This window comes from Rhizobium bangladeshense (assembly GCF_017357245.1).
GTDB classification, from domain to species: domain Bacteria; phylum Pseudomonadota; class Alphaproteobacteria; order Rhizobiales; family Rhizobiaceae; genus Rhizobium; species Rhizobium bangladeshense.
In genome coordinates, this window is the sequence record NZ_CP071613.1 from 567260 (window position 1) to 624254 (window position 56995).

The window sequence follows — 56995 nt, forward strand, 5'->3', positions numbered from 1 at the left end:
ACAACGCCGATCGGCAGGACCTGGTTGGGGATGAGCGCGCGCGCGGCGATGTCGGCGAGCATCATGAAGATTGCCCCGGCGATTGCGCAGGCCGGCAGGAGGCGGATATGGAGGGGGCCGACGACAAAGCGGGCGACATGCGGCACGACCAGGCCGACAAAGCCGATCGACCCGACCATGCTGACGATCGTGGCCGTCATCATCGCCGTCAGCGCAAAGAGCGCCATGCGCGCGCGGGCGACATTGACGCCGAGTGAAGACGCCGCCTCGTCGCCGAACGCGAAAGCGTCGAGCACACGGGCGTAGAACAGGCAGGCAACCAGGCCGAGGCCGACGACGATGGAGACCAGCGCAAATTCTGGCCAACGCACGCCGCTGAAGCTGCCGAGCAGCCAGAACATCACGTCGCGGGCCTGCTGCGCATTGGCCGAGGTTGTGACGATGTAGGAGGTCGAGGCGTTGAAGAGCTGCGATGCGGCGACACCGGCGAGGATGGTGCGGTCCGCCCCGCCGCGCGTTCCGTTCGAGAGCAGCGCCACGAAGAAGAAGGCCGCGAAGGCGCCGGCAAAGGCGCCCGCTGAGAGCGAAACAGCGCCGGCGCCAACCCCGAGGATGACGATTGCGACGGCGCCGGTGGAGGCGCCAGCGGAAATGCCGAGCACATAGGGTTCGGCAAGTGGGTTGCGCAGCAGCGACTGCATGATGGCGCCCGATAGCGCCAGCCCCGCGCCGCAGAAGGCGGCGACGAGCGCGCGGCTCAGACGATAATCCCAGATCACCGTCTCATGGATGCGGTTCAGCTCGATCGCAGTCCAGCCTAGCCGGTTGGTGACCGCCGAAAAGGTGGTCGTGAGCGGGATCGGCAGGTCGCCGATCCCGACGCTGACGCCGACGGCGACAGTGATGAGACAGAGAGAGGCCAGGAGCAGTGTCGTGACTGCTCCGAGCTGCCTGAAGAAACTACCCGCTTCCGTCACTTCAGGAGACCGAGAGCCTTCAGCTGCTCAGCCACCTGCTCGGCGCCATAGATCGTGCGGATGGTCGGGTTCATCGCCTGACCGTCCATGACGACGAGAGCCTTGTTCTTGACGGCAGGGATCTGGCTGACGGCCGGATCGGTGTTCAGGAACTTGATCTTTGCTTCGGGCTTGTCGAGTTCCCAGCGGTTGCGGTCGAGGCTTGCGACAACGATGACATCGGGATTGGCGCCGATGATGCCCTCCCAGCCTACGGTCGGCCATTCCGCGTCCGCAGTGATGGCATTATGTCCGCCGAGCAGATCGGCTATGAAGCCGGAGGCGCTGTTCTTGCCGCCGACATAGGCATCGGCCGACGGACTGGGGCTCGAAAACCAGAAGACGTAGGACAGGTTCTGACCGTCCTTGGCAACGCTCCCGCGGAGCTTGGCTTCACGCGCCTTGAAATCGGCGATCAGCGCCTGGCCGCGATCCGCGACGTTGAAAATCTGCGAGAGTTCGTCGATCTCCTTGTAGAGAAGGTCCATGTTCCAGAGTTCGCCGCGGCTGCCATACTGGTCCTTGGCGTCCTTGGTGCTGAGGCAGGTGCTGGGCGAGAGGTAGGTGGCGACGCCGACCTTGTCGAAATCCTCGCGTTTGGCGATCTTGCTGTTCGGCCCGACCAAGCTCGGCAAGGCCGCGGCGACAAAATCGGGATTTTCGGCGAGCATCGATTCGAAGGTCGGCATCTCGACGGTGAGAAGCTTGACCTTGGCATTGGCCTCAGCGAGCTGCGGCAGGACCTTGCTCGGCCAGAAGGCGGTGCCGACCATCTTGTCCTGAAGGCCGAGCAGCAGCAGAACTTCGGCGCTGTTCTGGCCAAGCCCGATCGCCCGTTCCGGCGCCGTCTTGAACGTCACCTGAGCGCCGCAATTTTCAAGGGTCAGCGGGTAGGTGGTCGAACCGGCCAATGACGGCGTTGCCACAAGGCCGATCAGGGCGGAGAGGCCGCAGGCGGCCAGAAGCGATTTAAGGTTGGTCACGAAAGAAATCCCGGTGCGTGAATATATGCGGCCGGGGTATAGCCACAGGGACTGACTGGAAACAAGACCAAACGGATCAACTTATTGCAAAATCGGAAACGGCGGACATTGTTGGAGAGATAAATGCCACCAAAGCGCGTCTCAGGTTGAGTTGCTATCCATTTTCGAGAAAATTCGCGATCGCCTGTGCAAGCGCCTCAGGATTTTCCTCGGCCACGTGATGGCCGCTGTCAATGCCGAAGCCGCGCACGTCCATCGCCCAGTTCCGCCAGATGGCGACGGGATCACCATAGATTTGCTCCATATCGTCGCTGAGCGACCAGAGGCAGAGCATAGGGCAGGTCACTTTCCGGCCGGCTTCGCGGTCCTCGCGGTCGTGAAGGTGATCGATTCTGAGACCGGCGCGGTAATCCTCGATCATCCCGTGGATCACGGCTGGATCGTGGATGACGTCGATGAGGTCGTCATAGGCTTGCCTTCCCATCAGGTCAGGCGAGAGTTTGTCGTACCACGCCAGAGGATCGGCCGAGATCGCCCGTTCCGGCTTTTCCGGCTGAGCAAAGAAGAACCAGTGATACCAATCCCTGGCGAATTTCCAGTCGGCGCGTTCGAGATGCTCGATGACGGGAATGCCATCGGCGATGGCGAGTTTCTGCACGCGATGGGGATGGTCCATCGCCATGCGGAAGGCGGTCAGGCTTCCGCGGTCGTGGCCGACCACCGCGAAGTTCTCGTGGCCCAGTCGCCGCATCAGCGCGACTAGAGCTTCAGCCTTAGCGCGCTTCGAAGAGTTGCTGCTGTCTGGAGCATCGGCCGGCTGATAGGAGCGACCGAAACCGGGCAGGTCGGGACAGACGATCGTGTAATCGGGAGAAAGCTGATCGGCCACCTTGCCCCAGGTCATATGTGTCCTGGGATGGCCGTGGAGCAGAAGAACGGCGGGCCCCGATCCGCCGTGGCGGACACGAAGCGAACCCGTGCCGACGTCCACGGTATCAAGAGAAAAACTCTCGAACATGGGTCAGCTCATCTTCCCCACGAGCTTGGCGTAGTCCGAGAACGTCGCCCCTTCGCCTTTGCGGCCGGCGTCACCAGCAAACTGCAGCACACGGATTGGAAACAGGATCGCCGCCCGGTTGGAGCCGGACAGCTCATGGTCATCGTCGTCCTCGATTGCCTTTTGAGCCTTCGAGAGTGCGGCATCGATTTCCTCGCGGGTGAGCAGTTCCTTCTCGACGATCGCGTCGCATATCGAGGCCATCGCCATGATCAGGCCTTTGAGCTGCAGATTGGCGGTATTCATGAGAGCTCCCAGGTGAAGAAAGGATTTCTAGTCCTGCTCGACCGGCCGGATCGTATCGACCGAGACCGTGCCGTCGAGGATGCCGCGCTTTATATCATGTCTGTTCCGATCGATCTCTATCACGGTGTAGAGTTTGTCGTCGCGAAAGGCGCTGGCATTGGCCGTTGTGACATCCTCGGCGGGCGCCGCATCGACTTCCATGAAATCAAGTTCGCGCGCGGCTGCGACGATCCTCGCATCGCCCGGCGTCCGGGCAGCCACCACGATGGTGCCGTGATTGGGGGCATTGCCCCATCTGGGATCGTCGGGTTTGGCGATCGGTTCCAGCCGGTAGACGTTGAGCACCTCGCCGCCTGTTTCGGGCGACGCTTCCGCCGCGGCATCCTGCATCTGCGCCTGGCTTTCGACCGATCTTCCGAAGGTGGTCGGGCTGGTCGCGGTGTTTATCTCTTCCCTGCCTGTCCTCGAGACGTTCGACATGTCGCTCTCCTTGTCAGGACGGAAACGACGGCGGGCCGTAAACTGTTCCCACACAAGCTGAGTTTGGCCGTTGACTTTGGGTTAGGGCTGTCAATGCAACCCTGCGGCACACCCATACCCTTTTTCCAGTCGAGCACTAATTACCTTCTGTCGAAGAAGGGGGATTCCGTGAGCAAGCAGCACAGTGATTATTTGGCCGATGGTATTTCGCCCGACAGCCTCAACGGACGTGACCATAAGAGCATGGCGGTCGAAGACGCCAGCGCGCTGCTCGAGGTCCTGGTTGCGGTGAGGCGCGGCGATTTTTCCGTGCGGATGCGCTCCGACTTGACCGGCGTTGCCGGCAAGGTCGCCGATGCTCTTAACGATATCATCGCGGCCAACCAGCGCATGGCCCAGCAGCTCGAGCATGTCGGCCAAGTCGTCGGCCGGGACGGGCGGACGAGCACCAGGGTGCGCTTCGGCCTGTCGGATGGATCCTGGTCGGAAATGGAAGGATCGATCAACGGTCTGATCGACGATCTGCTGTGGCCGACGACGGCGGTTACCCGCACGATCACCGCGGTCGCCAAGGGTGATCTGTTGCAGACCGTGCCGCTCGATGTCGACGGGCGGGCCCTGAAAGGCGAGTTCCTGCGCTCCGCCGATATCGTCAACACGATGATCAAGCAACTGAGCGTCTTCACCTCCGAAGTGACGCGTGTCGCCCGTGAAGTCGGCACCGACGGGAAGCTCGGCGGACAGGCGCAGGTGCCTGAGGTCACCGGCGTCTGGAAGGATCTGACCGAGAGCGTGAACTCGATGGCGTCGAACCTGACGGCGCAGGTGCGCAATATTGCGGAAGTGACGATCGCCGTTGCGAATGGCGACCTTTCCAAGAAGATCACGGTCGACGTGCGCGGCGAAATCCTGCAGCTGAAGGAAGCCATCAACACCATGGTTGATCAGTTGCGCTCCTTCGCCTCGGAGGTGACGCGCGTTGCCCGCGAGGTCGGCACCGAGGGCAAGCTGGGCGGTCAGGCGCTGGTGCCTGGTGTCGCCGGCACCTGGAAGGACCTGACCGACAGCGTCAACGCCATGTGCGGCAACTTGACGGCACAGGTGCGCAACATCGCCCAGGTGACGACGGCGGTGGCGCGCGGCGACCTGTCACGCAAGATCACTGTCGACGTCTCAGGCGAAATCCTGGAACTCAAGGAAACCATCAACACGATGGTCGATCAGTTGAACGGCTTTGCCGGCGAGGTGACGCGCGTGGCCCGCGAAGTCGGCACCGAAGGCCGGCTCGGCGGCCAGGCGCAGGTCCCGGGCGTTGCCGGCACCTGGAAGGACCTGACCGACAACGTCAATTCCATGGCGTCGAACCTGACGGCGCAGGTGCGCAACATCGCCGAGGTCTCGACCGCGATTGCCAATGGCGACCTGTCGAAGAAGATCACCGTGACGGTGTCGGGCGAAATCCTCGAGCTCAAGGAAACCATCAACACGATGGTCGACCAGCTGAACGCCTTCGCGTCCGAAGTGACGCGTGTGGCCCGCGAAGTGGGTACTGAAGGGCGGCTCGGCGGCCAGGCCAATGTTCGCGGTGTCGCCGGCACCTGGAAGGACCTTACCGAAAACGTCAACTCGATGGCGGGTAACCTGACGGCGCAGGTGCGCAATATCGCCGAGGTCTCGACCGCGATCGCTAACGGCGATCTGTCGAAAAAGATTACCGTCGACGTGAAAGGCGAAATTCTCGAACTCAAGGAAACCATCAATACGATGGTGGACCAGCTGAACGCTTTCGCCTCGGAAGTGACGCGTGTGGCCCGCGAAGTGGGCACGGAAGGCCGCCTCGGCGGCCAAGCCAATGTGCGCGGCGTTGCCGGCACATGGAAGGACCTGACCGACAGCGTCAACTCCATGGCCTCGAACCTGACCGGCCAGGTGCGTAACATCGCCGAAGTCGCGACGGCGGTTGCCCAGGGCGACCTTTCCAAGAAGATCACCGTTCCCGTGTCGGGGGAAATTCTGGAACTCAAGGAAACCATCAACACGATGGTCGATCAGCTGAACGGCTTTGCCGGCGAAGTCACCCGCGTGGCGCGCGAGGTCGGCACGGAGGGGCGCCTCGGCGGCCAGGCGAACGTGCTCGGCGTAGCCGGCACCTGGAAGGACTTGACCGACAGCGTCAACTCTATGGCCGGTAACCTGACGGCGCAGGTGCGCAATATCGCCGAGGTCTCGACCGCGATTGCCAATGGTGATCTGTCGAAGAAAATCACGGTGTCGGTTTCGGGTGAAATCCTTGAGCTCAAGGAAACGCTGAACACGATGGTGGACCAGCTGAACCGCTTCGCCTCGGAAGTCACACGCGTGGCGCGCGAAGTCGGCACCGAAGGCAAGCTCGGCGGCCAGGCGCAGGTGCCGGGGGTCGCGGGCACCTGGAAGGATCTCACCGAAAACGTCAACTCCATGGCCTCGAACCTCACCGGACAGGTGAGAAACATTGCCGAAGTCACAACCGCGGTTGCGCGCGGCGACCTGTCGCGCAAGATTACCGTCGACGTGAAGGGGGAAATCCTCGAACTGAAAAACACCATCAACACCATGGTGGACCAGCTCAATGCCTTTGCCGGCGAGGTCACGCGCGTCGCCCGCGAGGTCGGCACCGAAGGCAAGCTCGGCGGCCAGGCGCAGGTTTCGGGCGTCGCCGGCACCTGGAAGGATCTCACCGACAGCGTCAACTCGATGGCCGGCAATCTGACGGCGCAGGTGCGCAATATCGCCGAGGTGGCGACCGCGATCGCCAATGGCGACCTGTCGCGCAAGATTACCGTCGACGTGCGCGGCGAAATCCTGCTGCTGAAGGACACTTTGAACACCATGGTCGATCAGCTTCGCTCCTTTGCCGGCGAAGTGACGCGTGTTGCCCGCGAAGTGGGCACCGATGGCCGGCTCGGCGGTCAGGCCGTCGTTCCCGGTGTCGCCGGCACCTGGAAGGATCTGACCGACAACGTCAATCTGCTCGCCGCCAATCTTACGACCCAGGTACGCAACATCGCCGAAGTCACGACGGCCGTGGCGCGCGGGGACCTCTCGCGCAAGATCACCGTCGATGTGAAGGGAGAAATTCTCGAACTCAAGAACACCATCAACACGATGGTGGATCAGCTCAATGCCTTCGCCGGTGAAGTGACCCGCGTGGCCCGCGAAGTCGGCACTGAAGGCAAGCTTGGCGGCCAGGCGCAGGTGCCCGGCGTCGCCGGCACCTGGAAGGATCTGACCGACACCGTCAACGTCATGGCCGCCAACCTGACCGAACAGGTGCGCGGCATCGTCAAGGTGGTGACGGCGGTCGCGAACGGCGACCTCAAGCAGAACCTCACCGTTGCCTCCAAGGGCGAGGTGGCAGCACTTGCCGAAACCATCAACAACATGACCAACACCCTTGCGACCTTTGCCGATCAGGTGACCACGGTGGCGCGTGAGGTCGGCGTCGAAGGCCGTCTCGGCGGCCAGGCGAACGTTCCCGGCACGGCCGGCACCTGGAAGGACCTGACCGGCAACGTCAATCTGCTTGCCGCCAACCTGACGACGCAGGTGCGCGCCATCGCCGAGGTCGCCACCGCCGTCACCAAGGGCGACCTGACGCGCTCGATCAAGGTCGATGCGCGCGGCGAAGTGGCCGAGCTCAAGGACAACATCAACACGATGATCGACAACCTGCGCCTGACGACGGAGCGCAACACCGAGCAGGACTGGCTGAAGACCAACCTGGCGCGCTTCACTAACATGCTGCAGGGCCAGCGCGACCTGACGCTGGTCGGCAAGATGCTGCTGTCGGAGCTGGCACCGCTGGTCGGCGCGCATCAGGGCGTCATCTACCAGGTGGATGCAGATGAGGAGCAGCCGTTCCTGTCGCTGCTGTCGGTCTATGCGCAGGGCGTCGAGGCGGCGCATCCGCTGCGGCTCGATTTCGGCCAGGGCCTCGTCGGCCAATGTGCCAGCGATGCCCGCCGCATCCTCGTCACCGATCTTCCCGACAATGTCGTTCCGATCAGCTCCGGCGTGTTCACGACGCTGCCGCGAAGCGCGATCGTCCTGCCTGTTCATTTCGAGGGGCAGGTGAAGGCGGTGATCGAGCTTGCCTCCGCCGGCGAATTTACCGAGCTGCAGCTTTCCTTCCTCGATCAGCTGACGACGTCAATCGGCATCGTGCTCAATTCGATCGAAGCGACGATGCAGACCGAAGGCCTGCTCAAACAGTCCCAGCAGCTCGCCGCCGAGCTGCAGACGCAGCAGCGCGAGCTGCAGCAGACCAACGAACAGCTCGGCCAGAAGGCGCAGCAGCTCGAGGAACGCAACGTCGAAGTGGAGGCGAAGAACCAGGAGATCGAGCAGGCGCGGCGCGCGCTGGAGGAAAAGGCGACTGAACTGGCGCTGACTTCGAAATACAAGTCCGAATTCCTCGCCAACATGTCGCACGAGTTGCGCACGCCGCTGAATTCGATCCTGATCCTCGGCCAGCAGCTCGGCGAAAACCCTGACGGCAACCTGTCGGCCAAGCAGGTCGAGTTCGCAAAGACGATCCATGGGGCCGGCACCGATCTGCTCAACCTCATCAGCGATATTCTCGATCTGTCGAAGATCGAGTCCGGCACGGTCTCGGTCGATGCCGAGGAGATCTTCGTCAGCAACCTCCTCGAAGTGACGGCGCGGCCGTTCCGGCACGAGGCAGAAAACCGCAACCTGTCCTTCGCGGTCGAGATCGGCGCCGAGGTGACGAAGAGCATCATCACGGACTCGAAGCGTCTGCAGCAGATCCTCAAGAACCTGCTCTCGAACGCGTTCAAGTTCACGGCGCAGGGCGGCGTCACGCTGCGCGTCACGTCGGTGAGGAGCGGTTGGTCGCCGGATCATCCCTCGCTTCGGCACGCGCCTTCCGTCATGGCCTTCGAAGTGGTCGATACCGGCATCGGCATACCGCCTGAGAAGCAGCGCATCATCTTCGAGGCGTTCCAACAGGCGGATGCCTCGACCAGCCGCAAGTATGGCGGCACCGGCCTGGGGCTGGCGATCAGCCGCGAACTGGCGAACCTGCTGGGCGGCGAGATCCAGCTGCGCAGCACGCCCGGCGTCGGCAGCACCTTCGTGCTCTACTTGCCACTCACCTATGTCGGCGCCGGCGCGGTGGCGCCGAAGCCAGCTCCGGCAGCGGCGAACGTCGTGGAATTTGCCGAGGCGGCTGCCCGCCGGGCTGAGAAACCGGTCGAACACGTCGCGGACGACCGTCACCGGATCGAGGCCGGCGACTCCGTGCTGCTCATCGTCGAAGACGATGCGCATTACGCCCGAGTCCTCGTGGATCTCGCCCGCGACAACGGCTTCAAGGTGCTGGTCGCCATGCGTGGCGGCGATGCGCTCGCGCTTGCGCAGGAATACAAGCCTTCAGCGATCTCGCTCGATATCTTCCTGCCCGACATGCTCGGCTGGACGGTGCTGAGCCAGCTCAAGCAGAATCCAGAGACGCGGCATATTCCGGTGCAGATCATCAGTCTCGACGAGGACCGCCAGCATGGGCTGACCCGCGGCGCCTTTGCCTTCATGAGCAAGCCGACGACGCCGGAAGGCCTCGGCAAGGCGCTGTCGCGGCTCAAGGCCTATGCCGAGCCGCGCCGTAAACAGCTTCTGCTCGTGGAGGATAACGAGGCCGAACGCCTGAGCGTCACCGCCCTTCTCGGGCACGACGACATCGACATAACGAGCGTCGGCTCCGGGTCGGAGGCGCTCGCCGTTCTCCGGCAAGGCGCCGCCGACTGTGTCGTGCTCGACCTCACGCTCCCCGATATGTCGGGCTTCGAAGTGCTGGAGCAAATACGCGACGACGATGGGATCGCCGAGGTTCCGGTGGTCGTGTTCACCGGGCGGGAGCTTTCGCCCGAAGAGGATGCGACGCTGCACAGCATGGCCCGCAGCGTCGTGGTGAAGGGTGTGGAGTCGCCCGAGCGGCTGCTCGACGAGACGGCGCTGTTCCTGCACCGGGTCGTTGCCGACCTGCCGGCTGCAAAGCAGGCGACGCTGCAGGAGCTGCACAGCTCGGACGAGGATCTCGTCGGCGAGACCGTGCTGCTCGTCGATGACGATGCCCGCAACATCTTCGCGCTGAGCAGCGTGCTCGAACGTCGCGGCATGAAGGTGCTGACCGCGACGACGGGTACAGAGGCGATCGACGTCATCAACAACGAGCCCTCCGTCGCCATCGTGCTGATGGATATCATGATGCCCGGAATGGACGGCTATGAGACGATGCAGGTGATCCGATCGGAGCCCCGATTCCGGCGGCTGCCGATCCTGGCGCTGACGGCCAAGGCGATGAAGGGAGACCGGGAGAAATGCCTGGAAGCCGGCGCGTCGGATTATCTGGCAAAGCCCGTCAACACCGAGCAGCTCCTGTCGGCTCTGCGCATGTGGCTGCACCGCTGAGGAAACGGCCATGAACCCCGTCAACATCCTCCTCGTCGACGATCAACCCGCCAAACTGCTAAGCTACGAGGTCATTCTCGAAGAGCTCGACGAAAATCTGATCAAGGCGCAATCGGCGCGCGAAGCCTTCGAGCACCTGTTGCGCACCGAAATCGCCGTGATCCTCGTCGACGTCTGCATGCCCGAGCAGGACGGATTCGAGCTGGTTGGCATGATACGCCAGCATCCGCGCTATCAGAACACGCCGATCATCTTCGTCTCCGCCGTGATGCTCGGCGAACCGGACCGGTTGCGCGGCTATGCGGTCGGTGCCGTCGACTACGTCTCAGTCCCTATCGTGCCCGAGGTGCTGAGAGCCAAAGTCAGGGTCTTTGCCGATCTCTACAGGAAGACGCGGGAGCTGGAGCGCCTGAATGCCGAGCTGGAGGCCAGGGTGCATCAGCGCACCGCCGAGCTCGAAGCCTCGGCAGCGCAGTTGCGTCAACTGAACGAAGAGCTCGAGCACCGCATCGACCAAAGAACACGCGAGCGCGAAGAGGCGCTGGCACAGCTCTTCGAGGCACAGAAGCTCGATACGATCGGCCACCTTACAGGCGGCGTGGCGCATGACTTCAACAATCTTCTCATGGCAGTGCTCGGCAGCCTCAGTCTGCTAAAAAAGCGGCTTCCTGCGGATGAGCGCAGCGAACGCCTCGTGACGAACGCTATCCAGGCGGCCGAACGCGGTACGGCGCTTACCCAGCGCCTGCTTGCCTTCGCTCGCAGACAGGAGCTGAAGCCGCAGGCGGTCGACTTCCTCCGGCTGTTCGAAAATGTGGAGGATCTGCTCGCCAAGGCGGTCGGACCGCGCATCGAGATCCGAAAGAACATCCCGGCTGATCTGGAGCCGTTGCTGGTGGACAGCAACCAACTGGAGCTGGCGCTACTGAACCTTTTCGTCAATGCGCGGGATGCGCTCGAAAGTGGCGGTGCGGTGACGGTGGCTGCGGCGGCCGAGGAGGCCCGGCCGGCTGGTCTTGCAGGCGGAAATTACATCAGGATATCGGTCTCGGACGATGGGGAGGGAATGGACGAGGCGACGGTCCTGCGCGCGGCCGAGCCATTCTTCACCACCAAGGGGATCGGCAAGGGCACGGGTCTCGGCCTGTCGATGGTGCATGGCCTCGCCGCGCAATCGGGAGGTTCCATCCAGATCTCGAGTGCAAGAGGGAAGGGCACGACCGTCTCCCTGTGGCTGCCGGTCGCGGAGAGCATTGCCAGGGCGCAGCCAGCGGCCGTGCCTGCGGCCGTAGAACCTTTGAAACCGGTCTCGCGATCGCTCGCCATCCTCGTCGTCGATGACGATGCGCTCGTCAGGACCGGAACTGTGGCAATGTTGGAGGATCTCGGACACCTGCCGCGGGAGGCGGCTTCCGCTTCCCAGGCTCTGGAATTCCTCGCCGGCGGACAGGAGTGTGACCTCGTCATCACCGATCATGCCATGCCGGGCATGACGGGCGCCGAGCTCGCGCGTCATCTTCGAACCGCCTTTCCCGACCTGCCGGTGATCCTCGCCTCCGGCTATGTCGAGCTTACCGAGGATCAGGGGCTCGGCCGGATGCTCAGGATGACGAAGCCATTCACGCAGGAGCAGCTCCAGGCGGCCATGGACGAAGCACTGAGGGAAAAGGTGGCAGCGGCGTGATGATCAAGCCCCGCGGCTGGCGGGAGCTGGCGTGGTTGGAGGTGATCAGTTCCATGTGTCATCGCCCGCTTCCAAGAGATGATCAGGAAATAGGAGCCGTTCCGCTGCGGGGTGATTCCAGCGCCCAGCGTCATACCCATTCGTCGGATGGTTGAAGCAAAACCGTGTTCCAAGCGGAATACGAAAGGTTGCTCTTTGTCGGCGTTAAACTTTCAGCATCAACGAGACCTACGCCGCGGCCGATCCGGATTTGCGCCGCCCGCTGATGAGATCTCGCTGCGCGCCCATTTGCCCGGCCGAAACTTTTTGCCCCGACAAAAGTTACTCAAACCCATCTCACTTCACCGAAGGCTTTCCCTTGACCAAAACGATGTTCGGCCCCGCATTCACCAAAGACGGCGTTCAGTTTCGCCTTTGGGCTCCTCTGCTTGAAAGCGTGTCACTGAAAATCGAGGGCTCTGATCCGCGCCCGATGCAAGCGGCCGAAGATGGCTGGCATCGGTGCACGGCCGCGGGGGCCGGTCCCGGCGCCCACTATCGCTTCATTCTGCCGAACGGTCTCGAAATTCCCGATCCTGCCTCGCGCTTCCAGCCGCGGGATGTGCATGGTCCGAGCGAAGTGGTCGATCTTGCTGCCTATCGCTGGAACACGCGCCAATGGGCCGGCCGGCCCTGGGAGGAGATGGTCATCTACGAACTGCATGTGGGCTGCTTCACACCGCAGGGGACCTTCAAGGCCGCGATCGAGCGTCTCGACCATCTGGGGGAACTGGGCGTCACGGCGCTGCAGATCATGCCGCTCAGCGACTTCCCGGGGCGCTACAACTGGGGTTATGACGGCGTTCTTCCCTACGCGCCCGATAGCAGTTACGGCCGGCCGGAAGATCTCATGGCGCTGGTGGATGCGGCGCACGAGCGTGGCATCTCGATATTCCTCGACGCGGTCTACAATCACTTCGGGCCTGACGGGAACTATATCCCCTCCTACGCCCCGCTCTTTACCGATCATCACAAGACGCCGTGGGGCCACGGTATCAATTATGACGGCGACGGCTCCGAGATGATCCGCGAATTCATCATCGAGAACGCCATCTATTGGATCAGCGAGTTCAGGCTCGACGGGTTTCGCTTCGACGCCGTCCACGCCATCAAGGACGACAGCTCTGAGCATCTTCTTCACGCGCTTGCACGCCGCGTCAGGGCGGCGGCCGGTGACCGGCATGTTCATCTGATCGTGGAAAACGAGGAGAATGACAGTGAGCTCCTGACGCGCGACGCGGGCGGCGAGGCCAGGCTGTTCACGGCTCAATGGAACGATGACGTCCACCATGTGCTGCATGTTGCTGCAACGGGTGAAACCTTCGGCTACTATGCCGACTATGTCGGTGACAGCGGCAAGCTCGGTCGGGCGCTGGCCGAAGGCTTCGTGTTCCAAGGCGAGCACATGCCGTATCGAGGTGGAAGCCGCGGCAGGCCGAGCGGCCACCTGCCGACCACCGCTTTTGTGTCCTTTATCCAGAACCATGACCAGATCGGCAACCGGGCACTGGGGGACCGGATTATGGCTTCGAGCCCGGCCGAGGCCGTCAAGGCCGTCACATCGATCTACTTGCTGGCGCCGCAGATACCGATGCTATTCATGGGCGAGGAATGGGGTGCGAGAGAGCCTTTTCCGTTTTTCTGTGATTTTGACGAGGATTTGAACGAGAAGGTCAGGAAGGGCAGGCGCGAAGAGCTTTCACGCCTGCCGGGCTTCGACGCCGACGAGTTTCTCGACCCGCCAGCACAGTCGACCTTTGCGGCTGCCAAGCTCGACTGGTCCAAACCCTCAGCGGAAATGCTTGAGTTCTATAGGACGCTTCTCAAGCTCCGGCATAAACGGATCGTACCCCTGCTGAAAGGCGCCGGGGGCGGAAACGCGGCCTATCATTCGGCGGGCGCAACGCTCGCGGTGGATTGGAACCTCGCCGGTAACCGGCGCCTTCATCTGGATGCCAATCTCGGCAGCGAGGCGGCGCCGCTTCTCCGGCGGCGCCAAGCGGGCGAAACGATCTTCCACCTCGGCAGCGATGGAGGACAATTGGCGCCCTGGACGGTGATCTGGAGAATCTCGAAAAGTGAGGGCCTGGCATGAAGGCGATCGGACGATGAAATCCGCTGAGCTCGACAAGCTCGCCCGGCGATACGGGATCAGCCCGACCCGGCCCAGTCCGGACGATCGGGAGGTGGCCATTTCCGCCGACACCAAACGCAAGATACTCTCGGCTTTGGAAGTCGAGCTATCGGGAACCACCCAAGGCGAGACTTATCCAACGCGACGGGAGCAGCAGTCGGGGCCGGCGCATAAGGCGATTCCCAAATCATTTCTGCCGGATTTCCTGCTCAAGACGCGGGTCTGGGGTATCAGCCTGCAGCTTTACGAACTCCGTTCGGCGCGCAACTGGGGCATCGGAGATTTCGAGGATCTGTCTGATATGGCCGACCTGGCGGGGAAGCTCGGCGCCGATTTCATCGGCCTCAATCCGCTTCACGCACCATTTCTTGCCGATCCGGATCGCTGCAGCCCCTATGAACCCTCGAGCCGTCAGCATCTCAACCCGCTCTATATCGCGGTCGACCGATTGCCGGGTTTTGCCGGTAGTGCCGAACTCGATCGACAATTGGAGGGACTTCGCCGGAGCGATCTCGTCGACTATACCGGGGTTGCCAAGGCCAAGATTGGAACTATGCGCGATCTCTGGCGCACTTGGCCACAGGCAGGCGCCGATGAAACCTATGATCCCGTTGATTTCGAAGCCTTCATCGCACGTGGAGGCGATAGCTTGCGGCGACATGCGCTCTTCGAATGTCTCTCGTTCTCCATGGTGGAGCGCGGGGCAGGTGCCGGCTGGCAGGCGTGGCCGGTAGGTTTCCGGCGCTTCGACAGCGCCGCCGTCGCCGAATTCGAGCATGGGCATGCTGACGAGGTCCGCTTCCATATGTGGCTGCAGTGGCTTGCTCACCGGCAGCTGCTGCAGGCAGCGGACCGGGCGCGCGCAGCCGGCCTGCGGATCGGGCTTTATCTCGATCTTGCCGTCGGCGAGGCGGTAGACGGATCGGCGACATGGAGCGAGCCGGATGTCTATATCTCGAAGGCGACCATCGGCAGCCCTCCCGATCCGTTCGCGGTAGAGGGGCAGGACTGGCATCTTGCCGGATTTCTGCCGTCCACCATCGCGGCAGGAGACAGCTCGCCTTACCGGCGCATGGTCAGCGCGGCGATGCAATATGCCGGGGCTGTCCGTATCGATCACGCTCCGGCGCTCCGGCGCCTCTTCCTGGTGCCGCTCGGCAGCAGGCCGGATGGGGGCGCTTATGTCCGCTATCCCCAGCACCGGCTTCTGCAGATCCTTGCCGAGACTTCCGCCGAGCATCGATGCCTCGTCATCGGCGAAGCGCTGGGAATGATCCCACTGGATTTGCCTGACGAGCTGGCGGCGGCGCGAATCCTTTCGTACCGCATTCTCTCCTATGAACAGGACGGAAAAGGCTTCAAGCCGCCGGATGCCTATCCCGTTTTCGGCCTAACCTGCATTTCGACGCACGACCATCAGACGCTTGCAGGCTGGTGGCGCAGCGCCGACATTCAGGATCGCCGCAACCACGGCATCGTGCCGCCCGATCTCACGGCAAAACATCTCCGGCACCGCCGGCGCGAGCGTCGAAATCTGACGACGGCGCTCCGCGCTGCCGGGATCGACGTGCCGTCCCGCCTCAGCGCAAGGGCAAGCGGGGAAACTCTGAAAGAATTGACCGTCAGCGCCTATCGCTTCATCGCCCGAACCCCGTCGCTTCTCGTCGCGGTTCGGCTTGCGGACCTGACCGACGAGAAAAAGCCCACCAATATACCGGGCACGAGCGATAGTTATCCGAACTGGAAGCCGAAGCTGTCCGTTTCGCTTGAGGGCCTCGCGTCGGTCCCCCTGCTGAATCGTATTGCGGCGACCATGCGGGAAGAAAGGCCACGTATCAGCGCGGTGAGGGAACGATCAGCGGGCAGGCGGATTTCGAATAGACAAGGATAAGGATCGCCGAGATGAAAGCCACAAAACAACTTGTCGAAGTCGCCGTAGAGACCGAGGAGGGGCGGGTGCCGCTGGGCATCATGAACGCCAAGCAGGCATTGTCGCTTCCTGACGATCTGGATGTGAAGGTATCACATCCTGATCATGAGCCGGGCAGCACCGACAATTTCATTCCTAAGGACCAACTGCATCGGCACCTGGACAAGTCCTAGGATGGCTTGGCTTACCAGCTCTACGCCGCCAGGGGATTTGAGTTCAAGACCGGAACCTCCGCGGGCCTGGAGTGTTTGACTCGATAAAACCGAAGGAGAAAATCATGGCACATGCCGACCGGAAACATATTGGCGCCGGCTCGAAGGGAAAGGGCGACGGCAGCGGCGCGATGACCAATCTCGACGAAGAACAGCTTCCCGAAAATATGGTCCTTTCGAACCGCGACAAGACACAGCATTCCAAGGAGCGCGGCCTCGACGGCAAAACGGTCCAGACCGAACAATATTCCGATCACAGCTCCAATCGAAATCCTGAGTGAGGACAAGGCGATGAGCAGCAGGTTACCGCCCATTCCCGCTGATAACGTCAGCAACAAGGGAGCCGCTGGCAAGCCGACGCGGACCAGCCCAGAGGATGCCGCTATGGCAGGCGGCAGCGAAAATCCAGAAAAGAAGGGTCAACAAGGAAACACCAAAGTCAACACCACCCATCAGGGATACCAGCAAGACAGGTAGGAGGCATCGATGTCTACCTCGAAGAAAAGCCCCTCGACTATACGCCAGGGCGGCCCCGGCGCATCCCACGAAAACGCCAAGGCGCCGCTCGAAATACCAAAGCCGGCAGCCGAGCCGGATAGACGCATGCGGAGCAAGGTTTCCGGCGGCGGCGGCGAGCATGATCGCCACCACACCCACGACGCGAGAGAGAAGTGAGGGACAGACCTGGCGGCGGAACCCGATCAGCCAAAAGGCGCGAGGTCCCGTCGCTTCACATGATCAACACGATGGAAAACAGACTATGACGACCGCATTCATCCTTGTAGCATTGGCTCTCTTCGTCATCTATGCCGGCCCGACATTGCTTTATATCTGCGTCGGTTATGCTGACTACATGATCGAGCGGCGCCGACATTTGCTGGCTGTCAAACACGCCGTAAGGCGTCGCAGCGACGAGCTTTAGCTGCGGGTCAGCGGCGAGCCAGGATCACATTCACACTTGGGATACCGATATCTTCGGTCGCCACAGCGTCACTCGTTCTCGTTGGCACGCTGAGTGATCGCGAAGTCCTGAAGGATGCCAGCCTTTTCAGGTTCGTTGCCGGCATGGGCAATAACAGCATAGAAGGCCGCACGAACGATCTCTTTCTTGGTGGCCTGCGGATTCGATTTCATTACGGCCTTGATCAACTGATTCGGTGTGATATCAGCCCGCGTTTCCTTTAAGATGGTCTCGCCAAGCTCCTTCAGATCCTGTTCTTTCATCTGATTTCCCCCGAACCGTCGTCTCCGATTTCCTCGACATCATGGTGAGGTAGAATGCGCTGCTTTACTTCCTCGGCCGCGACCGCAATACCTCTGGCCGTCCCCGCCAGGGCAACCTCCGCGGCGATAAGAGGGTGCTTGCGCACAAGCTTGCTCAGCGCCCTGGCGGTCGCTGCCGCCTTGGCCTGAGACAGTACGCCTTTATCTGCGCGTTTGCGCAAGAGAGATTCCAGCTTTCGCTTTGAACGCTTTCGGGGCGACGTCGCATCTAATGCACGGCGACGCCCTTCCGAGGGTTTTCTTCGACCTGTTTGCGGATCTTCTTCGGAAGCGCCGAACTGGCAGCCTCACGCACGACATCGACGGCCGCATCGGTTGCGCTATGAAAGGCTTCGCCGACGAGTCCAAGGGTCCTGGCCCCTTTGCGGGTTCCCGTTTTTGCAGCGTCGGCGATGTCTTCGCGGTCCTCTACGAGCACGGCCGCAGCAGCGCCGGCGCCGGCAATCAGAGCTTTCCCCAGGATATCCCGGCCGGTGGGGCTCGCCAACAACGTTTTCAATATCGAATTCTTTCGGATGCCCTTCGGCACCTTGTAGCCCGCAATCTTCTTCGGGATCCTTGTTTTGGCCATAGTACAGCTCCTTTCGAGCGTGGGAAACGCAGTAAAGCGGAGCCTGTTCCCAGATTGGGTTTCACAGTTCGCCATAGCAGGATCGCATGCTGTCTGCGGGAATTCTGGTCTTGGCGAAACAAAAGGACGAACAGACGTTAGTGGATCGACTGGGAGGATGGAGCGTTGATCTTGAGCAGATCCGGGGCGGGAAACATCTCGATTAATCCTGCGGCGAGGTCATCGACATCTGTCTTGCCGTTATTGAAGAGCTGGATGGCGGCGCTGCAGAGGATCTGACTGTCGTGTTCGCTGACCGCGACACCGAAATGGTGATACCAGCTCATGACAGCCTTCGACAGGCATCTAAAATCCTGCGGTAATATCGGTCTGTAGAATATCGCCATGAACGCCCCGCCACGATTGGTGCTTAATTTCATCGCTCTTCACATAAACAAGATAAGGGGTGCGCTGTTTGATACCAAGCCGCTTGTTTCCTTGGTGCGTTAGCGCACGGACCGGCTGTTTGAGCGGCGTGCTAGCCTCTCCTACCTCAGGCCAGGACACCGGCGGCAATAGCAGCCTGGATGAAGCGTTGGCGTGCCAGTTCCGCACTTCCGCGTCGGCGAAGCGCATCGACGCAGCGCCGCTTCGCTTCGAAATAACCGCCACCCCGAACCTTGGACCAGCGATGGTTCAGGGCGTCAAGCGCCGCGTCCGGGCCCTCAATGCGCTGCTGCTCACTCTCTCCGATACGGATGAAAACCGGGTATTGCCACACCAGCTGGAAATCGACCTCGATAATATCAGCCATGATATGATCCAGGGTGGTTGTTTGGACGGCGGGCGCTGCCTCTGTCTCTGAAAGTCCGGTATTGGGCCGCGCGGTCAAACGTATGGCAGGTCCATGGGAGGAGCCGCGGTCGGTTCGGTGCTTCGTGGTTCATATAGCATCTCCTTTGCCGGCCGAACTACGCCATGGCGCGGTTGTTCCTGTTCTCCTGCTTGGCGGCACCGGGCTCTGGAACAATGTCCGACGCGCTTTGTTACTTGTCCAACAGGGCAGAAGCCGAAGCAGCCGGAGGATTCGATGAGGCGGAGCATGGGATTGCGGCTGGTTCTGGCCTTCGCGCTGACAGGCTGCACAACCAGCGCAGGAAGTTACTCATCGGCAGGACTGGCGCCCATTCCGGGCAGTATCACCTACCAGGGACAACCGCGCACAAAGTTGGCGAGATCGCCGGTGGGTTCGTCCTTCCCGCACACATTTACGGATCAATGGGGGCGGCAAGTCGAGGAAATCTACATCATCCGGCCCGACCGTAGTTTGTTGATCGCCGATCGCCACTACCGACCGGCTTTTTCGCTCGACGACGACTAGGAAGGAGACATGATCATGCCGCGCCGCAAGAGCACCGAGACAATGACGCTGGACACGGAGGGAGCCAAGATCGGCGAGCCGGTTCCGAAAGCCATCATCGATGTCAACACCGCCTCTGTCGGGGTCCCCCGCCAGGCCGAGCACGATCTGCGCACAGAATTGAGCGCTTTGCGGAAGCAGATTGATACGCTTCAGCAGCAGGTCATGAATGCCGGGCAATCGGCTAAGGGCGGCGCCGGAAAGGCGATCCGCCAGACCGGGGCTCTGGTGAAACATCATCCGCTCTCAACGTTTGTTTTTATGGCTGTTGCCGCAGGTTTGTTCGTGGTTGCCTCACATCAGCTCTCCCCGTCGCGCCGTCGCCGACCATCGGCCATGCGAGATCTCGGGGATTTCTACGAAAGGCTGCGCGCGGGCCTGACAAGATTTTAGGATTGCAGGATCCCGATTCTGCCCGACGCTTTATCAAGCAAGAAGGGCATGCTCGACATCCTTATGCGAAGCGCTCTCGATATTGTGCTTGTACGCTGGCCGCAGGCCGCTCGGGTCCACGCATTACAGACGGCATTGCACTGACCACGTGACTTTTGCAGGCTTTGGCTATTTCCTAAGTGGCTGCGCGCCAGGCGATTTCCTCACACATGAGTCCGTGTCACGCCGATGTCACGCGACCATGGAAGCAATATATGCTTGATTGGACCGTCAGCGCTTTTGATTTCCAGGCCGGGTGCGCTGGAACAGGGGAAACGAGGGACAGGGCGCTGTTATCGTTAGGGCATTGCGATGACTTTGAAAACATCCGGGCAACCATCTCGGCCCGACGAGTTCGTATTTCCGGTTCACACCCGGACGATCGCTGAGATACGCTATGATATTCTCAACCAGGTCATGACGGTCGTCTATCATGACGGGCGCTCGCGCACGACGACCGGCATACAAGGTTCGGCGATGCTCAGGATCCTCGCCCAGCGTCCGTTGGAGCGTTCCCCGTTTCTGTTGCAGACGGTCATCTGATCAAAAGATCGACGCTTCCGCCGCTAAATCGTCTTGGTGGTGCATCCATTTCGGAAGAGCTGCGTTCATCCTGATAGCCAGACCATGGAGGGAACGCCGATGACCTTTCCACCGCCAAAAACCGAAGCTCCCGCTCAGCGTTTCGAAGAAGCGAGCGCTGCTGCGCGCGACGCTTTAGAGAGGCTGATTGCAGCCGCCAATGAAGCCGGATGGGGAACGGAGGAAATCTCCGTCGCCTTCCTGGAGGCGGCGCGGTTCTTGACCGAAGCCAACAGAAAAGATCCCGATCCTGCCGACGACCCAGCCATTAGCGACGTGCCAGGCAAGCGGGAGCAGATTGGCCACGGCGAGCTTTTCGATTAGACGTCGCCTCCCGCCGACAGCCGAGCTTACCGGCCGACCGTCGCGACCGAGCTGCGGATGACGAGGCGCGTGCTGACCCGCAGCCGTTCCACGGCAAGGGGGATTTGTCCGATGCGGGCGATGAGCCGCTCGCCGGCGAGCTTGCCCATCTCGTAGACGCGCTGGTCGACGACGGTAATCGGCGGAACGGTAACGCTTGTCCAATCGGCATCCAGGAAGGAAATCATCGAAACATCATCGGGGATGAAGTGGCCGAGTGATCGCAGCGACTTGAAGACCCGCAGCCCCACCAAGCTGTCCGATGCAAGGATCGCCGTTGGCGGCGATAGATCCGAGAGCAGATGTTTGATCACGGCGTCCGTCTGCGGTTGATCCGTCGCACCGAGCCGCACATAGTGAAGCGGGTTGGGCAAGCCTGCCTCCGTCAGAACGCTCACGAAGCCCTCCACGCGTTCACGCACGGCAGAATTCGATATCCGTGCGATATCGGTGGTTCCGCCGTCCTCGGCGTCCATGGCCGACACGTAAGCGAGACGGCGATGTCCTGCCTCGAGCATAAACCGGGCGGCGGCGATTGCCGCCTCGCGATCGTCGCCGGTCACTGCGTCAACGTCGAGCTCCGGGATGCTCCGGTCGAAGAGGACCAGCGGCATGCCGGCGCGACGGACATCCCGGAGATGGTCGAGGCTGTCGCAGCGGGCGGGTGTCACGATCAGGCCATCGACACGCTTGCCGATCAGGAGATCGACGGCCGACTTCTCCGCTTCGAGCTTCTCGCCCGAGTTGGAAATGATCACGTTGAAGCCGGCGAGCCGAGCCGCATCGCTGATGCCGCGCACCGCTAAGCTGAAGAAGGCGTTTTCGATGTCGCCGACCACGACCCCGATGATGCCGGACCGACCGGTGCTCATGCTGCGCGCAAGCTCGTTCGGCCGGTATTCGAGCGCGGCCGCCGCCGCCATCACTTGATCCCTGATCTTGCCGCTGACGACGCCGTAGCCGCCAAGTACGCGGGCGGCCGTCGCTTTCGACACCTTTGCCGCCTTCGCGACGTCGGCGACCGTGACTGAACGTTTCGGAGCAACGGAATCTTCCATGCGGCAGCACTACAAGAGTTGTTGACGGCCGGTCAATTGACAGTTATCAAATCTGCTGTGAGACCGGTCTCTTTTTATCGGAGACCGGTATCTTTGCAAACCGTTTTGCCGCAGAAGGGCGGCAAGCGGGTGATCAGATAATGCCGACAAGAGCATTCCTTTCCGGAGCGGAGAACGAACATGAAGCTTTTTGGATCATTTCCGGCACTCATTGCGCCGCTGCAAGCCGGCCTTGTGGCCTGCTTTCTGGCGACGGGAGTCGGTTTGGCAACAGCGGCCGACAATCCCTACAATCTGATCGAGCCCGACGTCATCAGCGTCGGCACCATGGGCGATGCAAAGCCCTATACATTTGCGACAGCGGATGGCCAGTTCACCGGTTTCGACGTCGAACTGTTTCTCAACGTCGTGTCCCGGCTCGGCTTTGCGAAAGACAAGGTGACGTTCACCGGCCAGGAATTTTCGGCGCTCCTGCCATCGGTTGCAAACGAGCGGTTCGACGTTGCCGTCGCCGCGATCGGAACCACCGAAGCCCGCAAGAAAACCGTCGACTTCTCCGACGGCTATCTCGCTGGTTATCTCTCGGTGCTGACGTCGGACGCTGCAATCAAGGACGCGGCCGGGCTGAAGGACAAGCGGCTTGGCGTGGTCCAAGGAACCTTACAGGAAGTCTATGCCGCCAAGAATTTCGGTGAGACGGATCTGGTGAAATTTCCTGACAACAATTCCGCCGTCGCCGCGCTCAACAACGGCACGATCGATGCGCATTTTCTCGACTATGAGGCGGCCAAGCAATACGGCGAGCGTTATCCCGCTCTGAAGGTGGCCGTCAACATTCCATCCTTCGATGCGCCGGCCGGCTTCGTAATCAGGAAAGGAAACGTTGCTTTCCGCACGGCGCTGAACGGCGCCCTCCATGATGCGATGCAGGACGGCACCTGGAAGACGCTGTACGAAAAGTGGTTCCCCGGCTCGCCGATGCCGGACCAGTATCTTCCCAAGAAGTGAGCCCGCCGGCCGTCCGCTCACGGCGGACGGCTACCTCGGCTGCTGTATGCCCGGCTAGGGCCTAACGGGGATCACGATGAACTGGATCGACAATTTGCGCCGCAGCTTCCTCGATTGGGAGGCGATGGCGGACGTGCTGCCGAGCATGATCAGCGTCGGCTTGAAAAATACTTTGATCCTGGCCGCCGCCTCGACCGTGCTCGGCGTCGTGATCGGCATGGTTCTCGCCGTCATGGGCATCTCTCAGGCTCGCTGGCTAAGGCTGCCGGCGCGCATCTATACCGACATTTTTCGCGGGTTGCCGGCGATCGTCACGATCCTGATCATCGGCCAGGGCTTTGCCCGGATCGGACGGGAGATCTTCGGCCCGTCGCCATTCCCGCTCGGCATATTGGCGCTCAGCCTGATTGCCGGCGCCTATATCGGTGAAATCTTCCGCTCGGGCATCCAAAGCGTCGAGCGCGGCCAGATGGAGGCCTGCCGGGCGCTCAGCATGAGCTACGGGCAAGGCATGCGCCTGATCGTCATCCCGCAGGGTGTCAGACGGGTGCTGCCGGCGCTGGTCAACCAGTTCATCGGTAACGTCAAGGATTCCAGCCTCGTTTATTTCCTTGGCTTGCTCGCCTCCGAGCGGGAGATTTTTCGCGTCGGGCAGGACCAGGCGGTCGTGACCGGAAATCTGTCGCCGCTGCTGTTGGCGGGTATTTTCTACCTCGTGATCACCGTGCCCCTGACCCACTTCGTCAATTATATCGACGCTAGGCTGCGGTTGGGAAAACAGGGCCGCGGTTCCGGTCCTGCGAGCGGATTAGCCGAAGTGGGCGAACTTGCAGCCGCCACCAGTCCCCATTCCACCGCCGGCGCCGCCAGCGGCGATAGCCGGCATTTCAAGGGCGGAGCCTTGCAAATCCGGGATGTGCGAATGGCCTATGGCGAACTCGATGTTCTCAAGGGCGTCGATCTCGATATCGCTGCCGGGACCGTCACGTGCATCATCGGCCCGTCCGGCTCGGGAAAGTCAACGCTGCTGCGTTGCATGAACAGGCTCGTAGAACCGAAGGGCGGCGACATACGGCTCGATGGCGAGAGCATCCTGGTCATGAAGCCTGAAAAGCTTCGTCGTCGGGTCGGCATGGTGTTCCAGCACTTCAACCTTTTTCCCGATCACACCGCCCTCGAAAACGTCATGCTTGCGCTGACGAAGATCAAGAAGATGCCGAGGCAGAAGGCGCGGCGCGTCGCCGAGGCACGTCTGACCGATGTCGGTCTGGCAGCGCGCGGGGATCACCGGCCGGCCAGCCTTTCCGGCGGGCAGCAGCAGCGCGTCGCGATCGCGCGGGCGCTGGCCATGGATCCGGAGGTCATCCTGTTCGACGAAGTGACGAGCGCGCTTGACCCCGAACTGGTGAAGGGCGTGCTCGACCTGATGGCGACCCTCGGCCGGCAGGGCATGACGATGGCGGTCGTGACGCACGAGATGGGCTTTGCCCGCCGGGTGGCCGACCAGGTGGTCTTCATGGATGAGGGCCGTATCGTCGAGGCCGGCTCGCCGCAGCAGATTTTCGACAATCCGCAAAGCGAACGGCTGAAGCGCTTCCTTGCGGAAGTTCTCTGAGGCGCCAGCCGTAACGTGTGCAAATTCGCTTCGATCAAGCAAGAGCAGGAACAGGGTACCCGACATGAATGCTTCCACCAAACCTTCGAAGGTCGTTGTCATCGGCGGCGGGATTTTCGGTGTCTCGACCGCGCTCCATCTGGCCCGGCTCGGGGTTGATACCATGCTCATCAATGACGGCCCGCTTGCCAATGGGGCCTCCGGCCGGTCGCTCGCCTGGCTGAATTCGGCGCGAAAGCGCTCCGATGCCTATCACCGGCTGCGTCTGGCGGGTATTGACCGCTATCGTACGCTGGCTGCTCGCTATCCCGATGCGCCGTGGCTGCGCTTCGATGGCGGCCTGACCTGGGACGCGGACGACGCCAGCAACGAGATCGCCGAAGTCTTCGACTATGAACGTGACCTCGGCTATCACGCACAATGGCTCGCCCCGGAGAAGATTGCCACGGTGACTCCCGGCGTCGACCCAAGCGCCGTGACGCCGCAAGGCGCAATCTTCAACCCGGGGGAGGGGTGGGTCGATCTTCCGTCCGTGATTGGCAGGCTTGCGCAAGAGTTTCGCACGCTCGGCGGCGAGATCATCACGGATGCCGGACGCGCGACGGTCGATGTCAGAGATGCGCGCGCCCGCGGCGTAGTCACGGCGGACGGCAGGCGCCACGACGCCGATGCCGTGCTTCTTGCAGCCGGCAGCAAGGTTCCCGCAATCGTTGCGGAGGCCGGGCAAGAGATCGAAGATGCGACGCCCATTGCTCTTCTCGTCAGGACCAAGCCGATCCGCCACCCGCTGAAGGCCGTGCTCAATACGCCTCGCGTCGCCATTCGACGGATGCCCAGTGGCGGCTTCGCGCTCGATTCCGCCTGGTCGGAGGAAGAGGTGAGCGTCAATCCCGACGGCAGCTACGATGTCAGGCAATCGACGCTGCAGGGACTGCTGCGAGAGGCGTCAAGAGTCCTCGAAGGCAATCCGGCGCTTGAGATCGAAGATTATGGGGTCGGTCCCAAACCTATTCCTGGCGACGGCGAGCCTGTTTTCGGCGAGCTGTCATCGATACCGGGTTATTTCGTTGCCTTCAGCCATAGCGGCGCCACCCTTGGCCTGATTGCCGGCGAGCTGCTGGCGGACGAGATCGCCAACAGCCGCCGCCATCCGCTGCTTGCCGACTTTCGCCCTGAGCGCTTCAGCGCGTCCTGCCGGTAACTGCAGCGATATTGGTGCCAGCCGCTTGACGGCGGACGGATCAATTAGAGCTATCGAGCGTTCTGCCGGAAGGAACCAACGGGAGACGCAATCATGATCAAGGATCAGTCCGCCGCCTTCGGCGCGGAAAGGAACCGCGGCAATGCCGGCACTTCGATGCCGAACGAAGAAGAGCCGACCATCAATCCGGATCTCATCCGGCGAGAGGGGTTCGCGAGCGAGGCTGAATACCGGGCCTATTTTGACACGTTGGGCAGGGATGTGTCCGCTCCGACCGAGGATCGTCTCGGGGAACCGGTCCGGATCTCTGAGGAGCACATACTGGAAAGCCGGCTGCAGGAATTAAGAGGAGAACTCGAAAACCTTCGGGCTCGCCTGCATGGAATCAGACACCAGGCCGCGACCGTGGTAACTGAAAACGTCAGGTGGGCTGATTCCAGCGCTCATGCGCAGCTTGGCAATCAACCCTGGCTGAAGCTCGCGGGCGCCATGGCCGGCGCATTCGTCATCACCAGGGGGCTGAGACAGTTGCCTTGGGGAACCGTGGCGACGACGGCGCTGCCCCTGGTCGTCGCTGCGATGAACCGGAAGTTCGCGCGGCGGTGATTGCAGCATGCACGGATGGTTCTGCGTGAGGTCGCGGGTCGGTTTCTTCACCATGCAGCGGACGCCATCATCTCGCCGAAGTGTTCGTGACATCCTGGCGTTTTGAACGGAGGCGAACATGGCTGGACATGATGATCGCTACGTAGAGATTACGACGCGTCTTCGCTCGGTGCGATCGTTCTGCGACTTCCTCTCGCAGGGCGGAACCGTCCGCGTCGCCTTGTCGGATGGCGGACCCTACAAGGATATTACCGCCGTGCTGCTGGAGCGGAACCGCAGGGAGGCGGAAGCACTTGCCCGCACGCGCAGATATCTCTACCCGGATCTCGCCGACGAAGAGGTGGCGACGCCACTCTACAGTCATCACTGACGCACCCGCGCTCGTGTGCGCGTTGCAACGAAGGCTGAGACGCTAAGCGGCGGCAACGCGGTCTGCGCCGGCTCCACCCAGTTCGGAACAGATCGATCAGTTGCAGGAGCGTTCTCGTCCCATTGGCAACTTCTTTGGTTGCCGCGCTGATTTCCTGGACCATGGCGGCATTCTGCTGCGTCCTCTGGTCCATCAGGTTAACGGAAGAATTGACCTCATGCAGCGCGTCTGCTCCCGGCTCGAGCGGACGATGATATCCATCTGCTCGGATGCGGTGACCACTTTTGCAGAAATGCTTTCGAAGACCTCGCTCGTTTCGCCAACGACGCCTGCAGCGGTGGTAATCTCCGCGCGAGCGTCCAAATGAGTTGCTTGATCCGCTGACCGGCTTCAGCGAAGCGCTGGAGAAGATCGCGGACTTCCTGGCCACGACGGCAAGCCTTTGCCGTCTTCGCCGGCGCCCACACTTCGATGCCGGCGTTGAGCGCGAGCAGGAGTGATCAGGCGAAACCGATTTCAGCAAGTAGAGGTAGGTGGTCGGAGGCGACCCTCGTCAGCCGGGTTTCGAGGACTGACGCTCGTTTGACGACGAGATCGTTGGTGACGAAGATGTGGTCGAGGCGCATCAGCGGGTAGCGGGAGGGGAAGGTCGCTCTCGGCGCCGCCTTGCCTGCAAGCTGGGCGTCGGTCAATGAGCGCGTGGCAAGCCGGTAAGTCGCCGATGACGGAATGGCGTTGAAATCGCCACAGAGGATGCTTGGAACCGGTTCGTCCGACGAGCCGTGCAGCCAGCCGGAATTCAAGAGCGTCGTCATCTGCCGAATACGCTCGCGCCCTCGAAGGCCGAGATGTGTATTGACCACGAGCAACTTCCTGCCGCCAACCAATATTTCGACGGACAACGCCCCTCTCGCTTCGCCGATCGATGGCAGAGGACCAGCCTTGACAGCGCCTGTTGGCAGCGCGGTGATGATTGCATCGCCATATTGCTCCTCGGCAATCGAGAGCGCCGGGTGAAAATGAGCTTGCATCTTTAGGAGTGAGGCGATCGTATGGGCCTGGTCGACGCCGCCGGTCCTGCGCCTGAGGACATCGACCTCCTGCAGAGCGACAATATCGGCTTCAGCCTCGGCGATGACGGAAGCGATGCGCCCGGGGTCGAGCTTTCGGTCGTTGCCGATGCAGCTATGCACATTGTAGGTCAAGAGTTTGATCGATTTATCCGGCATAGGCCCGCTGATGCTGGTCTCCCCTCGAGAGACAGGACTCGTTCTCCCGGAGGGAACACAGAACTCTTTTGATCGTTCCAGATGATCGAGCCGTGGCGCTCACCTCGGAAACGGACAATCGATGAGTCTGAAACGCATACTCCTGAATGGGCTGCTCGTTGCCGCACTTTGTATCGCGGGCTTTCTTCTCTATCGGATCTTCCGCCAGTACAGCATGGAGCAGATCGTCCAATCGGTTCGCAGCATACCTTTTGCGACCTTCTGCACCGCACTTCTCTTTGCGGCGGCGTCCTATCTGTGCCTGAGCTGTTTCGACTTCCTGGCGATCCGCTCGCTCGGAAAATCCTTGCCTTACCGGAAGGTCCTGCTCGCATCTTTCATCAGCTTGTCGCTCGGCCACAATATCGGATTTGCGGGGCTGAGCAGCGGCGCCTTCCGCTATCGCTTCTATTCCCGCTGGGGGCTGACCACGGAGGACGTGGCGAAGATTATCCTGTTTTGCGGCGTCACCGTCGGGCTCGGCCTTATCACACTCAGTGGCATTGCGCTGGTCGTCAATCCGGATGATGCCGCGCGGCTGCTGCAACTCGATGCGGCCAGAACCCGGCTCTTCGGCCTGTCGGCGCTGCTCGTTCCGGTCGTCTATGCAAGCCTCGCGTTCTTCATTCGCGGTAAGTTGCGGCTGTGGCGCTGGTCGTTTCAGCTGCCTCGGCTTCCGTTTGCGGTTGCCCAGGTCGGGGTAGGCACAATCAACTTCACGCTGGTTTCCGCTTGTTTGCACCAGATGCTGTCTGTCTTCGGCGACCTCGCCTTCTTCAGGTCGGTCACGGCCTATGTGCTCGCTAATTCGGCAATCCTCGCGACGCATATTCCAGGTGGGCTCGGAGTGCTGGAGGCAACCGTGTCCTACGTCGTGCCGCAGCAGGCATCGATCGGGGCGTTGATTGCCTTCCGCTGCGCGTACTTCTTCATTCCGCTGGCACTCGGCGTGACGCTTCTCCTGGTCAGCGAAATCGTCTTCCGACGATTACGCCGGGCGGACGAAGAGGCGGACGAGCGCGCCGAGGCCCAGTCGGTGTAGGGGCAGGAAGGGCCGAGCCGGGTCGAAGATCGCGGTGCCCGTGATCGGCGAGATGCTGCCGGACAGCGCGACGGCGAATTCCCTGAGACCCCGCGGCCTGTCATTCAGCGCGTCGACCGCCGCGATCACTGAGCCGCTTTGTGCATAGGCCGCGGCGAAGGTCTCGGGAGCCACTCCGAGATATTCCGCCAGCAGGCGATTGCGCAGGTCGGCGATCGCGTGACGATGCTCGCCGTTTTCAGCTTCGAACAGCAGATCGCATTCTGAATCAAGCCCTTCCGAGCGATTGTTGAGATTGGAAGAGCCGATGCGAACCAGCTCGTCGTCGGCGATCATCAGTTTGGAATGGATCAGCACCTCGACCTCGTTGTCCGCCTGCAATGGCGACCCAGGCTTTTTTCGCCCGGGCACGACGGGATAGTAGACCCGCAGGCGGTCGGCGCGATCGGCACGTTTGAGGCGGCGGATGACACGGTCGCGATTGCTGCCCATGACAAGCTTTTCGATCAGCCCGTGAGAGCTGCGGGTGCAGATGGCGACGACCTCCGGTCCGTCTTCCTCTTGCAACCGAGCGGCGATGGCGTCGGCGACGCGGAAGGAGGCTAGATATTGGGCCTCGATATAGAGATGACGCCGGGCGCGGGCGATGATGTCAAGGGTTGAGGCAATGCCGTCGCCGATCCCGGGGCGCCAGGTGGTGGCTGGCTCAGTCAGGGCGAAAGCGACAGGGATCTCCCGCAGCGAGACCGAAAGATCGTCCGGCCAGGCGAAGGGCATGCTCGCGGCAAGCGGCAGATGCTTTTCGCCGGTGGCGTTTTCCCAGCGCCGCCTGGCAATGTCACCGATCAGCCGGGCGGCATCACCCGTCACCATCGCCTGCACGTCGTGCAGCGGATCGTAGGGGGTCCCCTCGGGGTCGCGCCGCAGCCTGTCCTTGGCGCGATGGCGCCTGGTATCCCATCGCCGCGACGTCAGGTCTATGCCGCCGATAAAGGCGACCGCGTCATCGATGCAGACGAGTTTTTGATGATGACAGCCGCGGATCGCGCCCTGTAGGTCGAAACGCAGATCGATCCTCGCATTCCTGGGGAATTTCTTCTTCCGAAGCAGATCAATCGATTTGTCCGAATAAATCGGCCCGAGCGCCCAAATAAGGATGCGTATTTCAAGCTCGGGGTTTTCCGCTGCCAGCGCATGCAGCAGGTCGGCCAAGGTTTCTTCAGACTTTTCAGGCTCCATCCGAATATTGGGGTGGAAGTCCCATCCAACGATCCACACGCTGCGGCGGGCCTGTCGCAACGCCCGCGAGACTTCTGCAAAATATTTGTTGCCATTGATCAAGAACGCGGCTTTTTCCGCGCGTCCATGCAGCCGCAGTGCCGTGCTTCCCTCTTTTTCGTCGCTTGGATGTTGCGCTTTTGTTCGTGTCAGGTACGGTTGATTGGATATGCTTTCGAATGCGGTCATGTTTGCCTCGGCCGTTTGACTGAAAGCAAACGCCTGGAATTTCACAGGGTTCCCGATCGATCAGCGCTCCGCCGTCCTGTGTGCACGATATAAGGAAACAGAATGTCACAACGAGCAGGCAGCGCCGACCTTCCCCTTCACGGGGGACGCGTGCCGCATTGGCTCGGCGACCGGATGACGCGGCTGGGAACGCTGATCACCGAGGCAATCATCCATCACTACGGTCGCGACGAATTCCTGCGCCGGCTCGCCCACCCTTTCTGGTTCCAGTCCTTCGGCGCGGTCATGGGCATGGACTGGCATTCCTCCGGGATCACGACCAGCGTTCTCGGTGCGCTGAAGCGAGGGCTTAAGCCGCGCGCTGGCGAACTTGGCCTGCATGTCTGCGGCGGCCGAGGCACGCATTCGCGCAAGACCCCGCAGGAGCTCGTTTCGATCGGCGAACGCGTCGGCCTCGACGGGGAGGGGCTGGCGACGACGAGCCGCCTCATCGCCAAGGTCGACAGCGCCGCGCTTCAGGATGGCTTCGACCTTTATCTCCACGGCTTCATCGTCGCCGATGACGGTCATTGGGTGGTGGTGCAGCAGGGCATGAACGGCGACCGGCGGCAGGCCCGGCGCTATCACTGGCTCTCCGAAGGGCTGGAAAGCTTCGTCGACTCGCCGCATGCGGCAATCGAAGGCAGGAGCCAGGGTGAGATCGTCAATCTCGCCGATAAACGCGCCGAGCGCTCGCGGCGTGGCCAGCTCGACCTCCTGGCAACGCTGGGCCCCGACCGGATCGTTCGAGAAGCCGCGGCACTGCTGCGCGCCCAAGAGCCGGCGCCCGAACCCGCCGAACAGCCGCTGCTGCCGCATCTCATCATGCCCGCCCATCACGATGTGCGGGAGAGCGACGTGAACATGCGCCGCCTGCACGGAAATCTGGCTGCCGCGGCCGACCGCGGGCCGACGGATTTCCAGGAACTGCTGCTCGTTCCCGGCGTCGGCGCCCGGACGGTGAAGGCGCTGGCGATGGTGGCGGAGGTCGTACACGGCGCACCCTGCCGTTTTTCCGATCCGGCGCGCTTCTCGATCGCCCATGGCGGCAAGGACCGCCATCCCTTCCCGGTGCCGCTCAAGGTCTATGACGAGACGATTGGCGTGATGAAGTCGGCCGTGCGCAAAGGCAAGCTCGGACTTGAGGAGGAGTTGCAGGCGCTGAAGCGCCTGGACGAGCAATCTCGGCAGATGGAACGCTACGTCACCGGCCCCGACCTCAAGGAGATCATCGCCGGCGAATTTCGCCAATCGGCCGAGCTCGGAGGCCGCAGCGTCTTCGGCTGGGAGCCGCCGCCGGCCACGGATAGTTAATCCTCAATGCCCATCCGGCGGGACGGCTTCGGTCGGAATCGTTTCCTTCAAATTCTTTCGATGGAAGATGAAGAGACCGGCAAAGACGATGATTGCGGCTCCGATGATGATTTGCGCATCGGGAATGTCATTGAAGAAGATGTAGCCCAGTAAGATCGCCCAGAGCAGCAGCGTATATTGCAGCGGCGCCAGCAGCGATGCCGGCGCGAGCTTGAGCGAGCGGGTGATCAGCAGATGCGCGCAGGTGGCGACGATGCCGAGCAGCAGCATGCCGGCCCAATCGATGGATGTTGCGGGCTGCCAGTTGCCGATGCTGAGTATGATGCCTGTTAGGAGTGCGGCGATCGTCTGCCAGGTTACCAGCGTCGTGTCGCTGGTCGAGCGCAGGTAGCGGCTCATCACCAGTGACAGCGCAAAGGAAAAGCTGCCGGCGAGGCCAAAGAGCGACGGAAGCGAGAGCATCGCCGTCGACGGACGCAGCGCGATGACGACGCCGGCGAAGCCGAGCAGAACGGCGAGCCAACGGCGCCAGCCGATCTTTTCCCCGAGAAAGAAATGCGAGAGCGCCGCAATGTAGATCGGCCCGGCCATGTAGAAGGTCATGACGTCGGCGAGCGGCAGATAGGCGACGGCAGCGTAGAACAGCGCGACATCGGCCGTCGCCATGACGACCCGCATGAACTGCAACCCTTTCTGCTCGACGCGGAAGAGGGCCATCGGCCCTTGCCGCAGGATCATCGGCCCGAGCACAATGAAGGCCCCCACCGAACGGATCACCAGTACCTGGCCGACGGCGAAGCTCGCCATCAGCCACTTGCCCATCGCATCGTTGAGCGCAAAGAGGAGATCGCCGAGCAGCATCAGCACAACGCCCATCACGATCAGGTTTCCGGCATTGGCAGCGGCCGTGGTGGTCTTCATCTCACGTATCCTCGAAAAAGCGGCCGCGCATGCGCGGCCACGTGCGGCTTCGGTCTTAACGCTGCCGATGTCAAGCGCACCAGGCGAAGCCTTAAAGGATGAAATATATTTCATGCCATGAATTATATTGACATATGTTTGCTGTTGCGATTAGCTCTCCATACCGGACTTCGAGGAGGAACTCCGGTCTTCAATGGATCATCGGCAGCCGCTTGGGCGCCGCCGGATATTTGGGAGGGGCTTCGGCCTCGAGGAGGAAACTTGCGCAAATTTCTAACCACGACTGCATTGGCAGTCCTCGCATCGACACTTTTCGCCGGCGGAGGCAGCGCGACGGAAAACCCGTTCCGCTGCAAGCCGGGTGAAAAATACGTCATGAATGTCATGGTTTCGGGTGTCGAATATTGGTTCCCGGTCTATGAAATGTTCAAACAGGCCGGTCAGCAGCTCGGGTGCGAAACCGCCTATACCGGCACGCCGGAATATGACGTCAACAAGCAGATCGCCACCTTCGATCAGGCGCTGGCCCAGAACCCGGCTGGCATCCTCGTTCATCCGATGAACTCGGACCCGTTCATCGAACCGATCAACCGGGCGATCGACCAGGGCACGGCGGTCGTCACCTTCGCGGCCGACGCACCGCTTTCCAAGCGCATCTCGTTCGTCACGTCGGACAATACCCGCGAAGGCACCTATGCGGCCGACGCGATTGCCGAAAAGATGGGCGGCAAGGGTGAATATGCCGTTCTTGAAAATCCCGGCCAGGACAATCACGACAAGCGTATCGCCGCCTTCATCGCCCGCATGGAGGAAAAATATCCGGACATGAAGCTGGTCGGCCGCGCGGCGTCCAACCAGGACCCGAACAAGGCCTACCAGGGCCTGATGAGCCTGGTGCAGGCCCATCCGAACCTTGGCGCCGTCTTCATGCCGGAGGCGAATTCGGCAATCGGCGCTGCCCAGGCCAACAAGGAAAGCGGCGGCAAGATCCTCGTCATGTGCGCCGACGTCAACGCCAATATTCTCGACATGATCAAGGCAGGCGAGGTGTTCGGCTCGATCAATCCGAACCAGGGCATGCAGGGTTACATGGGCTTCATGCTCCTGTGGCTTGCCAAGCATCCGGAGCTGATCGATCCGATGAATGACGCCAAGCGCGTCGGCTTCAACCCGATGAGTATTCCCTTCGTCGATAACGGATTGTCGATCGTCACGGCTAGCAATGCCGATGACTTCTACTGGGACAAGTATCTGAAGCGGCGGGGCACCAAAGGCATCGAGGAGTAGGTCTTTGTGCCGGCTGTCCGGGGCAGGAAACTCCGGACAGCTACCGTGAGCGTGAGGAGGAGAGGATGATGGCTTCGGTGCCGGTTCTGGAAATCCGCAATGTCAGCAAGCACTTCGGTGCGGTGAAGGCGTTGACGGATGTGAGCTTCAGCCTGGATAAAGGCGAGATTCATGCGCTTTGCGGCGAAAACGGCGCGGGCAAATCGACGCTGATGAACATCATTGCCGGCGTGCTGCAGCCGAGCGAGGGAGCCATTCTCGTCGATGGCGTGCCGGTCAAGGTGACGTCGCCTGCCGCGGCGCAGGCGCTTGGGATTGGGCTGGTGCATCAGGAAATCGCGCTCTGCCCTGATGCGACGGTAGCCGAGAACATGTTCATGGCCGCCACCAACCGCCGCCGCTCGCCTCTCATGAATTACGGCAGTCTGGAGCGCAATGCGCAGATCGTGATGAATCGTCTCGCCCCGATCGACGTGCGACTTAAAGTCGGCGACTTGCCGATATCCAGCCAGCAGCTTGTCGAGATTGCCAAGGCACTGACGCTCGATTGTCGCGTTCTGATCTTCGACGAACCGACGGCGGCATTGACCGAAGCAGAAGCCCAGATCCTCTTCGGAATCGTTCGTGACCTCAAGGCGCAGGGCATTTCGATCATCTATATCAGCCACCGCATGGCCGAAATCTTCAGCCTGTGCGACCGCGTCACGGTATTTCGTGATGGCCGCTATGTCTCGACGGAGAAGGTCGCGGGCCTGACCCCGGACGATGTCGTGCGCCGCATGGTCGGACGCGAGATTACCCAGCTCTATCCGGAAAAGCAGGCGCCGGCGGAGCGGACCGGCGAGCTCATTTTGAGCGTCCGCGGTCTCGGCGACGGCAGCCGCTTCGAGGATGTAAATTTCGAACTGCGCAAGGGTGAAATTCTTGGTGTCGGCGGGCTGATCGGCTCGGGTCGCACCGAGATAGCCGAAGGCATTTGCGGATTGCGGCCGGTGATCGCCGGCGAGGTGGAGCTGCACGGACAGCGGCTGCGAGCACGTTCCTATGCGCAGGCCGCACAGGCGGGCATCGTCTACCTGTCGGAAGACCGGAAAGGCTCCGGCATTTTCCTGGATCTCTCCGTTGCTCGCAACATTGCGGTTCTCGATCTGAAATCGCTGACCGGACCGCTTGGACTGTTAAATTCCGCGGCCGAAGCGGATCGTGCCCGCACCCTGGCCCGGCAGCTCGGCGTGCGGATGGGCGGCATCGATATGCCGGTTTCGTCGCTGTCGGGCGGAAACCAGCAAAAGGTGGCGATTGCCAAGCAGTTGGCGGTCAACCCCAGGGTCATTCTGATGGACGAGCCGACCCGCGGCATCGATGTCGGCGCGAAGTCAGAAATCCACCGGCTGCTGCGCGATCTGGCGCGCTCCGGCATCGGCATCGTCGTCATCTCGTCGGAACTGCCGGAACTTCTCGGTCTGTGCGACCGGGTGCTGGTCATCCACGAAGGCACGGTTGCCGGCGAGGTGGAGGGCGAGACGATGACGGAAGAAGCGATCATGCGGCTCGCGTCGGGTGTCGGCCGCCACGGTAAGTCAGGGGCATCAGAGCATGCCGCGTAGAGAAAAAGCAGGGGCAGGAGACAAGGTCATGGCGGACGCTACGTTGGCAACGGCACATCATTCACGCATACCGGGCTGGAAGCGGCTGGGGACGATGCGCGAGGCGGGACTGATCGCTATCATCCTGGCGCTCTGCGTCGCGATGAGCTTTGCCTCGCCGCATTTCCTGACGCTCGGCAACTTCCGGGCAATGCTGATGTCGTTCTCGGTGGAGGGGATCGTCGTCGTCGGCATGACCATCCTGTTGATCGTCGGCGGCATCGACCTGTCGGTCGGTTCGGTCGTCTGTTTCTCAATGGTGCTGTCGGGCTCCCTGTTCCTGATGGGCCTCGATCCGTGGAGCGCATCTTTGATCGGGATCATCGCCAGCGGCCTGATCGGCTGCGCCATGGGCTTTTTCGTCACGGTCGTGGGGCTCAATCACTTCATTACTTCGCTTGCGGCGATGGTGATCGTGCGTGGCATCTGCCTGATCATTACCAAGGGCACGCCGCTGTCGCTGTTCACCTTGCCGCCCTCGTTCAAAGCGGTCGGGCAGGGCACGTTCTACGGTGTCCCCTATGTGATCCTGATTTTTGTTGCGGTCGTCATGCTGTTCGATTTCCTGCTGCGCCGGGCAACCGCCTTCCGCAAGGTGTTCTACACCGGCAGCAACGAGAAGGCCGCGCTCTATTCCGGTATAAAGACCAGGCAGGTGAAGTTCTGGGTGACGGTGCTCTGTGCCACGCTGTCCGGTGTCGCCGGGACGATCTACATGTCACGCTTCGGTGCCGCGACGCCGACCTTCGGTGTCGGCATGGAGCTCAACATCATCGCAGCCGCGGTGATTGGCGGTGCGTCGCTGAACGGCGGCTCCGGAACGATTTTGGGAGCAATCCTCGGCATCGCCCTGCTGTCGGTCGTCACAAGCTCGTTGATCTTGCTCAACGTGTCCGTCTATTGGCAAGACATGATCAAAGGCTGCATTCTGCTGACCGCCGTTTCGATCGACCATTTCCTGCACAAGCGGAAGGCTGCCTGATATGCCGATAGCCAAGCTCAAACCCGCAAACGCGCCGCGCGAGGAAATCGTCGTCGCCCGGCAAATGCACCAGGCTCTGGTCCTGCATTTTCTCGAGGGACTGACACAGTCCCAGATTGCCGATCAGCTCGGCATCTCGCACGCCACCGTCAACCGCCTGATCAAGCGCGGCCGCCAGCTCGGTCTGGTCGAGATCAAGATCAAATCGCCGGTCGAGCCGCTGGTCGATATGGAAGAACAGCTGCAGGCGCTTGGCGGCATCGGCCGCGCCGTGGTGGTGCCGACAGTATCGGACAATCCGCAAACGGCGCTTCAAGCCGTCGGCGAAGCCGCAGCACGATTGCTGCTGGAAGAGATCACCGACGGCGATACGATCTGCATTACCGGTGGTAAGGGCGTGAGTGCCGTTGTTGCCGGGCTGAAGCCGCCGCGTCGTTTTGATGTCCAGGTCATTCCGGCGACGGGCTGCGTGCAGGGGAAGCACTATACCGACGTCAACCATGTCTCGACCCTGATGGCGGACCGGCTCGGAGGTCATTCCTATCAGATCCATGCGCCTCTCTTTGCCGACGATGCCGAGCAGCGGGCGATGCTGATCAACATGCGTTCCGTCGCAGACGTATTCAAACGGGCGCGCGAGGCGAAGGTGGCAATGGTCGGCATAGGCTCGATCCTGTCGGACGATTCGAGCTACTACGACCTGCATCCGTCCTCCAGCACCGACCGCGCCGCGATCGAGCGGTCCGGCGCTTCCTGCGAATTGCTGGCGCATCTGCTCGATGATCATGGTCAAGTCTGCGACTACAGCCTCAACCGCTCGCTGGTGTCGCTGACGCTGCCGGAATTCGCTTCGATCCCTACCAAGATCGGTGTTGCGAGCGGACCGAACAAGGCCGGCCCGATCCTCAGCGTCCTGCGCGGCAATCATCTGGACACGCTGGTGACCGACGAAGCGACGGGTGCGCGGGTGTTGGCGCTGGCAAGTGGCGAAGGAAAATGGGCATGAGCGGGCAGCAATTGACACGGGAAATCGGCAAATCCGGCGTTTCCGCCTCGGCGGTCGGCCTCGGCACCTGGGCGATCGGCGGCTGGATGTGGGGTGGTACCGATGAACAGCAATCCATCGCCGCGATCCGGGCGTCGCTCGACGCCGGGGTGACGCTGATCGACACGGCGCCGGCTTACGGGCTTGGACGTGCCGAGGAGATTGTCGGCAAGGCACTCGCTGGACGCCGCGAAAAGGCTGTGGTCGCGACCAAATGCGGCCTTGTCTGGCATACGCAGAAGGGCCGTCATTTCTTCGACCAGGACGGCAAGCCGGTCCACCGTTATCTCGGCCGCGATGCCATCCTGCACGAGGTCGAGGAAAGCCTGACGCGGCTTGGAACCGACTATATCGATCTTTATATCACCCATTGGCAGGATCCGACGACGCCGATCGAGGAAACGATGCGGGCGCTGGAGGATCTGCGCACATCAGGCAAGATCCGGGCGATCGGGGCGAGCAATGTCAGCCGCCACGAGCTCGCTGCCTATATCGCGGCCGGTGGCCTCGATGCGATCCAGGAGCGGTTCAGCATGATCGACCGCGAGATCGAGGCGGAGCTTTTGCCGCTGACCAAGGCCAACTCTATCGCGACTCTGAGCTATTCGTCGCTGGCGCTGGGATTGCTGGCCGGCACTATCGGTCCGGACCGCGTGTTTTCCGGTGATGATCAGCGCAAGGACAGCCCACGATTTTCGATCGGCAACCGCCAGAAGGCGACGGCCTTTGCCGACGCCATCCGGCCGGTTGCCGAAAAACACAGCGCCAGCATTGCGCAGATCGTGATTGCCTGGACACTGGCGCAACCCGGCATCACCTTTGCACTCTGCGGGGCGCGCAACCCGGCACAGGCGCTGGACAATGCCCGGGCCGGCACCATCCGGCTGGACGCCGTCGATCTTGCCGCTATCGAGGCGGGCATAGCGGCGAGACTGACTGATATGGATAGGTAGCGGACGCCATCATGAAGCGTGAAGAGATATTGGACGGGCTTCGCCAGAGCCCGAAGGTGGACGTGTGCGTTATCGGCGGCGGCATAAACGGCATCAGCGTCTTTCGGGAGCTGGCGCTGCAGGGGCTGAAAGTACTGCTCGTCGAGAAGCACGACTATTGCTCCGGTGCCAGTTCGGCGCTGTCGCGCATGGTCCATGGTGGGCTGCGCTATCTTGAAAACGGCGAATTCAAGCTGGTGCAGGAATCGCTGGTCGAGCGGGATCGGCTGTTGCGCAACGCGCCGCATTATATTGCGCCGCTGCCGACGACGGTGCCCGTGTTCGATATTTTTTCCGGCCTCGGCAACGGCATCGTCCGCTTCCTGGGACTCAGCCGTCGTCCGAGCCGCCGCGGCGCTGTCGCCGTCAAAGCCGGACTCAGCATCTATGATTTCCTGACACGCAAGCGGGCACTGATGCCGCGCCACCAGTTTCGCGGCCGGCGAACGACGCTTAGCAAGTGGCCGGCGCTCAACCCCGATATCAAAAGTTCCGCCACCTATTTCGACGCCTGGGTCAGCCATCCTGAGCGATTGGGCATCGAGCTTCTGCAGGACGGTCTTGCAACAGAGTCCGGGTCGGTGGCGCTGAACTACGCCGAACTGCAACGGGCGGAGGGCGGCGGGTACCGCCTCGCGGACCGGATCGGCGGAGCATCCCTTGCCCTCGAACCGGCGCTGATCGTCAATGCCACCGGCGGCTGGATCGACATCGCCAATCAGACCCTGTTTTCACCGGACGCGCGGCCGGCGGCGCTGATCGGAGGCACCAAGGGTTCGCATCTGATCATCGACAATGCGGACCTGCGCGACGCGCTTGCCGGTCACATGATCTATTACGAGAACGAGGACGGGCGGATCTGCATTCTGTTTCCCTATCTGGGCAAGGTTCTCGTCGGCTCCACCGATATCCGCGTCGATGATCCGGCAACAGTGCGCTGCGAGGCGGATGAGCGTGATTATATTCTGCAATCGCTCGCCTTCGTGCTGCCGGGCATTGTCATCCGGCGGGAGCAGATCGTTTTCCAGTTTTCCGGCGTACGACCGCTGCCGGCCAGTACCGACAGTTTTACCGGACGCATCCCGCGCGATCACTTCTGCACTGTGCTGGAGCAGCCCGAGGGTGATCCGCCTGTGCTCTGCATGATCGGCGGCAAGTGGACGACATTCCGCTCATTCGGCGAGCTCGCCGCCGACATGACACTGGAGCGGCTCGGCAGAAAGCGCCGGATCGAGACCTCAGAGCGCCCGATCGGCGGCGGCCGGCAGTATCCATCCGACAAGACCCGGTGGTCGGTGACGCTGGCCCAAAGAACCGGAATTTCCAGCGAACGGGCCGCCGAGCTTTTTGACCGTTACGGTACGGAGGCCGAAGAAATCGCTGTGTTCATTGCGGCCGGGCCGGACGTGGTGATGCCGAAGTCCGGATATTCCCAGCGGGAACTGCAGTTCCTGATCCGCAATGAAGCAGTAGAGCATCTTGACGATCTGCTGTTGCGGCGCACGACGCTGTCCGTCTCCGGCGAGCTTTCGCTCGACATGATGGATGCCGTGCTCGACCTGCTGGCTCAGGAAAAGCGCTGGACCGTGGAGCAGCGCGCCAGCGAGCGCGACCGTTTTCTCACCCTTCTCAGCGAACGCCATGGCGTCGACGAAGACATGCTTTCCGCAAGGAACGAACCAAGGAGCACGAAATGCGATACAACAGCAAAGTCCGGATGAATCGGCTGTTCGGCGGCGGCCGCTGCCTCGACGTGGCGGTCGATCACGGCGTCTGCAACGAGCCGTCTTTCCTCAACGGGCTCGAGGACATCGAGGCCGTCGTCAAGGCGCTGGTCTCCGCCAGGCCGGACGCGATCCAGATGAACTATGGCCAGGCGGACCTGCTGCAGGACGTGTCCGGCAAGGACAAGCCAGCATTGGTGATGCGCATCGACATGGGCAATCCCTACAACCGGATCCGCCACCGCGACATGTGGGCCGTGCTGCAGAACGAGGCTGAGCCGCTCATCGGCGCCATCGAGATGGACGCGGCGTGCGTCGTCGTCAACCTGTTCATGCTGCCGGACGAGCCGGACCTGTTCCGCCAGTGCGTGCAGAACATCTCTCGCGTGCGAGCCGACTGCGACAAATATGGCATGCCGCTGATGATCGAGCCGCTGGTGATGCAGCCGGTCACCGAAAAGGGCGGCTACATGGTCGACGGCGATACCGACAAGATCGTCACGCTGACGCGGCTTGCCCGCGAAATGGGCGCCGATATCGTCAAGGCCGATCCTACCGATAATGCCGAAGAGTTTCACAGGGTGGTGGAGGCCGCGCGCTGCCCGGTTCTGGTGCGCGGCGGCGGCAGGGAAGACCTGCGCGCGGTCTTCGACAAATCTGCGGCCTTGATGCGGCAGGGCGCAATGGGCATGGTTTACGGGCGCAACATCTATCAGCATGCCAATCCGAGCGCGGTGGTGCGCGGTCTGATGGCCATCGTGCATGATGACGCGAGCGGCGAACAGGCCTCAGCGCTCTACCACCAAGGCTGAATTTCACGTTTCGAACCTTGGGAGGGGTTCCCGCATGAAAGACTATCTTTTGGGGCTCGATGCCGGCAACACCGTTATCAAAGCGGTGATATTCGACCGGCAGGGCAACGAGATCGCGGCCGCGTGCGAGGAGGGGCATAGCCGCATGCCGCACCCGGGGCATGTCGAGCGGGGGCTGGAGGAACTTTGGACGAATACACGGCAAGTCATCCGCGCCTGCATCGGAAAGGCAGAGATTCAACCGGAGGAAATCGTTGCGATCGGTTGCGCCGGACATGGCAACGGTCTCTATGCGCTTGATCGGGAAGGCGCTCCACTGCTCGGCATCCAATCGCTCGACACGCGGGCGGCCGGGCTGGCCGACGAATGGCGAGAGGCCGGTGTTGGCGACCGGACTTATCCGATCGCCCGACAGCGTCCGTGGCCATCCCAGACGCCGACGCTGCTTGGCTGGCTTAAGCGCTACCGGCCGGAACTGTTCAACCGTATCGGTACGGTATTCTTCTCGAAAGATTTTGTCGTCAACCGCCTGACCGGCTGCCGCGTCAGCGAGGTGTCTGACATGTCGGGGGCCGGGCTCCTCGATCTTGCCACGCGCCGTTACGACAAGGCGTTGATGGAGGCCTACGGACTGGCCGATTGCATGGACCTCCTGCCGCCGCTCATCGAAAGCGCGGACATTGCCGGTACGGTGACGGAAGAGGCGGCGTTGGAGACCGGGCTCGCCGCCGGGACTCCGGTGGTCGGCGGCCTGTTCGACGTCGTCGCCTCGGCGCTCGGATCGGGCGTTTCGCGCACCGGCAGCGCCTCGATCATTGCCGGAACCTGGAGCATCAACCAGGTCATTGTCGACGGCCCTGATCTCGATGAGCCGGTCTTCATGTCTTCGACTTTCGATCGCACCCGCTATATGGCGATGGAGAACAGTGCGACCTCGGCCGCCAATCTCGAGTGGCTGGTGCGGGAGTTCTTCGAAGGCGAGCCTGTGAAAGGCACGTCTCCCTTCGATGCCTGCTGCGCGCTGGCTGCGGCGATCGAGCCCGCGGCAAACGACCCGATCTACCATCCATATCTCTATGGTGCTCAGCAGGACGGCCACGCCCGCGCCGGGTTCTACGGTATCGCCGGCTGGCACACCAAGGGGCATCTCGTTCGCGCGCTTCTCGAAGGTGTCGCCTTCGGTCATCGCCAGCACATCGAGACAATCCGGACGGCGGGCGCCGTCTTCAACGAGGCGGTTCTGTCCGGCGGCGGATCACGCAGCTTGATCTGGCCACAGATCTTTGCCGATGTGCTCGGTGTTCCCGTCACCGTTACCCGCTCGCGTGAAACCGGTGCGCTGGGGGCTGCGATTGCGGCCGGAACCGGCGTCGGGCTCTTCGCGGACTTCAGCGCCGGCGCTGCGGCCATGGTTGCTACCGAGCGGCATTATCGCCCGAACGTCTCGCTCGAGGCGCATTATGCGCGTCGTTATGAGCTCTATCGCGACATAGCTGAAGCGATGGCGCCGTTCTGGCGGCGTCTGACAGCGGCCGAGCCAGCTGTTGCGGGAGTGGCGGCATGAATATGCATTTGAATGATGCGTTAAACGATGCGGAAAAATACGATTTCATCGTCGTCGGTGCGGGATCGGCGGGATGTGTTCTGGCCAACCGGCTGTCGCTCGATCCGAAAAATCGCGTCCTTCTGCTCGAGGCGGGCGGCAGCGACCGGTATCATTGGGTGCATGTGCCGATCGGCTATCTCTACTGCATGGGCAACCCGCGGACCGACTGGATGATGAAGACGGCGGCGGAAGACGGACTGAACGGAAGGTCGCTGCCGTATCCGCGTGGAAAAGTTCTGGGCGGCTGCTCGTCGATCAACGGCATGATCTACATGCGGGGCCAGGCAGCCGATTACGACGGCTGGCGGCAGGCGGGTAATACCGGCTGGGGCTGGGACGACGTGCTGCCCTATTTCCTGAAATCCGAGGATAATTATCGTGGCAAATCGCGGATGCACGGGGCCGGCGGCGAATGGAGGGTGGAAAAGCAGAGGCTCTCTTGGCCGATCCTTGATGCCTTTCGGGATGCGGCGGAGGAACTCGGAATCCCCAAAATCGACGATTTCAACGCCGGCGACAACGAGGGCTCAGGCTATTTCGAGGTCAACCAGCGCGGCGGCCTGCGCTGGAATACGACCAAGGCATTTTTGCGCCCGGCGATGAAGCGCGCCAATCTGCGCGTGTTGACCGGAGCCGAAACCGAGCGGCTGGAATTCGACGGCAGGAGCGTGACAGGCGTGCGGTTTCGGCTGAATGGGCGGAGTTATCTGGCTCGCGCCGGTCGCGAGGTCATTCTGTCCGCCGGCGCGATCAATTCCCCGAAAATCCTGGAGCTTTCCGGGGTCGGCCGTCCGGAGGTGTTGTCCGCTGCCGGGCTGAAGGTCGTTCATGAACTTCCGGGCGTCGGCGAAAATCTACAGGACCATCTACAGATCCGTACGGTCTTCCGCATCGAGGGCGCCAAGACGCTGAACCAGCTCTATCACAACATGTTCACCCGGGCGGGCATGGGGCTCGAGTATATGCTGCGCCGGTCCGGGCCATTGTCGATGGCGCCGAGCCAGCTCGGCATCTTTGCCAGGAGCGATCCGGCTGTTGCTACGGCCGATCTCGAATACCATGTGCAGCCGTTGAGCACCGACCGGCTCGGCGAACCGCTGCACAAATATCCGGCCGTCACCGTTTCCGTCTGCAATCTGCGGCCGGAAAGCCGGGGAACCGTGCATGTTGGCGGCGCCGACCCTTCCCTGGCACCGCAAATCCGCCCGAATTATCTTTCGACCGTTGGCGATCGGCTGGTCGCGGCGAAATCGGTCAGGCATGCCCGCCGGCTGATGGAGGCCGCCGCCATTCGCAAATACCGGCCGCAGGAGACGCTGCCGGGCACGAATTACCAGAGCGACGAGGAACTGATCCGTCGCGTCGGCGACATCGCCACGACGATCTTCCATCCTGTCGGCACCTGCAAGATGGGCAACGACACGATGGCGGTTGTCGACCCGCAATTGCGGGTTCATGGATTGGCGAAGCTGCGGGTGGTCGATGCCTCGATCATGCCCACAATCGTGTCAGGCAATACCAACTCGCCAGTGATCATGATTGCCGAGAAGGGCGCCGAGCACATTTTGTCGAGGACGTAAATGGCTGATCGCACCAGGCGCATGATGGAAGAGGTAAAGACCGATGTGAAACTGGTCGTGCCGGCCGCACCGATCTCCGGCTAAGCCCTCCCATACATCCGGCTCGCCCGCAGCAGGCGTTGCGAATAGGGATGTTCGACCGCGCCTCTTCGCAGCGCCTCGATATCGACCTGTTCGACGATTTCGCCCGCCTCCATGATCGCCACACGGCTGCACATGTGGGAGACGACGGCGAGGTCGTGGCTGACGAGGAGATAGGTGAGGCCGCGCTCCTTGCGCAGGTTCTGCAGCAGATTGAGGATTTCGGCCTGGACCGACACATCGAGCGCCGATGTCGGTTCGTCGAGAAGCAAGACGTCGGGGTTCAGCATCAGAGCGCGGGCGATCGCCACGCGCTGCCGCTGGCCGCCGGAGAGCTGATGCGGAAACCGGTAGCTCAGCGCCGGATCGAGGCCGACTGATCGAAGCACGGCATTCACATCGACGGAATTGCTGTCCAGACCCTGGTTGCGCAGCGGCTCCTGCAGCTGCGAGCGGATGGTCTTGCGCGGATGCAGCGATCCGTAAGGGTCCTGGAACACCATCTGCACCCGGCGGAAGAACGGTCGGCTGCGCTCTCGCTCCAGCGTTTCGCCGTTAAGCGCGATCTGCCCGTCATAATTAGCGTTGAGGCCTGAGAGCGCCCGAAGCACTGTGGATTTGCCGCAGCCGGATTCGCCGACCAGGCCGAAGGCCGTGCCGCTTTCGACGGCGAGATTGACATTTCTGACAACAGGCCTTTGCCCGTGTCCGAAGCGGATGGTGAGATTGTCGATCCGGATCATCGTGGCGGCTCCGATGCGAGTTCGTCAAGCCAGGCGGGATCGCGCTTCAGGATCGGCAGCCGGGCGGGCGGATCCTCGATCTTCGGCAGCGATGCCAGCAGCCCTTGCGTATAGGGGTGTTTCGCCTTGTCGAGATCACGGGCGTCGAGCACTTCCACGACGCGGCCGGCATACATGATGAGGACGCGATCGCAGAAATTGCGGATGAGGTTGAGGTCGTGGCTGATGAAGATCAGGCCGAGATTGCGGCGCAAGACCAGCTCGTCGAGCAGAGCCAGGATTTCGAGCCTCACCGTCACGTCGAGCGCCGAGGTCGGTTCGTCGGCGATCAGCACTTCGGGCTCGGCTATCAGCATCATGGCGATCATCACGCGCTGGCCCATCCCGCCCGATATCTCGTGCGGATAGAGGCGGGCGACACGTTCGGGATCGCGGATCTTGACGGCCTCGAGCATTACGAGCGCCTGACTGTAGGCTTTCCTGGCGCTCTCCTTTGAATGGTGAAGACTATAGGTTTCGGCGATCTGTTCGCCGATCCGCATGACGGGGTTGAGCGAGTATTTCGGATCCTGCAGGATGAGCCCGATGCGTCTCCCGCGGATCGTCATCATCGTTTTCTCATCCGCCTTGAGGAGGTCGAGGTCGCCAAAGCGCATCCGCTCGGCGCTGACATGTGCCGTTGGCGGCAGGAGCTTCATGATGGCGCGGCCGACGGTGGACTTGCCCGACCCGGACTCGCCGACGATCCCGAGTTTTTCCTGCCCGAGCGTAAAACTCACGCCGCGCACCGCGCGCATGTGGCCGCCGCCATAGGCGATTTCGAGGTTGCGGATATCGATCAGCTCGGTCATTCCGCCCCCCTGGGATCCAGGACGTCCCGGAGGGCGTCGCCGACAAGGTTGAAGGCGAGGCTGACGAGCGCGATGGCGATGCCGGGCGCGGCGATCACCCACGGACTGTCGAGCATGAATTCGCGCCCGCTTGCGGCCATCGAGCCCCATTCGGGCCATGGCGGCTGCGCGCCGAGGCCGAGGAAGCCGAGACCAGCGGCGGTGATGATGATGCCGGCCATGTTGAGGGTGACGCGGACGATAACCGAGGGAATGCACATCGGCAGGATGTGGCGGGTGATGATCGTGATCGAGGTCGCGCCCTGCAGGCGCACGGCGGCGATATAATCCGCCTTGCGCAGGCTGAGTGTCTCGGCGCGCGCCAGCCGCGCGATCGGCGGCCAGGCGGTCAGCGAAATGGCGATGATCGCATTGGTGATGCCGGGGCCGAGGGCGGCTGCGAAACCGAGCGCCAGCACCAGCCCCGGGAAGGAGAGGAAGATATCGGTGATGCGCATCAGGATTTCATCGACGATGCCGCCGAAATAGCCGGAGAAGGTGCCGATCAGCAGGCCGAGGGGCGCGACGATGATCGTAACCAGCATGATGATGTAGAGCGTCGTGCGCGCGCCGTAGATGACGCGGGCAAAGACGTCGCGGCCGAAATTGTCGGTGCCGAGCCAATGCTCGGCCGAAGGCGGCGCAAGCCGTCCGGCCATATCCTGGACGATCGGATCGTAGCCCGTCAGCAGAGGAGCGGCCGTCGCGACCACGATCAGGAGCACGATGATGACGAGGCCGGCAAGGCCGAGCGGGTGCAGGCTGAACTTCTGCCAGCCCTGATGGATCTGCTGCGCCGACGAGTGGAACCAGCCCTGCGGCTCCGGCGCTAGCAGCCATCCGCGAAAGCCGCCGGCATTTGCGCTGTTTGCGTCTTCGGTCGAGATCGTCATGGCGTCACCGTGTTCTCGGATCAAGGATGCGATAGAGGACGTCGGACAGGATGTTGATCGTCAGGAAGACGGCGCCGATCGTCAGCACCGAACCCATCACGACATTCATGTCGTTCATCTGCAGCCCGCGGGTGAGGTATTGGCCAAGTCCCGGCCAGCCGAAAACCGTCTCGATCAGCACCGCGCCTTCGAGCAGGCCCCCGAAGGTCAGCGCCAGGATCGTCAGCAGCTGCACGCGGATATTCCTGAAGGCATGCCGCCAGACGACCTTGCGGGTGCCCAGGCCCTTTGCCCGCGCTGTGATGATGTATTCCTGGCTCAGCTGCTCCAGCATGAAGCTTCGCGACATGCGGCTGATATAGGCGACCGAATAATAGCCGAGGATCGCCGCCGGCAGGATGATGTGGCCGAGCGCGTTGTGAAACACGTCCCATTGCCCCTGGATCGCCGCATCGATCAGCAGGAAGCCGGTCATCGGCGTGACGAGGCCTTCGTAGAAGACGTCGATCCGACCCGAGGCGCCGACGAGCTTCAGCTTCGCATAGAAGACGAAGAGCGCCATCAGCCCGGTCCAGAAGATCGGGACGGAATGGCCGGCAAGGGCAACGATCCGGGCGATGTGGTCTATCACGGTTCCGCGCCTGACGGCGGCGGTGATGCCGAGTGGGATGCCGACGATCGCACCGATGATCATGGCGATGATCGCAAGCTCAATGGTTGCCGGAAAGATCGTCATCAGGTCGGTGAGGATTGGCTGGCCCGTCGTCGCCGACATGCCGAGATCGCCTGTGGCGATCTTGCCGACATAGGAGAGGAATTGCATCCAGATGGGCTGCCCGAGCCCAAGCTCGTCATAGACGCGGTCGTAAACCTCCTTGCTGACCTCCGCCCCGGTAATGGCGAGCACCGGGTCGGCGGGCAGCAGGCGACCCATCGAGAAGGTCAGGAAGAGCAGGCCGAGCAGCGTCGTGACGACAGCTACCACGCGCCCCGCCAGCCGCCGCAGCAGGCTGATCAGAGGGTGCGGGGCCGCGTCGGCGAACCCGCCCGCGGTCGAGCGGCGGCTCGCCTCCTGCTTCGATGTGAGATCGGCGCTCGCCACGCGCTCTACTCCTTGGTCACATCATGCCAGCGCGTCGACCATGTCGTGTGCCCGTGATAGCCCTTCACGTTGGCGCGCATGACATAGGGGTCGGTTCGCTGGAAGAAGATGACGAGCGGGGAGGCCATGCCGGCATAGATGCCGTCCATCTTCTTGAAGATGTCGGTGCGCTTTTCCGTGTCGCGCTCCTTCATCGATTGGTCGATCAGCGTGTTGAGCTCATCAACCTTCATGCCGGTCCGCCAGAGATAATAGCTGCCGAGGCGCGCCTCGTCGCTATTGTCGGGGTTGAAGGCATATTGCGTGGCGACGGCGAAGGGATCGGGCAGGCGGGCGCCGGAATTGCCGAGCAGCACTTCGAATTTGCGCTCGCGGAAGGCGGGCGTGAACTCGCCGGGCACGAGATCAAGATCGATGCCGGCGGCGCGCGCACTCGCCTGCAGCGCCTCGGCGAAGGGCAGGGTTGGCGCCCCCGAGGGATTGAGGACTTTCTTCAGGCCGTTGGGGTATCCGGCCTCGGCCAGCAGCTGCTTGGCCTTGGCGGGATCGTAATCATAGCGGACGGCGGCCTCTTCGGGAGCGCCGATCATGCCGCGCGGGATCATCGACTGCCAGGGGAAGCCGGTATGGCGCATGATGTTGCCGGAGATCGCCTTCCAGTCGAAGGCGTACTGAAAGGCTTCGCGGACCTTCGGCTTCTGCAGGTCCGGGTCTTTCTGGTTGAGGGCGATATAGTAGAAGCCGAGGCCCGGCACGTTCTCGATGACCATATCCTTATTGGTGGAGAGCGCATCGAGATCGCCGCTTGCCACATATTGGCCGACATCGACGTCGCCGGCTTCGAGCTGAAGCCGGAGATTGCCGGATTCCGGGATATGGCGGGCAACGACGCGGGCCATGGCCGGCTTGCCGCCCCAATATTTCGGCTGCGCATTGAAGATCGCCACATCGTTCGGCCGCCATTGCGCCAGACTGAACGGGCCGCTGCCGGCGGAATAGGCCGAGAGCCAGGCGCCGCCGAAATCGCCGTTCGCCTCGTGCGACAGCACCGTCTTCTTGTCGACGATGCCGATCGAGGAACCGGCCAGCGAATAGAGCACCAGGTCGGTATTGACCGTTTGCGGCAGCTCGATCTCCAGCGTGTGTTCGTCCTTGGCGCGGACGAGCTTTTCGACGTTATCTGATGTGAAACCCCAGAGTGCGACGTCGGTGGAGCCGACCTGGCCCATCTTGATGACGCGCTGGATCGACCAGGCCGCATCCTCCGCGGTGACCTTGTTGCCGCTCTGGAAGACTGCGTCGTCGCGCAGGGTCAGCGTGATGACCTTACCATCAGGCGAGACCTCCCATTTCGTCGCAAGCATCGGCTTCAGCGTCTTGAGGTCATCAGGCGACAGTTGCACGAGGTTGTCGTAGAGGTTGGAGATCAGCTCGGAAACCGTCCGGGCGTTGTTCTGGGCCGGATCCAGCGTGCGGATGCCGGTCAGGTTCGTCCCGATCACCAGCATGTTGGGCGGCGATGCCGCCAGGCACGGCTGCGCCGCCATCAGCGCGCCTGTCATTGCGATTGTCGTCAGTAGCTGTTTCAGCATCTCAAGACCTCCCAATCCTGTTGTTTGCGGAATGAATGTTTCGAACTTAGCCGGCTGCCTTGATGTCCTGCCGGTCCGTTTGAATGTCGCCCGCGGCCTCCCAGCCTCGAAGCAACCGATGCAGTTCGTCGCGGTCATGCGCATCGAGCTGCGGCAATCCCGGCACGCGTACCGGGCCGACGTCGAGGCCGGAAAAGGTGACCGCCTCTTTCACGACGGTCACGTTCGCGCCGTTGCGGAATTTGGTGCGCATCCGCTCGAAGGGTTCGAGCTTGTTGACGATGGCTCTCGCCGCGGCGAAATCGCCCTTGTCAAGCGCTTCATGGACGGCGAGCGACAGCCTCGGGGCGACGTTGACGAGGCCCGAGGTGAAGCCGCGTGCGCCGGCTGCGGTGAACGTCGGCGCCCAGCTCTCCGCCAGGCCGCAGACGAAGAGCGCGCCATTGGGATCGGCGGCGGGGATCGCCCGCGACAGCAGCATCAGATCGGTCGTGGCGAACTTGATGCCGGCAATATTATCGTGGTTGGCGAGGCGGACGATCTCCGCAACGGTGAAACCCTCGGCCCTGACATAGGCGACGAGGGGCAGGGGCGAAGCGTCGGCGAGATCGCAGAAATAATCGATTTGGGCAGATGGTGCTGCGAAGGGATCGACGGGCTGATGCGACATGACGGCGGAGGCGCCAATCGCGGCCGCATTCCTGGCCATTTCGATCGCCTCGCGCAGCGACCGGCCGATCGCCGCCGTTACCGGCGCGCGGCCGTCGACGCCTGAAACCGCCGCCTCGTGGACGATCCGGATCTCCTGCGGCGTCAGCGCATAAAATTCGCCGGTATTTCCGGCTGCGACGATGTTGTGAATGCCGGCCACGGCCACCCGCTCGTAGACCTTCGCGGTAATCCGGGGCTCGACTTCGCCCCGAGCGTCATAGGCCGTGACGGGAACGCCCGACACGCCCTTAAGCGCCTTGCGCATGATCGCGATGCTCATTTTTCTCCCCCGTTCGCTTTTCTTCCAGTTGATCGTCAGCCGAAACGGAAGGGCGGCAGCCCCTCCGCATCGACATCGAAGGCGATGACCGTGCCTGCCTCGAAACGTCCGGTGCGGTCGGTTGACAGGCTCGTGACGTAAAGGGTGCTGAATTCAGGCCCTCCGAAACACGGCATGGTCGGTGCTGCGACCGGCAGAATGTAGATTTCGACGATTTCGCCGTCGGGCGATATTCTATTGAGGCGGCCTGCGGAGACGCCGGCGCTCCAGTAGAATCCGTCGCGATCGGTCGTCGCTCCGTCCGGCCGCCCTTGTTCCTCGGTGAAGCCGCGAAGTCGACGTCCCTTGCCGATCTCGCCTGTCTTCGGATCGAAATCGAAGGCTCGCAGAAAGCACTGCCGGCTGTCTGAGTGATACATCCGCCGGCCGTCCGGCGACCAGGCAAGGCCGTTGGAACTCGTCAGTCCCGTTGCAACGGTCCGCGTGCTGCCATCGGCGCCGACACGATAGAGCGCCGCGTCGTTCACCTGCGGCTTGGCCTCGCTGATCGAGCCGACCCAGAAATGCCCGTCCGGGCCCACCTTGCCGTCGTTGAGCCGGCCATTGATGTCGCGCCCGACAGGATCGCAGAGAAATTCGAGATCACCGGAAACGGGATCGAAGAGATGGACGCCGGTCTGGAGGCCTACGACGATCCTGCCGTCGCGGCAAAGCCCGAGGCAGCCGACCGCCGCCGGCATGGCGAAGCGGTCGATCTTGCCTCCTGCCGAGATCCGGACGATCGCCGGCGCCAGTATGTCGACGTGCCACAGAGCACCGGTCTGCTCGTCCCACACAGGCGATTCGCCGACCGTCAGCGGTTGCTGCAGCACCGAGCGGACCTTCGGTTCAAGGATGCGGGGCGCCGTCACGAAACGATCTCCGGTTTTTTGACGAGCCCTTCGCCAACGAAGCTTTCATTCTCGGCCAGATCCGCAGGCTCATGAATATCGATCAGACGGAGATGCTCGATATGCTGGCGAAAGAACGGGCGCAGCAGCGTCCCGACGCGTCCGGCAGCACCCATCACAGCAACCTGTCTCATCGTGCTTCCTCCCGCCATCGCTCAGACGCCTTGGAACATCCGGGCGCGCGCATTCAGTATGTGTCTCTTCATCGCATCGTGGGCTTCGGTTTCCCGCCGCGCGAAGATGGCCTCCACGATCACCGCATGTTCATCCTGGACGCTGCGAATCTGCTCCGGCGTGCGCTTCAGGCTGAGGCTTCGCGTCACCGAATGGCCGATGGCAAAATGCGGCCGGAACCATTCGCGCACGGTGATATGGAACTGGTTGCCGGTCGCCATCGCGATCGCATCATGCAAGGCCTGGTCTTCCTCGGCGCCGAGCTCCCCGTTCTTCAGACATTGCTCAATCGCAAGCAGCGCTGCCGTGATCCGCTCCTTGTCGGACGGCTGCCAGTTCCGTGCGGCCAGTTCCGCAGCCTCGGCCTCCAGCCCGGCACGGAATTCGAAAAAACGCTGGACGTCGGCGAGCGAGCCGACCGGAACCATTTTCAGCATCGACGAATCCGGCCGCTGCCGGACATAGGAGCCCGATCCCTTGCGCGATACGATCAGGCCATCGGTTCTGAGCCGCTCCAGGGCCTCGCGCACCACGGGTCTGGAGGCGCCGAAGTCGGTGGCGAGCTTCGTCTCCGATGGCAGCCGTTCGTTCACCGGAAATTTGCCGTCCGCTATCATCGCTACGATCTTCTCGTAGATGATGTCGCTGAAGCGAGTTGCGCCTCTGTTGGAAACGGCATCTGCTGCGAATGTCATTATCGTCCTTTTCTCTCCCGCCACGCGGCAATTCAGGCGCCGCGCTGTCACGCGGCCAGGATGTGGCGCATGGACAACATCTGACAGATAAGCTGTCTTTCTTGCCTCAGCTCCGTTTCCCGCGGGGCCGCGACGGCTCGTTTGATGCTCCATTGCTAGATAATCTGTAATGATCTGTCAACTCTTGTAATTATTTGAGAGCGTGTTTAGGCTCAGTTTTAACGCGGAGGGGCGAAACGGCAGGTCGGGAGTTCACCGGTACCACCCGGAAAGGCTGTGCCGGCATGAATGCACCTCTCCGTGTAGACGCGCGTGGCGCGCCGCAGCTATTTCAATCGCTAGAAGGATAGAAAGATGAAGATCGACCGCATGCGGGTGTTCATGACCCGCGACAAGGACCGCCCCCGCGTAATCGTCGCGCTCGACACCGATGACGGGCTGACGGGTTGGGGCGAATGCTACAATCACGGCCCCGACAAGGCGTTGCCGCCGCTGCTCGATTATCTCTACGGCTTTCTCTCCGGCCAGGACCCGACACGGGTCGATTATCTCGTCAACCTGCTGATCCAGCAGAGCCGGTTTCCGCCGGGCGCGCTCGGTCTTGCCGCCATTTCAGCGGTGGACCACTGCCTGTGGGATTTGGCGGCCAAGGCCGCGAATGTCCCGGTCTACAAATTGCTGGGTGGCGAGGTGCGCGACCGCATCAAGGTCTACGCCGGGGTCTATACCGCGCCCGACGCGCCGGCCGCCCGCGAGGAGTTCGACCGCCTGAACGAGGAATGGGGTTTCACCGCCTTCAAGCTAAGCCCCTGGCGCATCGACATGCACGCCCATCGCTGGGGGAATGTTGTGAAAGCCTCAGCGGACTATTTCCGCTCGCTTCGCGAGACGGTCAATGACGAATACGAGATCGCCCTCGACGCTCATGCCAAGATCTTCGAACCAATCGCCGCAAGACAGCTCGGCAATGCCCTGGCGCCCTATGATCCGCTGTTCTTCGAAGAGCCGTTGCGTCCGGAGAATATCGAGGCCTGGGGCGATCTGAAACAGGGGCTCAACTGTGTGCTGGCCACCGGCGAGTCGCTTTATAACAGGAACGAATTCCTGCGGCTGTTGCAGGTCAAGGGCGCCGACCTGATCCAGCCCGATATCTGCGTCGTCGGCGGCATCAGCGAAATGCGCCGCATCGCCACGCTTGCCGAAGCCTATTTCGTCGGCGTCGCTCCGCACAACCCGATGGGGCCGCTGGCAACGGCGGTCAATGTGCATTTTTCGGCCGCGGCTCAGAATTTCCGCATCCTCGAATACCGGCTGCCAAAGGGCCGGGCCTATGTTTACGGCGGCCTCGATATTGAAAAGCGGCAGGGGGAAACGCGCTACGTCGTCGATCCCTATCTGCCGAAGAACGGCTATCTCGAGCTGCGCCCTGATCGGCCCGGCTGGGGCGTCGAAATGGACGAGAAGGCAATGGAGGAGGAAGGGTATATCCACTGGCAGCGGCGTGTGCCGAAGCGGCCGGATGGTTCTTACGCCTTCGCTTAGAGACGCCGCTCAAAAAAATCGGGACTGGCTGCTGCCGCATGGTGGCAGCCATTTCCTGGTTGTCAGGCGACACCGACGTTATGCGTGGTCATGGCATTCTCCAACATCTCGCACGTTCGAAGGGCCTGCCCTCTGAGCGCAGACGACTGATCGCCGACGAAAGCGTTGGCGGCCATGAACCTTCCCCTGGCAATAATCCGCCCGAATTATCTTTCGACCGTCGGCGATCGGATGGTCGCGGCGAAACCGGTCAGGCATGGCCGCCGCTGATGGAGGCCGTCCGCCATTCGCAAATACCGGCCGCAGGAGATGCAAAAACAAAGGGATGGTGCGGTTCTGCGCTTCCGCTGAAATCTGAACTGCGCTCGATCTAGTCTAAAGCGTCCAGTCATCCCGGTATTGGACTTCGGCAGCTTTGTCCTCGCGGCAAATCGTTTCCAGCGCCAACGAGGCACGGCTGGAGTGTCTTTGCTTGTGCCGCAGGATTGCAAACTGGCGGGACGGCAAAGGAAAGCGCGCCTTTACCAACAGCCCCTGCATCAAGAGCGGCGCGGCCACGGCGCCGGAAACGACCGTTGCGCAGAGGCCTTCTCTTGCAGCCGATATGACGGCTTCGTTCGATGGCAGCTCGAGTGCGACAGTCAGATCTCCGGGGCCGATGCCGAGATTGGAAATCGCCGCCTCGAAAGCCGACCGGGTTCCGGACCCTTTTTCCCGCATAACCCATTTCGTGCCCGAAGCCAGCTCCGCCGGGGCGATCGGTTTGCCACGCGCCCAGGGGTGGCGCGGACCGACGACGACAAGGAGTTCGTCCTCGGCAAGCGGCTGAACATTCAGCGCCGGCTCATCAACGCTGCCTTCGACGAATCCGACTTCCGCCAATCCTTCGAGAACCGCTTTTGCCGCCGTGGTCGTATTGCCGATCATCAGCTTCAGGTCGATGCCCGGATAGCGGTTCTTGAAACGCATCAGCATTGATGGCAGCCAATAGCTTGCGATCGTCTGACTGGCAAAAACAACGAGCTCACCCTTTTGCAGGCCGCCGAGATCGGACAAGACGAGCGCTGCGGCTTTTGCGCGCGCGAGTGTGGCTCTTGCCTCCCCCAGAAACACCCGCCCTTCATATGTCAGCTCTATGCGGCGTCCGACACGGTGAAAAAGCTCGACGCCATAGGAGGCCTCGAGATTGCGGATGGCGGAACTGACGGCTGATGGCGTGAGGCCGATCGCTGAGGCGGCGTTGGTCAGGTGCTCGCGTTCGGCGACCGCGACGAAAATGGAGAGCTGTTCGAAGGTCATAAGCAATCGTTCGATTTTGTCGAATGAACTATATTAATCTATTCAATAGAAGTCGACAATTGGGTGTGGGACAGTAGAGCATTCCACAAGGTGTTGCGAATGTTCGTTTCCGTCTCACGTTCCCCGTCGCTTCCTGCTGTCCTACCGGGACTTTTCCTTTGCGCGGCAGTCACGTTCATTGCGCGGTTGGTCGAGCAGTTGCAACTGGTGATTTTCGGCGCGCACTGGATCGAGAGCCTCGTGCTGGCCATTCTGATCGGCATTGCCGTGCGCTCCTCGGTCCGTCTTCCGCAGAGTTTCACTCCAGGCATTCACTTCGCCGCCAAAACGCTGCTCGAGATTGCCGTCGTGTTGCTGGGCGCCTCGCTCAGTACGGCTGCCATCCGGCAGGCCGGGCTGCCGCTTGTCGGCGGAATTGCCGTCCTGGTTGCTCTGTCCCTGGCCGGCAGCTTTCTGCTCGGGCGTCTATTGGGGCTGTCGACCGGCCTAGCGACCTTGGTTGCGTGCGGCAACTCAATCTGCGGCAATTCTGCGATTGCCGCTGCAGCCCCAGTCATCGGCGCCAAACCCGACGATATCGCTGCCTCGATAGCCTTTACCGCGCTGCTCGGCGTTGGTGCGGTGCTGGCGCTGCCGCTTCTGCATCTGCTCCTGGGCCTCAGCACCGTACAATATGGCGTCTTCGCAGGGCTGACAGCCTATGCCGTGCCGCAGGTATTGGCAGCCACGGCCTCTGCCGGAGCCGTCAGCACCCAGGTAGGCACGCTCGTCAAGCTGATCCGCGTGATGATGCTCGGACCCGTCATTCTTGTGCTCGGCGCACTTCATGGCCGGCGTCCCGGTGGCTCCGCATTCAATCTCCGCCATGTTATGCCATGGTTCATCCTCGGTTTTGCAGCCATGGCGACGCTTCGCTCCTTTGACGCAATCCCGGCACCGCTGCTGACCGGGATGTCGGCTGTCTCCGCCGCTTTTACCGTCACCGCGATGGCCGCGTTAGGCCTCTCCGTCGATGTGAGATCCGTCGCCCATACCGGCGGCCGGGTCCTTGCAGCGGCGGCGCTGTCGCTGCTGGCTCTGGCGGCTCTTGGGCTTTGCTTGATGGCACTGCTTGACATCGGCTGATCGAGGCGATTTGCCCAAAATACCGGCAAAGATTCCGGTTGCCTTCGAAACGATCAGCGGGTAGCCTGTATATACAGGTCGGGTGGAAACAAGGTCGTCATGCGGGTCATCTCTTCACAGCAAGCTGCGGATCTCCTCGAAGACGGGATGACTGTCGCTGCTTCGGGATTTGGAGGATGCTGCCATCCCGAGGCCATCACGGCTGCGGTGGAGGAGCGTTTCATCGCCTCTGGAAAACCCCGCAATCTGACGCTCTTGTTTGCTGCCAGCACAGGCGATCGTCAGACGCGCGGCATGGGGCATTTTGGCTATGAAGGCCTCGTCGCCCGCGTGATCGCCGGGGGCTGGCGGGGAACGCCGCGCCTTGGCAGGCTGGCGATCGAGGAAAAGATCGAAGCGCATTGCTGGCCGCAAGGCGTCATCGCCCAGCTCTATCGTGCGATTGCCGCCGGTCA

General features: G+C 62.0%; 56 protein-coding genes and 2 pseudogenes (2 of these 58 cut by a window edge). 34 read left to right on the plus strand and 24 right to left on the minus strand.

The annotated features are described in order from the left end of the window. The 5 genes from J2J98_RS23555 to J2J98_RS23575 all read right to left on the minus strand — a co-directional run. Positions 1–977 carry the 5' portion of a FecCD family ABC transporter permease gene (locus tag J2J98_RS23555; protein ID WP_207603303.1) on the minus strand. It extends 64 nt beyond the left edge of the window, so only the first 977 of its 1041 coding nucleotides appear in the window; it begins with the start codon at positions 975–977; the stop codon falls past the left edge of the window. Further along, positions 974–1999, minus strand: a complete 1026-nt coding sequence (locus tag J2J98_RS23560) for an ABC transporter substrate-binding protein (RefSeq protein ID WP_207603304.1) — start codon at positions 1997–1999, stop codon at positions 974–976. Before J2J98_RS23560 ends, J2J98_RS23555 begins: the two co-directional genes overlap by 4 nt. Positions 2000–2153: 154 nt before the next feature. Further along, positions 2154–3017 carry an alpha/beta fold hydrolase gene (locus J2J98_RS23565; protein WP_207603305.1) on the minus strand — a complete coding sequence of 288 codons (864 nt, stop codon included), beginning with the start codon at positions 3015–3017 and terminating at the stop codon, positions 2154–2156. A gap of 3 nt (positions 3018–3020) precedes the next feature. Further along, positions 3021–3302 carry a hypothetical protein gene (locus J2J98_RS23570; protein ID WP_064709600.1) on the minus strand — a complete coding sequence of 94 codons (282 nt, stop codon included), beginning with the start codon at positions 3300–3302 and terminating at the stop codon, positions 3021–3023. A gap of 27 nt (positions 3303–3329) precedes the next feature. Next, positions 3330–3782: a hypothetical protein gene (locus J2J98_RS23575; RefSeq protein WP_207603306.1), complete on the minus strand. Its 453-nt coding sequence runs from the start codon at positions 3780–3782 to the stop codon at positions 3330–3332. A gap of 243 nt (positions 3783–4025) precedes the next feature. Here J2J98_RS23575 and J2J98_RS23580 point away from each other — a divergent pair, with 243 nt between their 5' ends. From J2J98_RS23580 to J2J98_RS23620, 9 genes are all read left to right on the plus strand, one after another. Next, on the plus strand, positions 4026–10250 hold the full coding sequence (locus tag J2J98_RS23580; protein ID WP_425505000.1) for a HAMP domain-containing protein: 6225 nt from the start codon (positions 4026–4028) through the stop codon (positions 10248–10250). Between the two features lie 10 nt (positions 10251–10260). Next, positions 10261–11934: a response regulator gene (locus J2J98_RS23585; RefSeq protein ID WP_207603307.1), complete on the plus strand. Its 1674-nt coding sequence runs from the start codon at positions 10261–10263 to the stop codon at positions 11932–11934. 358 nt (positions 11935–12292) lie between these two features. After that, positions 12293–14068, plus strand: coding sequence for a malto-oligosyltrehalose trehalohydrolase (treZ, locus tag J2J98_RS23590; RefSeq protein WP_246569439.1), 1776 nt, complete (start codon positions 12293–12295; stop codon positions 14066–14068). Positions 14069–14081: 13 nt separating this feature from the next. Then, the gene (gene malQ, locus J2J98_RS23595) at positions 14082–15998 is read left to right on the plus strand and encodes a 4-alpha-glucanotransferase (RefSeq protein WP_207603309.1); all 1917 of its coding nucleotides are present in this window, start codon (positions 14082–14084) and stop codon (positions 15996–15998) included. 11 nt (positions 15999–16009) lie between these two features. Continuing rightward, a complete protein-coding gene (locus tag J2J98_RS23600) occupies positions 16010–16210 on the plus strand; it encodes a hypothetical protein (RefSeq protein ID WP_064709595.1) in 201 nt (66 codons plus the stop codon). 104 nt (positions 16211–16314) lie between these two features. After that, entirely contained in the window at positions 16315–16530 is a 216-nt protein-coding gene (locus tag J2J98_RS23605) for a hypothetical protein (protein ID WP_138396653.1), read from the plus strand. 10 nt (positions 16531–16540) lie between these two features. After that, the gene (locus tag J2J98_RS23610; protein WP_064709593.1) at positions 16541–16726 is read left to right on the plus strand and encodes a hypothetical protein; all 186 of its coding nucleotides are present in this window, start codon (positions 16541–16543) and stop codon (positions 16724–16726) included. A 9-nt stretch (positions 16727–16735) separates the two neighbouring features. Continuing rightward, positions 16736–16924 carry a hypothetical protein gene (locus J2J98_RS23615; RefSeq protein WP_064709592.1) on the plus strand — a complete coding sequence of 63 codons (189 nt, stop codon included), beginning with the start codon at positions 16736–16738 and terminating at the stop codon, positions 16922–16924. An 85-nt stretch (positions 16925–17009) separates the two neighbouring features. Continuing rightward, positions 17010–17171: a hypothetical protein gene (locus tag J2J98_RS23620; protein ID WP_167358977.1), complete on the plus strand. Its 162-nt coding sequence runs from the start codon at positions 17010–17012 to the stop codon at positions 17169–17171. A 68-nt stretch (positions 17172–17239) separates the two neighbouring features. Here the strand turns inward: J2J98_RS23620 and J2J98_RS23625 are convergent, their stop codons facing one another. The 5 genes from J2J98_RS23625 to J2J98_RS23645 form a co-directional block, all read right to left on the minus strand. Next, positions 17240–17473, minus strand: coding sequence for a hypothetical protein (locus tag J2J98_RS23625; RefSeq protein WP_207603310.1), 234 nt, complete (start codon positions 17471–17473; stop codon positions 17240–17242). Further along, positions 17470–17694: a hypothetical protein gene (locus J2J98_RS23630; RefSeq protein ID WP_207603311.1), complete on the minus strand. Its 225-nt coding sequence runs from the start codon at positions 17692–17694 to the stop codon at positions 17470–17472. The genes J2J98_RS23625 and J2J98_RS23630 overlap by 4 nt, the downstream gene beginning before the upstream one ends. A 47-nt stretch (positions 17695–17741) precedes the next feature. Then, positions 17742–18104, minus strand: coding sequence for a hypothetical protein (locus J2J98_RS23635; RefSeq protein ID WP_207603312.1), 363 nt, complete (start codon positions 18102–18104; stop codon positions 17742–17744). Positions 18105–18241: 137 nt separating this feature from the next. Then, positions 18242–18430: a hypothetical protein gene (locus tag J2J98_RS23640; protein WP_138396649.1), complete on the minus strand. Its 189-nt coding sequence runs from the start codon at positions 18428–18430 to the stop codon at positions 18242–18244. 206 nt (positions 18431–18636) lie between these two features. Then, the gene (locus J2J98_RS23645) at positions 18637–18897 is read right to left on the minus strand and encodes a DUF982 domain-containing protein (protein WP_064709588.1); all 261 of its coding nucleotides are present in this window, start codon (positions 18895–18897) and stop codon (positions 18637–18639) included. A 276-nt stretch (positions 18898–19173) separates the two neighbouring features. Between J2J98_RS23645 and J2J98_RS23650 the strand changes: the two genes are divergently transcribed. From J2J98_RS23650 to J2J98_RS23665, 4 genes are all read left to right on the plus strand, one after another. After that, positions 19174–19464 carry a hypothetical protein gene (locus J2J98_RS23650; protein WP_064709587.1) on the plus strand — a complete coding sequence of 97 codons (291 nt, stop codon included), beginning with the start codon at positions 19174–19176 and terminating at the stop codon, positions 19462–19464. A gap of 15 nt (positions 19465–19479) precedes the next feature. After that, positions 19480–19896 carry a hypothetical protein gene (locus tag J2J98_RS23655; protein WP_207603530.1) on the plus strand — a complete coding sequence of 139 codons (417 nt, stop codon included), beginning with the start codon at positions 19480–19482 and terminating at the stop codon, positions 19894–19896. A gap of 351 nt (positions 19897–20247) precedes the next feature. Next, complete coding sequence (locus tag J2J98_RS23660) at positions 20248–20478, plus strand: hypothetical protein (RefSeq protein WP_064709586.1); 231 nt, start codon at positions 20248–20250, stop codon at positions 20476–20478. Positions 20479–20577: 99 nt separating this feature from the next. Further along, the gene (locus J2J98_RS23665) at positions 20578–20841 is read left to right on the plus strand and encodes a hypothetical protein (protein WP_064709725.1); all 264 of its coding nucleotides are present in this window, start codon (positions 20578–20580) and stop codon (positions 20839–20841) included. Positions 20842–20867: 26 nt separating this feature from the next. Here J2J98_RS23665 and J2J98_RS23670 read toward each other — a convergent pair whose 3' ends face one another. Then, positions 20868–21938, minus strand: a complete 1071-nt coding sequence (locus tag J2J98_RS23670) for a LacI family DNA-binding transcriptional regulator (protein WP_207603313.1) — start codon at positions 21936–21938, stop codon at positions 20868–20870. 180 nt (positions 21939–22118) lie between these two features. On the opposite strand from J2J98_RS23670, the gene J2J98_RS23675 reads away from it, so the two are divergent. From J2J98_RS23675 to J2J98_RS30720, 6 genes are all read left to right on the plus strand, one after another. Beyond that, positions 22119–22946: an ABC transporter substrate-binding protein gene (locus J2J98_RS23675; protein ID WP_207603314.1), complete on the plus strand. Its 828-nt coding sequence runs from the start codon at positions 22119–22121 to the stop codon at positions 22944–22946. Between the two features lie 76 nt (positions 22947–23022). Next, the gene (locus tag J2J98_RS30715; RefSeq protein ID WP_207603315.1) at positions 23023–24561 is read left to right on the plus strand and encodes an amino acid ABC transporter permease/ATP-binding protein; all 1539 of its coding nucleotides are present in this window, start codon (positions 23023–23025) and stop codon (positions 24559–24561) included. A gap of 64 nt (positions 24562–24625) precedes the next feature. Then, positions 24626–25762: an NAD(P)/FAD-dependent oxidoreductase gene (locus tag J2J98_RS23685; RefSeq protein WP_207603316.1), complete on the plus strand. Its 1137-nt coding sequence runs from the start codon at positions 24626–24628 to the stop codon at positions 25760–25762. Positions 25763–25855: 93 nt separating this feature from the next. Then, entirely contained in the window at positions 25856–26368 is a 513-nt protein-coding gene (locus J2J98_RS23690) for a hypothetical protein (RefSeq protein WP_064713159.1), read from the plus strand. A 118-nt stretch (positions 26369–26486) separates the two neighbouring features. After that, entirely contained in the window at positions 26487–26738 is a 252-nt protein-coding gene (locus J2J98_RS23695; protein WP_207603317.1) for a hypothetical protein, read from the plus strand. A gap of 368 nt (positions 26739–27106) precedes the next feature. Then, a complete protein-coding gene (locus tag J2J98_RS30720) occupies positions 27107–27238 on the plus strand; it encodes a hypothetical protein (protein ID WP_259664311.1) in 132 nt (43 codons plus the stop codon). Here the strand turns inward: J2J98_RS30720 and J2J98_RS23700 are convergent, their stop codons facing one another. After that, positions 27239–27967, minus strand: a complete 729-nt coding sequence (locus J2J98_RS23700) for an endonuclease/exonuclease/phosphatase family protein (protein WP_207603318.1) — start codon at positions 27965–27967, stop codon at positions 27239–27241. Between the two features lie 121 nt (positions 27968–28088). On the opposite strand from J2J98_RS23700, the gene J2J98_RS23705 reads away from it, so the two are divergent. After that, the gene (locus tag J2J98_RS23705; protein WP_207603319.1) at positions 28089–29048 is read left to right on the plus strand and encodes a lysylphosphatidylglycerol synthase domain-containing protein; all 960 of its coding nucleotides are present in this window, start codon (positions 28089–28091) and stop codon (positions 29046–29048) included. On the opposite strand, the gene J2J98_RS23710 is transcribed toward J2J98_RS23705, so the two are convergent. Further along, positions 28995–30515 (minus strand): phospholipase D-like domain-containing protein, encoded by a 1521-nt coding sequence (locus J2J98_RS23710; protein ID WP_207603320.1) that lies wholly within the window; start codon positions 30513–30515, stop codon positions 28995–28997. The two genes, J2J98_RS23705 and J2J98_RS23710, sit on opposite strands and share 54 nt — an antisense overlap. Positions 30516–30617: 102 nt before the next feature. Here J2J98_RS23710 and J2J98_RS23715 point away from each other — a divergent pair, with 102 nt between their 5' ends. Continuing rightward, complete coding sequence (locus J2J98_RS23715; RefSeq protein ID WP_207603321.1) at positions 30618–31868, plus strand: DUF763 domain-containing protein; 1251 nt, start codon at positions 30618–30620, stop codon at positions 31866–31868. 3 nt (positions 31869–31871) lie between these two features. Here the strand turns inward: J2J98_RS23715 and J2J98_RS23720 are convergent, their stop codons facing one another. Beyond that, a complete protein-coding gene (locus tag J2J98_RS23720) occupies positions 31872–32789 on the minus strand; it encodes a DMT family transporter (protein ID WP_138396637.1) in 918 nt (305 codons plus the stop codon). A gap of 261 nt (positions 32790–33050) precedes the next feature. On the opposite strand from J2J98_RS23720, the gene J2J98_RS23725 reads away from it, so the two are divergent. The 9 genes from J2J98_RS23725 to J2J98_RS23765 all read left to right on the plus strand — a co-directional run bounded on the left by J2J98_RS23725 (position 33051) and on the right by J2J98_RS23765 (position 44463). Beyond that, positions 33051–34076, plus strand: a complete 1026-nt coding sequence (locus J2J98_RS23725; RefSeq protein ID WP_138396636.1) for a substrate-binding domain-containing protein — start codon at positions 33051–33053, stop codon at positions 34074–34076. 68 nt (positions 34077–34144) lie between these two features. After that, a complete protein-coding gene (locus tag J2J98_RS23730) occupies positions 34145–35683 on the plus strand; it encodes a sugar ABC transporter ATP-binding protein (RefSeq protein WP_138396671.1) in 1539 nt (512 codons plus the stop codon). A gap of 28 nt (positions 35684–35711) precedes the next feature. Further along, a complete protein-coding gene (locus J2J98_RS23735; RefSeq protein ID WP_138396635.1) occupies positions 35712–36704 on the plus strand; it encodes an ABC transporter permease in 993 nt (330 codons plus the stop codon). A gap of 1 nt (position 36705) precedes the next feature. Next, positions 36706–37710: a sugar-binding transcriptional regulator gene (locus tag J2J98_RS23740; protein ID WP_138396634.1), complete on the plus strand. Its 1005-nt coding sequence runs from the start codon at positions 36706–36708 to the stop codon at positions 37708–37710. Next, the gene (locus J2J98_RS23745; protein ID WP_207603322.1) at positions 37707–38702 is read left to right on the plus strand and encodes an aldo/keto reductase; all 996 of its coding nucleotides are present in this window, start codon (positions 37707–37709) and stop codon (positions 38700–38702) included. Before J2J98_RS23740 ends, J2J98_RS23745 begins: the two co-directional genes overlap by 4 nt. A gap of 11 nt (positions 38703–38713) precedes the next feature. Next, positions 38714–40462, plus strand: a complete 1749-nt coding sequence (locus tag J2J98_RS23750; protein ID WP_207603323.1) for a glycerol-3-phosphate dehydrogenase/oxidase — start codon at positions 38714–38716, stop codon at positions 40460–40462. After that, entirely contained in the window at positions 40435–41277 is an 843-nt protein-coding gene (locus J2J98_RS23755; protein WP_138396631.1) for a class I fructose-bisphosphate aldolase, read from the plus strand. Before J2J98_RS23750 ends, J2J98_RS23755 begins: the two co-directional genes overlap by 28 nt. Before the next feature lie 34 nt (positions 41278–41311). After that, complete coding sequence (locus J2J98_RS23760) at positions 41312–42841, plus strand: FGGY-family carbohydrate kinase (RefSeq protein ID WP_207603324.1); 1530 nt, start codon at positions 41312–41314, stop codon at positions 42839–42841. After that, positions 42838–44463, plus strand: coding sequence for a GMC family oxidoreductase (locus J2J98_RS23765; RefSeq protein WP_207603325.1), 1626 nt, complete (start codon positions 42838–42840; stop codon positions 44461–44463). Before J2J98_RS23760 ends, J2J98_RS23765 begins: the two co-directional genes overlap by 4 nt. Before the next feature lie 80 nt (positions 44464–44543). Here the strand turns inward: J2J98_RS23765 and J2J98_RS23770 are convergent, their stop codons facing one another. The 9 genes and pseudogenes from J2J98_RS23770 to J2J98_RS23810 form a co-directional block, all read right to left on the minus strand. Continuing rightward, positions 44544–45287: an ABC transporter ATP-binding protein gene (locus tag J2J98_RS23770; RefSeq protein WP_207603326.1), complete on the minus strand. Its 744-nt coding sequence runs from the start codon at positions 45285–45287 to the stop codon at positions 44544–44546. Further along, positions 45284–46138: an ABC transporter ATP-binding protein gene (locus tag J2J98_RS23775; protein ID WP_207603327.1), complete on the minus strand. Its 855-nt coding sequence runs from the start codon at positions 46136–46138 to the stop codon at positions 45284–45286. The genes J2J98_RS23770 and J2J98_RS23775 overlap by 4 nt, the downstream gene beginning before the upstream one ends. Further along, entirely contained in the window at positions 46135–47070 is a 936-nt protein-coding gene (locus J2J98_RS23780) for an ABC transporter permease (RefSeq protein ID WP_207603328.1), read from the minus strand. The genes J2J98_RS23775 and J2J98_RS23780 overlap by 4 nt, the downstream gene beginning before the upstream one ends. Before the next feature lie 4 nt (positions 47071–47074). Continuing rightward, entirely contained in the window at positions 47075–48172 is a 1098-nt protein-coding gene (locus J2J98_RS23785) for an ABC transporter permease (protein ID WP_207603329.1), read from the minus strand. A 5-nt stretch (positions 48173–48177) separates the two neighbouring features. Next, positions 48178–49764, minus strand: coding sequence for an ABC transporter substrate-binding protein (locus tag J2J98_RS23790; protein ID WP_207603330.1), 1587 nt, complete (start codon positions 49762–49764; stop codon positions 48178–48180). 46 nt (positions 49765–49810) lie between these two features. Further along, positions 49811–50755, minus strand: a complete 945-nt coding sequence (locus tag J2J98_RS23795; RefSeq protein ID WP_207603331.1) for a dihydrodipicolinate synthase family protein — start codon at positions 50753–50755, stop codon at positions 49811–49813. A gap of 35 nt (positions 50756–50790) precedes the next feature. Next, positions 50791–51666 carry an SMP-30/gluconolactonase/LRE family protein gene (locus J2J98_RS23800; RefSeq protein WP_207603332.1) on the minus strand — a complete coding sequence of 292 codons (876 nt, stop codon included), beginning with the start codon at positions 51664–51666 and terminating at the stop codon, positions 50791–50793. Positions 51667–51674: 8 nt separating this feature from the next. Continuing rightward, positions 51675–51839, minus strand: a pseudogene (locus J2J98_RS23805) (NAD-dependent epimerase/dehydratase family protein); the annotation flags it as partial. Between the two features lie 21 nt (positions 51840–51860). Continuing rightward, positions 51861–52574, minus strand: coding sequence for a FadR/GntR family transcriptional regulator (locus J2J98_RS23810; RefSeq protein WP_138396622.1), 714 nt, complete (start codon positions 52572–52574; stop codon positions 51861–51863). A gap of 354 nt (positions 52575–52928) precedes the next feature. Here J2J98_RS23810 and J2J98_RS23815 point away from each other — a divergent pair, with 354 nt between their 5' ends. Next, entirely contained in the window at positions 52929–54116 is a 1188-nt protein-coding gene (locus tag J2J98_RS23815) for a mandelate racemase/muconate lactonizing enzyme family protein (protein ID WP_207603333.1), read from the plus strand. Positions 54117–54311: 195 nt separating this feature from the next. Further along, positions 54312–54383, plus strand: a pseudogene (locus J2J98_RS30885) (choline dehydrogenase); the annotation flags it as partial. A gap of 108 nt (positions 54384–54491) precedes the next feature. Here the strand turns inward: J2J98_RS30885 and J2J98_RS23825 are convergent. Further along, a complete protein-coding gene (locus J2J98_RS23825; protein ID WP_207603335.1) occupies positions 54492–55415 on the minus strand; it encodes a LysR family transcriptional regulator in 924 nt (307 codons plus the stop codon). A gap of 99 nt (positions 55416–55514) precedes the next feature. Between J2J98_RS23825 and J2J98_RS23830 the strand changes: the two genes are divergently transcribed. Together J2J98_RS23830 and J2J98_RS23835 are read left to right on the plus strand one after the other, a co-directional pair. After that, on the plus strand, positions 55515–56540 hold the full coding sequence (locus J2J98_RS23830; protein WP_207603336.1) for a YeiH family protein: 1026 nt from the start codon (positions 55515–55517) through the stop codon (positions 56538–56540). A gap of 99 nt (positions 56541–56639) precedes the next feature. Next, on the plus strand, positions 56640–56995 hold the 5' portion of the coding sequence (locus J2J98_RS23835; protein WP_207603337.1) for an acyl CoA:acetate/3-ketoacid CoA transferase. Its footprint extends 1195 nt past the window's final position; the window shows 356 of its 1551 coding nt (coding positions 1–356); the start codon lies at positions 56640–56642; the stop codon falls past the right edge of the window.

Bases quoted from the DNA above. Each gene is read 5' to 3' on its own strand.
- J2J98_RS23565 (WP_207603305.1), bottom strand. From the start codon at position 3,017: ATGTTCGAGAGTTTTTCTCTTGATACCGTGGACGTCGGCACGGGTTCG.
- J2J98_RS23570 (WP_064709600.1), bottom strand. From the start codon at position 3,302: ATGAATACCGCCAATCTGCAGCTCAAAGGCCTGATCATGGCGATGGCC.
- J2J98_RS23575 (WP_207603306.1), bottom strand. From the start codon at position 3,782: ATGTCGAACGTCTCGAGGACAGGCAGGGAAGAGATAAACACCGCGACC.
- J2J98_RS23580 (WP_425505000.1), top strand. From the start codon at position 4,026: ATGGCGGTCGAAGACGCCAGCGCGCTGCTCGAGGTCCTGGTTGCGGTG.
- J2J98_RS23585 (WP_207603307.1), top strand. From the start codon at position 10,261: ATGAACCCCGTCAACATCCTCCTCGTCGACGATCAACCCGCCAAACTG.
- malQ (WP_207603309.1), top strand. From the start codon at position 14,082: ATGAAATCCGCTGAGCTCGACAAGCTCGCCCGGCGATACGGGATCAGC.
- J2J98_RS23600 (WP_064709595.1), top strand. From the start codon at position 16,010: ATGAAAGCCACAAAACAACTTGTCGAAGTCGCCGTAGAGACCGAGGAG.
- J2J98_RS23605 (WP_138396653.1), top strand. From the start codon at position 16,315: ATGGCACATGCCGACCGGAAACATATTGGCGCCGGCTCGAAGGGAAAG.
- J2J98_RS23610 (WP_064709593.1), top strand. From the start codon at position 16,541: ATGAGCAGCAGGTTACCGCCCATTCCCGCTGATAACGTCAGCAACAAG.
- J2J98_RS23615 (WP_064709592.1), top strand. From the start codon at position 16,736: ATGTCTACCTCGAAGAAAAGCCCCTCGACTATACGCCAGGGCGGCCCC.
- J2J98_RS23620 (WP_167358977.1), top strand. From the start codon at position 17,010: ATGACGACCGCATTCATCCTTGTAGCATTGGCTCTCTTCGTCATCTAT.
- J2J98_RS23625 (WP_207603310.1), bottom strand. From the start codon at position 17,473: ATGAAAGAACAGGATCTGAAGGAGCTTGGCGAGACCATCTTAAAGGAA.
- J2J98_RS23635 (WP_207603312.1), bottom strand. From the start codon at position 18,104: ATGGCCAAAACAAGGATCCCGAAGAAGATTGCGGGCTACAAGGTGCCG.
- J2J98_RS23640 (WP_138396649.1), bottom strand. From the start codon at position 18,430: ATGAGCTGGTATCACCATTTCGGTGTCGCGGTCAGCGAACACGACAGT.
- J2J98_RS23645 (WP_064709588.1), bottom strand. From the start codon at position 18,897: ATGGCTGATATTATCGAGGTCGATTTCCAGCTGGTGTGGCAATACCCG.
- J2J98_RS23650 (WP_064709587.1), top strand. From the start codon at position 19,174: ATGAGGCGGAGCATGGGATTGCGGCTGGTTCTGGCCTTCGCGCTGACA.
- J2J98_RS23655 (WP_207603530.1), top strand. From the start codon at position 19,480: ATGCCGCGCCGCAAGAGCACCGAGACAATGACGCTGGACACGGAGGGA.
- J2J98_RS23660 (WP_064709586.1), top strand. From the start codon at position 20,248: ATGACTTTGAAAACATCCGGGCAACCATCTCGGCCCGACGAGTTCGTA.
- J2J98_RS23665 (WP_064709725.1), top strand. From the start codon at position 20,578: ATGACCTTTCCACCGCCAAAAACCGAAGCTCCCGCTCAGCGTTTCGAA.
- J2J98_RS23670 (WP_207603313.1), bottom strand. From the start codon at position 21,938: ATGGAAGATTCCGTTGCTCCGAAACGTTCAGTCACGGTCGCCGACGTC.
- J2J98_RS23675 (WP_207603314.1), top strand. From the start codon at position 22,119: ATGAAGCTTTTTGGATCATTTCCGGCACTCATTGCGCCGCTGCAAGCC.
- J2J98_RS30715 (WP_207603315.1), top strand. From the start codon at position 23,023: ATGAACTGGATCGACAATTTGCGCCGCAGCTTCCTCGATTGGGAGGCG.
- J2J98_RS23685 (WP_207603316.1), top strand. From the start codon at position 24,626: ATGAATGCTTCCACCAAACCTTCGAAGGTCGTTGTCATCGGCGGCGGG.
- J2J98_RS23690 (WP_064713159.1), top strand. From the start codon at position 25,856: ATGATCAAGGATCAGTCCGCCGCCTTCGGCGCGGAAAGGAACCGCGGC.
- J2J98_RS23695 (WP_207603317.1), top strand. From the start codon at position 26,487: ATGGCTGGACATGATGATCGCTACGTAGAGATTACGACGCGTCTTCGC.
- J2J98_RS23700 (WP_207603318.1), bottom strand. From the start codon at position 27,967: ATGCCGGATAAATCGATCAAACTCTTGACCTACAATGTGCATAGCTGC.
- J2J98_RS23705 (WP_207603319.1), top strand. From the start codon at position 28,089: ATGAGTCTGAAACGCATACTCCTGAATGGGCTGCTCGTTGCCGCACTT.
- J2J98_RS23710 (WP_207603320.1), bottom strand. From the start codon at position 30,515: ATGACCGCATTCGAAAGCATATCCAATCAACCGTACCTGACACGAACA.
- J2J98_RS23715 (WP_207603321.1), top strand. From the start codon at position 30,618: ATGTCACAACGAGCAGGCAGCGCCGACCTTCCCCTTCACGGGGGACGC.
- J2J98_RS23720 (WP_138396637.1), bottom strand. From the start codon at position 32,789: ATGAAGACCACCACGGCCGCTGCCAATGCCGGAAACCTGATCGTGATG.
- J2J98_RS23730 (WP_138396671.1), top strand. From the start codon at position 34,145: ATGGCTTCGGTGCCGGTTCTGGAAATCCGCAATGTCAGCAAGCACTTC.
- J2J98_RS23735 (WP_138396635.1), top strand. From the start codon at position 35,712: ATGGCGGACGCTACGTTGGCAACGGCACATCATTCACGCATACCGGGC.
- J2J98_RS23740 (WP_138396634.1), top strand. From the start codon at position 36,706: ATGCCGATAGCCAAGCTCAAACCCGCAAACGCGCCGCGCGAGGAAATC.
- J2J98_RS23745 (WP_207603322.1), top strand. From the start codon at position 37,707: ATGAGCGGGCAGCAATTGACACGGGAAATCGGCAAATCCGGCGTTTCC.
- J2J98_RS23750 (WP_207603323.1), top strand. From the start codon at position 38,714: ATGAAGCGTGAAGAGATATTGGACGGGCTTCGCCAGAGCCCGAAGGTG.
- J2J98_RS23755 (WP_138396631.1), top strand. From the start codon at position 40,435: ATGCGATACAACAGCAAAGTCCGGATGAATCGGCTGTTCGGCGGCGGC.
- J2J98_RS23760 (WP_207603324.1), top strand. From the start codon at position 41,312: ATGAAAGACTATCTTTTGGGGCTCGATGCCGGCAACACCGTTATCAAA.
- J2J98_RS23765 (WP_207603325.1), top strand. From the start codon at position 42,838: ATGAATATGCATTTGAATGATGCGTTAAACGATGCGGAAAAATACGAT.
- J2J98_RS23770 (WP_207603326.1), bottom strand. From the start codon at position 45,287: ATGATCCGGATCGACAATCTCACCATCCGCTTCGGACACGGGCAAAGG.
- J2J98_RS23775 (WP_207603327.1), bottom strand. From the start codon at position 46,138: ATGACCGAGCTGATCGATATCCGCAACCTCGAAATCGCCTATGGCGGC.
- J2J98_RS23780 (WP_207603328.1), bottom strand. From the start codon at position 47,070: ATGACGATCTCGACCGAAGACGCAAACAGCGCAAATGCCGGCGGCTTT.
- J2J98_RS23790 (WP_207603330.1), bottom strand. From the start codon at position 49,764: ATGCTGAAACAGCTACTGACGACAATCGCAATGACAGGCGCGCTGATG.
- J2J98_RS23795 (WP_207603331.1), bottom strand. From the start codon at position 50,755: ATGAGCATCGCGATCATGCGCAAGGCGCTTAAGGGCGTGTCGGGCGTT.
- J2J98_RS23810 (WP_138396622.1), bottom strand. From the start codon at position 52,574: ATGACATTCGCAGCAGATGCCGTTTCCAACAGAGGCGCAACTCGCTTC.
- J2J98_RS23815 (WP_207603333.1), top strand. From the start codon at position 52,929: ATGAAGATCGACCGCATGCGGGTGTTCATGACCCGCGACAAGGACCGC.
- J2J98_RS23825 (WP_207603335.1), bottom strand. From the start codon at position 55,415: ATGACCTTCGAACAGCTCTCCATTTTCGTCGCGGTCGCCGAACGCGAG.
- J2J98_RS23830 (WP_207603336.1), top strand. From the start codon at position 55,515: ATGTTCGTTTCCGTCTCACGTTCCCCGTCGCTTCCTGCTGTCCTACCG.